This window comes from Nocardia pseudovaccinii NBRC 100343 (genome assembly GCF_001613225.1).
Lineage (GTDB): Bacteria > Actinomycetota > Actinomycetes > Mycobacteriales > Mycobacteriaceae > Nocardia > Nocardia pseudovaccinii.
Genome location: NZ_BDBY01000069.1, coordinates 1 through 57,277, shown reverse-complemented (window position 1 = coordinate 57,277; position 57,277 = coordinate 1). Strand labels below are relative to the sequence as shown.

General features: G+C 65.8%; 52 protein-coding genes. 34 read left to right on the top strand and 18 right to left on the bottom strand.

Annotated elements, in window-relative coordinates:
• Positions 1–223: 223 nt before the first annotated feature.
• A complete protein-coding gene (locus NP3_RS07940; protein ID WP_063039254.1) occupies positions 224–1,843 on the bottom strand; it encodes an MFS transporter in 1,620 nt (539 codons plus the stop codon).
• A gap of 309 nt (positions 1,844–2,152) precedes the next feature.
• On the opposite strand from NP3_RS07940, the gene NP3_RS07935 reads away from it, so the two are divergent.
• The 12 genes from NP3_RS07935 (at position 2,153) to NP3_RS07880 (ending at position 15,740) form a co-directional block, all read left to right on the top strand.
• Positions 2,153–2,668, top strand: coding sequence for an MTB12 C-terminal domain-containing protein (locus tag NP3_RS07935; RefSeq protein WP_063039252.1), 516 nt, complete (start codon positions 2,153–2,155; stop codon positions 2,666–2,668).
• Between the two features lie 212 nt (positions 2,669–2,880).
• Positions 2,881–3,690 (top strand): SDR family NAD(P)-dependent oxidoreductase, encoded by an 810-nt coding sequence (locus tag NP3_RS07930; RefSeq protein ID WP_063039250.1) that lies wholly within the window; start codon positions 2,881–2,883, stop codon positions 3,688–3,690.
• Positions 3,687–3,881, top strand: coding sequence for a ferredoxin (locus tag NP3_RS07925; RefSeq protein ID WP_063039248.1), 195 nt, complete (start codon positions 3,687–3,689; stop codon positions 3,879–3,881). Before NP3_RS07930 ends, NP3_RS07925 begins: the two co-directional genes overlap by 4 nt.
• 8 nt (positions 3,882–3,889) lie before the next feature.
• Positions 3,890–5,128 (top strand): cytochrome P450, encoded by a 1,239-nt coding sequence (locus tag NP3_RS07920; RefSeq protein WP_174566185.1) that lies wholly within the window; start codon positions 3,890–3,892, stop codon positions 5,126–5,128.
• A gap of 33 nt (positions 5,129–5,161) precedes the next feature.
• The gene (locus tag NP3_RS07915; protein WP_063039244.1) at positions 5,162–6,334 is read left to right on the top strand and encodes an amidohydrolase family protein; all 1,173 of its coding nucleotides are present in this window, start codon (positions 5,162–5,164) and stop codon (positions 6,332–6,334) included.
• Positions 6,331–7,566: a M24 family metallopeptidase gene (locus tag NP3_RS07910; RefSeq protein ID WP_063039242.1), complete on the top strand. Its 1,236-nt coding sequence runs from the start codon at positions 6,331–6,333 to the stop codon at positions 7,564–7,566. Before NP3_RS07915 ends, NP3_RS07910 begins: the two co-directional genes overlap by 4 nt.
• On the top strand, positions 7,556–8,710 hold the full coding sequence (locus tag NP3_RS07905) for a M24 family metallopeptidase (RefSeq protein WP_063039240.1): 1,155 nt from the start codon (positions 7,556–7,558) through the stop codon (positions 8,708–8,710). Before NP3_RS07910 ends, NP3_RS07905 begins: the two co-directional genes overlap by 11 nt.
• Positions 8,703–9,659: an enoyl-CoA hydratase/isomerase family protein gene (locus NP3_RS07900; RefSeq protein ID WP_063039238.1), complete on the top strand. Its 957-nt coding sequence runs from the start codon at positions 8,703–8,705 to the stop codon at positions 9,657–9,659. Before NP3_RS07905 ends, NP3_RS07900 begins: the two co-directional genes overlap by 8 nt.
• Positions 9,660–9,662: 3 nt before the next feature.
• Positions 9,663–12,056, top strand: coding sequence for a CaiB/BaiF CoA transferase family protein (locus NP3_RS07895; RefSeq protein WP_063039236.1), 2,394 nt, complete (start codon positions 9,663–9,665; stop codon positions 12,054–12,056).
• Positions 12,056–13,729, top strand: coding sequence for an FAD-binding protein (locus NP3_RS07890; RefSeq protein WP_063039234.1), 1,674 nt, complete (start codon positions 12,056–12,058; stop codon positions 13,727–13,729). The genes NP3_RS07895 and NP3_RS07890 overlap by 1 nt, the downstream gene beginning before the upstream one ends.
• Before the next feature lie 213 nt (positions 13,730–13,942).
• A complete protein-coding gene (locus NP3_RS07885) occupies positions 13,943–15,418 on the top strand; it encodes a class I adenylate-forming enzyme family protein (RefSeq protein WP_063039232.1) in 1,476 nt (491 codons plus the stop codon).
• A gap of 13 nt (positions 15,419–15,431) precedes the next feature.
• On the top strand, positions 15,432–15,740 hold the full coding sequence (locus NP3_RS07880) for a hypothetical protein (RefSeq protein WP_063039230.1): 309 nt from the start codon (positions 15,432–15,434) through the stop codon (positions 15,738–15,740).
• A gap of 3 nt (positions 15,741–15,743) precedes the next feature.
• Here NP3_RS07880 and NP3_RS07875 read toward each other — a convergent pair whose 3' ends face one another.
• Both NP3_RS07875 and NP3_RS46530 read right to left on the bottom strand, forming a co-directional pair.
• Positions 15,744–16,139, bottom strand: a complete 396-nt coding sequence (locus NP3_RS07875; RefSeq protein WP_245720851.1) for a hypothetical protein — start codon at positions 16,137–16,139, stop codon at positions 15,744–15,746.
• Positions 16,140–16,150: 11 nt separating this feature from the next.
• A complete protein-coding gene (locus tag NP3_RS46530) occupies positions 16,151–17,581 on the bottom strand; it encodes an NsdA family TPR-like regulatory protein (RefSeq protein WP_157124179.1) in 1,431 nt (476 codons plus the stop codon).
• Positions 17,582–18,078: 497 nt separating this feature from the next.
• On the opposite strand from NP3_RS46530, the gene NP3_RS07865 reads away from it, so the two are divergent.
• The 3 genes from NP3_RS07865 (at position 18,079) to NP3_RS07855 (ending at position 19,652) form a co-directional block, all read left to right on the top strand.
• A complete protein-coding gene (locus tag NP3_RS07865; RefSeq protein ID WP_063039224.1) occupies positions 18,079–18,375 on the top strand; it encodes a DUF6968 family protein in 297 nt (98 codons plus the stop codon).
• A gap of 587 nt (positions 18,376–18,962) precedes the next feature.
• A complete protein-coding gene (locus NP3_RS07860) occupies positions 18,963–19,427 on the top strand; it encodes a hypothetical protein (protein ID WP_063039222.1) in 465 nt (154 codons plus the stop codon).
• Positions 19,428–19,484: 57 nt separating this feature from the next.
• Entirely contained in the window at positions 19,485–19,652 is a 168-nt protein-coding gene (locus NP3_RS07855; protein ID WP_245720850.1) for a hypothetical protein, read from the top strand.
• Between the two features lie 120 nt (positions 19,653–19,772).
• Here the strand turns inward: NP3_RS07855 and NP3_RS46525 are convergent, their stop codons facing one another.
• The 4 genes from NP3_RS46525 to NP3_RS07840 all read right to left on the bottom strand — a co-directional run bounded on the left by NP3_RS46525 (position 19,773) and on the right by NP3_RS07840 (position 23,155).
• Positions 19,773–19,931 (bottom strand): hypothetical protein, encoded by a 159-nt coding sequence (locus tag NP3_RS46525; RefSeq protein ID WP_174566182.1) that lies wholly within the window; start codon positions 19,929–19,931, stop codon positions 19,773–19,775.
• 461 nt (positions 19,932–20,392) lie between these two features.
• Positions 20,393–21,112, bottom strand: coding sequence for an alpha/beta fold hydrolase (locus NP3_RS07850; protein WP_063039218.1), 720 nt, complete (start codon positions 21,110–21,112; stop codon positions 20,393–20,395).
• Positions 21,113–21,172: 60 nt separating this feature from the next.
• Positions 21,173–21,541, bottom strand: a complete 369-nt coding sequence (locus NP3_RS07845; RefSeq protein WP_063039217.1) for a hypothetical protein — start codon at positions 21,539–21,541, stop codon at positions 21,173–21,175.
• 9 nt (positions 21,542–21,550) lie between these two features.
• A complete protein-coding gene (locus NP3_RS07840; protein ID WP_063039265.1) occupies positions 21,551–23,155 on the bottom strand; it encodes an FAD-dependent oxidoreductase in 1,605 nt (534 codons plus the stop codon).
• 251 nt (positions 23,156–23,406) lie between these two features.
• Here NP3_RS07840 and NP3_RS07835 point away from each other — a divergent pair, with 251 nt between their 5' ends.
• From NP3_RS07835 to NP3_RS07810, 6 genes are all read left to right on the top strand, one after another.
• Positions 23,407–24,402: a VOC family protein gene (locus tag NP3_RS07835; RefSeq protein WP_063039215.1), complete on the top strand. Its 996-nt coding sequence runs from the start codon at positions 23,407–23,409 to the stop codon at positions 24,400–24,402.
• Between the two features lie 10 nt (positions 24,403–24,412).
• Complete coding sequence (locus NP3_RS07830) at positions 24,413–25,606, top strand: cytochrome P450 (protein WP_063039213.1); 1,194 nt, start codon at positions 24,413–24,415, stop codon at positions 25,604–25,606.
• Between the two features lie 23 nt (positions 25,607–25,629).
• Positions 25,630–27,117 carry a class I adenylate-forming enzyme family protein gene (locus tag NP3_RS07825; RefSeq protein WP_063039263.1) on the top strand — a complete coding sequence of 496 codons (1,488 nt, stop codon included), beginning with the start codon at positions 25,630–25,632 and terminating at the stop codon, positions 27,115–27,117.
• On the top strand, positions 27,114–27,941 hold the full coding sequence (locus tag NP3_RS07820) for an NAD(P)-dependent oxidoreductase (RefSeq protein WP_063039211.1): 828 nt from the start codon (positions 27,114–27,116) through the stop codon (positions 27,939–27,941). Before NP3_RS07825 ends, NP3_RS07820 begins: the two co-directional genes overlap by 4 nt.
• A gap of 79 nt (positions 27,942–28,020) precedes the next feature.
• Positions 28,021–28,923 carry an IclR family transcriptional regulator gene (locus tag NP3_RS07815; protein ID WP_063039209.1) on the top strand — a complete coding sequence of 301 codons (903 nt, stop codon included), beginning with the start codon at positions 28,021–28,023 and terminating at the stop codon, positions 28,921–28,923.
• 128 nt (positions 28,924–29,051) lie between these two features.
• Positions 29,052–29,591: a flavin reductase family protein gene (locus NP3_RS07810; RefSeq protein WP_063039207.1), complete on the top strand. Its 540-nt coding sequence runs from the start codon at positions 29,052–29,054 to the stop codon at positions 29,589–29,591.
• Between the two features lie 13 nt (positions 29,592–29,604).
• On the opposite strand, the gene hsaA is transcribed toward NP3_RS07810, so the two are convergent.
• Together hsaA and NP3_RS07800 are read right to left on the bottom strand one after the other, a co-directional pair.
• Entirely contained in the window at positions 29,605–30,765 is a 1,161-nt protein-coding gene (gene hsaA / locus NP3_RS07805) for a 3-hydroxy-9,10-secoandrosta-1,3,5(10)-triene-9,17-dione monooxygenase oxygenase subunit (protein ID WP_063039204.1), read from the bottom strand.
• Positions 30,766–30,850: 85 nt separating this feature from the next.
• Positions 30,851–32,329 (bottom strand): aldehyde dehydrogenase family protein, encoded by a 1,479-nt coding sequence (locus NP3_RS07800; protein ID WP_063039202.1) that lies wholly within the window; start codon positions 32,327–32,329, stop codon positions 30,851–30,853.
• A gap of 299 nt (positions 32,330–32,628) precedes the next feature.
• Between NP3_RS07800 and NP3_RS07795 the strand changes: the two genes are divergently transcribed.
• A complete protein-coding gene (locus NP3_RS07795) occupies positions 32,629–34,143 on the top strand; it encodes an MFS transporter (RefSeq protein ID WP_157124178.1) in 1,515 nt (504 codons plus the stop codon).
• A 41-nt stretch (positions 34,144–34,184) separates the two neighbouring features.
• Here NP3_RS07795 and NP3_RS07790 read toward each other — a convergent pair whose 3' ends face one another.
• Entirely contained in the window at positions 34,185–35,177 is a 993-nt protein-coding gene (locus NP3_RS07790; protein ID WP_063039198.1) for an LLM class flavin-dependent oxidoreductase, read from the bottom strand.
• A gap of 42 nt (positions 35,178–35,219) precedes the next feature.
• Positions 35,220–35,993, bottom strand: coding sequence for an enoyl-CoA hydratase/isomerase family protein (locus NP3_RS07785; RefSeq protein ID WP_174566184.1), 774 nt, complete (start codon positions 35,991–35,993; stop codon positions 35,220–35,222).
• 287 nt (positions 35,994–36,280) lie between these two features.
• On the opposite strand from NP3_RS07785, the gene NP3_RS07780 reads away from it, so the two are divergent.
• From NP3_RS07780 to NP3_RS07760, 4 genes are all read left to right on the top strand, one after another.
• Positions 36,281–36,592, top strand: coding sequence for a hypothetical protein (locus NP3_RS07780; protein WP_063039197.1), 312 nt, complete (start codon positions 36,281–36,283; stop codon positions 36,590–36,592).
• A 10-nt stretch (positions 36,593–36,602) separates the two neighbouring features.
• On the top strand, positions 36,603–38,114 hold the full coding sequence (locus tag NP3_RS07775; RefSeq protein ID WP_063039196.1) for a class I adenylate-forming enzyme family protein: 1,512 nt from the start codon (positions 36,603–36,605) through the stop codon (positions 38,112–38,114).
• Positions 38,111–38,875, top strand: a complete 765-nt coding sequence (locus tag NP3_RS07770) for an enoyl-CoA hydratase/isomerase family protein (RefSeq protein WP_063824714.1) — start codon at positions 38,111–38,113, stop codon at positions 38,873–38,875. The genes NP3_RS07775 and NP3_RS07770 overlap by 4 nt, the downstream gene beginning before the upstream one ends.
• A gap of 242 nt (positions 38,876–39,117) precedes the next feature.
• Positions 39,118–40,143: a phosphotransferase family protein gene (locus tag NP3_RS07760; RefSeq protein ID WP_063039194.1), complete on the top strand. Its 1,026-nt coding sequence runs from the start codon at positions 39,118–39,120 to the stop codon at positions 40,141–40,143.
• A gap of 254 nt (positions 40,144–40,397) precedes the next feature.
• Here NP3_RS07760 and pgi read toward each other — a convergent pair whose 3' ends face one another.
• The 5 genes from pgi to NP3_RS07730 all read right to left on the bottom strand — a co-directional run bounded on the left by pgi (position 40,398) and on the right by NP3_RS07730 (position 45,765).
• Positions 40,398–41,990, bottom strand: coding sequence for a glucose-6-phosphate isomerase (gene pgi / locus NP3_RS07750; protein ID WP_063039191.1), 1,593 nt, complete (start codon positions 41,988–41,990; stop codon positions 40,398–40,400).
• Complete coding sequence (locus NP3_RS07745; RefSeq protein ID WP_063039189.1) at positions 41,987–42,586, bottom strand: cysteine hydrolase family protein; 600 nt, start codon at positions 42,584–42,586, stop codon at positions 41,987–41,989. Before NP3_RS07745 ends, pgi begins: the two co-directional genes overlap by 4 nt.
• A gap of 79 nt (positions 42,587–42,665) precedes the next feature.
• A complete protein-coding gene (locus NP3_RS07740) occupies positions 42,666–43,412 on the bottom strand; it encodes an SDR family NAD(P)-dependent oxidoreductase (RefSeq protein WP_063039187.1) in 747 nt (248 codons plus the stop codon).
• The gene (locus NP3_RS07735) at positions 43,409–44,728 is read right to left on the bottom strand and encodes an acyl-CoA dehydrogenase family protein (protein ID WP_063039185.1); all 1,320 of its coding nucleotides are present in this window, start codon (positions 44,726–44,728) and stop codon (positions 43,409–43,411) included. Before NP3_RS07735 ends, NP3_RS07740 begins: the two co-directional genes overlap by 4 nt.
• A 17-nt stretch (positions 44,729–44,745) precedes the next feature.
• A complete protein-coding gene (locus NP3_RS07730; RefSeq protein ID WP_063039183.1) occupies positions 44,746–45,765 on the bottom strand; it encodes a phosphotransferase family protein in 1,020 nt (339 codons plus the stop codon).
• A gap of 84 nt (positions 45,766–45,849) precedes the next feature.
• On the opposite strand from NP3_RS07730, the gene NP3_RS07725 reads away from it, so the two are divergent.
• From NP3_RS07725 to NP3_RS07695, 7 genes are all read left to right on the top strand, one after another.
• The gene (locus NP3_RS07725) at positions 45,850–46,509 is read left to right on the top strand and encodes a TetR/AcrR family transcriptional regulator (protein WP_063039181.1); all 660 of its coding nucleotides are present in this window, start codon (positions 45,850–45,852) and stop codon (positions 46,507–46,509) included.
• Positions 46,510–46,584: 75 nt separating this feature from the next.
• Positions 46,585–47,817 (top strand): CaiB/BaiF CoA transferase family protein, encoded by a 1,233-nt coding sequence (locus tag NP3_RS07720; RefSeq protein WP_063039179.1) that lies wholly within the window; start codon positions 46,585–46,587, stop codon positions 47,815–47,817.
• A 348-nt stretch (positions 47,818–48,165) separates the two neighbouring features.
• Positions 48,166–49,365, top strand: coding sequence for a cytochrome P450 (locus tag NP3_RS07715; protein WP_063039177.1), 1,200 nt, complete (start codon positions 48,166–48,168; stop codon positions 49,363–49,365).
• A 5-nt stretch (positions 49,366–49,370) separates the two neighbouring features.
• The gene (locus tag NP3_RS07710; RefSeq protein ID WP_063039260.1) at positions 49,371–49,853 is read left to right on the top strand and encodes a VOC family protein; all 483 of its coding nucleotides are present in this window, start codon (positions 49,371–49,373) and stop codon (positions 49,851–49,853) included.
• Entirely contained in the window at positions 49,853–50,968 is a 1,116-nt protein-coding gene (locus NP3_RS07705; RefSeq protein WP_063039175.1) for an acyl-CoA dehydrogenase family protein, read from the top strand. The genes NP3_RS07710 and NP3_RS07705 overlap by 1 nt, the downstream gene beginning before the upstream one ends.
• Positions 50,969–51,432: 464 nt before the next feature.
• Positions 51,433–52,929: a class I adenylate-forming enzyme family protein gene (locus tag NP3_RS07700; protein WP_063039173.1), complete on the top strand. Its 1,497-nt coding sequence runs from the start codon at positions 51,433–51,435 to the stop codon at positions 52,927–52,929.
• Between the two features lie 22 nt (positions 52,930–52,951).
• Positions 52,952–54,205, top strand: coding sequence for an FAS1-like dehydratase domain-containing protein (locus NP3_RS07695; protein WP_063039171.1), 1,254 nt, complete (start codon positions 52,952–52,954; stop codon positions 54,203–54,205).
• 90 nt (positions 54,206–54,295) lie between these two features.
• Here NP3_RS07695 and NP3_RS07690 read toward each other — a convergent pair whose 3' ends face one another.
• Together NP3_RS07690 and NP3_RS07685 are read right to left on the bottom strand one after the other, a co-directional pair.
• Complete coding sequence (locus NP3_RS07690) at positions 54,296–55,795, bottom strand: FadR/GntR family transcriptional regulator (RefSeq protein ID WP_063039258.1); 1,500 nt, start codon at positions 55,793–55,795, stop codon at positions 54,296–54,298.
• 132 nt (positions 55,796–55,927) lie between these two features.
• The gene (locus tag NP3_RS07685; protein WP_063039256.1) at positions 55,928–56,719 is read right to left on the bottom strand and encodes an SDR family NAD(P)-dependent oxidoreductase; all 792 of its coding nucleotides are present in this window, start codon (positions 56,717–56,719) and stop codon (positions 55,928–55,930) included.
• Positions 56,720–56,868: 149 nt separating this feature from the next.
• On the opposite strand from NP3_RS07685, the gene NP3_RS07680 reads away from it, so the two are divergent.
• Positions 56,869–57,277, top strand: a 409-nt coding sequence (locus NP3_RS07680; protein ID WP_174566183.1) for an acyl-CoA dehydrogenase family protein, incomplete at its 3' end; no start/stop codon positions are given.

The window sequence follows — 57,277 nt, the reverse complement described above, 5'->3', positions numbered from 1 at the left end:
CGCGCGCGGGGTCTCGGGGGAGCACCGCGGCGAATCCCGCGGGATGCTGAGAGCGAGGAATATCGGCCCGCGGCAGTGGATTTCGCGCGGGGGTTCGGGGGACCTCCCGCGGATGTCGGTGGGTGCAGGGGGTTGACGACATCCGCGGGAGGTCGAGTCCGCCGACCAGACGTGGGCACGATGGGTGACGGCCGTCGGCGGGGGATTGTGTTGCGGGAGTTGGCTACTCCGTGTGGTCGGCGCCGCCACGCGCCGCTGCGCGGCCGTGCCGCAGGATCACCGCTAGGACCAGTGCGATCACAGCGGTGCCCAATGCGAGCCAGAACGTCTGGGTGTAGCCGCTGTCGGCGAACACCTGCGGTATCGGCTGGACGGCGTGGTTGCCCATGACGTCGATGTTCGCCTTGATCGGGTTGTTGTTGAGCAAGGCCGTGACCACGGCGAGGGAGACCGCCGTGCCGAGGTTGATGGTGACACCGAGCATGCCGGTACTGATGCCCTGCTGTTCCTGCGGTACCGCGTCGACGACGAGATTGGCCACAGCGGCATAGAAGAAGCCGAAACCGATCCCGGACAGCGCGTAGAACACCGAATAGGTGACCCAACTGTAGTCGACCAGGAGATAGCCCACGCCGGCGACCGCGTTGACGGCGAAGCCCATGATCGCCGGTATGCGGGCGCCGTATCGCAGCGCCAGCCAGCCGCCGAGGGGACCGGCGATGACAGCGACGAGCCCGGCCCAGAGTCCGATGTGCAGCGCGTACTGCAACATGGAGAAGCCCTCGCCGTATGTGTAGCTGGGATCGAGGACCACCTTCACCATGTCGACCGGCAGCGTGGCTCCGGTCATCTCATGGGCTTTGGCCACGACACCCTGCGCGACCTGGTCGCGCAGCCCGTCGGCATTCGGGGTCTGGGTCATGTACGCCAATGTCATCGGCTGTATCGCGATGATTCCGACACCGAAGAAGGACATCAGCAGCACCATGCTGACCTTGGGGTTCAACAGCAGCCGCAGGTCGACCATCGGGCGGCTCACTCGGGTTTCCACCACGAAGAACAGTGCCAGCAGGACGAGTCCGCCGACCAGCCAGGCGATGCTGGTCGCGCGGCCCCAACCCCAAGTCTGGCCATTGTCCAGGTAGAGCAGAACCAGCAGCGTACCGCCGGACAACAGCACCGCGCCGAAGGGATCGATCCGATCGCGTACGCGCAGCTTCGATTCCGGGACCACAAGCACGACGAGCAGCGTCATCAGGGCGGTGAAACCGCCCAGACTCCAGAACAACGATCGCCAGGAGAAGTGGTCGAGGAGCACACCGCCGATCACCGGCGCTATCGCAGCGGCGATCCCGATCCCGGCGCCGACGAAGCCGAGCGCGGTCGCCACGAACCGCCGTGGCATCAGATCCCGGATCAGGCCGAAGGCAATGAACTGGCTGGCGACGGCGAACGCCTGCAGACCGCGTCCGACCAGGAACAACGCCCAGTTGTCGGTGACCGCGTCGATCAAACAGCCGACGACGAACAGCACGCCGCACGCTACGAACAGCAGTTTCTTGCCCCAGATGTCGCTCATCTTGCCGAGCAGCGGTGTCGCGGAGGCGCCGACCAGGCCGATCATGATGACCGCCCAGCTGATGTTGGCGCCGACGCTGGGGAAGGTGGCGCTCATATCGTGCAGTGCCGGAACGATCATCGTGTACTGCACGGGGACGACCTCGGTCATCAGCACGATGAGCGCGAGTACCGCGTAGATGCGAAGTCGCGAGGCGTTCTCGAGCCGACCGGTGTCGACGGCGAGGTCGACTTCATCCGGTGGGGGAGTGGTGGTAGCGGACATAGGGCGCTCCAGGGGGAGAAAAACGATGAGTGGGAGTCACACAGCGGCGGCTCTTGGCGGCGGACGATATGAGGTTCGCCACGTCGTCCGCGCGTTCGTCCTACTCACCGGAAATTCGGGCGTTTCCGTGCGGCGACCTTCGGTGATGCGGTCGAGACCGAGGCGTGGCGGTAGTGGTCGGTGTTCTCGGCGCGGTCGCACCGATGCGCCACGAGCGCGCTTTGCCCGCTGAGCGGAACAACGGATATGCGTCGGGTCGCCGGGGGCTTTCATGTGTCTCCCAACACACCCCCTTCACAAGGACGCACCATGACTCATCTGTTCGTTCGCCGGGTACTGGCCACCGCCGGGGCCATGGCAGTGGTCTCGGCAACCGTCATCGGTTGTTCCAGCTCGAACGACGACTCCGCGAGCACCACCACGACGGCGACGAGCGCCGCCGCCGCGGTACAGTCCACTGCCGCACAGGCTGATTCGAACGACCCGGCGGTCAAGGAAATCACCGACGCCTTCGTCGCATTCTTCGACGGCAAGACCCCCGCCGACACGAAAGCCGGTCTCGTGGAGAACGGTTCGACATTCGCCCCGACGCTCGCGGCGCAGGCGAGCAGTCCGATGGCCGCCGGTTCCACGGCGACGGTGTCCAGTGTGAAGCTCGACGACAGCGCGCATGCCTCGGTCACCTACACCGTCCTGATCAACGGCAATCCGGCTCTGCCGAATCAGGCGGGCAAGGCCATCAGCGTGGACGGGAAGTGGAAGGTCGCCGCGGCGACCTACTGCGGTCTGCTGAAGTTGCAGGGCGGCGCTCCAGCCAGCTGCTGATCGCCGCGCTACGGGTCGGTAACTCGGTTTTCTACTGAGTGAGACGGCGACCCGCGAAATTCCCGAGGTCAATAGCATCGGCCCAGAGCGCAGCGCCCGGCGAAACTCGCCGGTCTGCAACGGGATCCGTTGTCGTCCAGAATTTTTCGTATCGCACGCCGAGTGGCGGGTCGCCGACGCTCATTCGGCCGTCGATGAAAGGCATAAACGCTGTGGTGCATGAATTAACCGGCAAAGTCGCCGTCGTTACCGGCGGCGCGGCGGGAATCGGCGAGGCCATTGTCGAGCGGTTCGCGGCCGAAGGCGCCAGGGTCGTCCTCGCCGACCGGGACTCCGATCGCGGGGAACAGCTGGCGGAACGCCTTGGCACGGACGTCATCTTCACCAAGACCGATGTCGCCGATCCCGAGCAGGTCACCCAGCTGGTCGCCACCGCCGTCGAACGGTTCGGCGGTCTCGACATCATGGTCAACAACGCGGGTATTTCCGGCGCGATGCATGCCGGATTCCTCGACGACGACCTCGCCGATTTCCATCAGGTGCTCGGTGTCAACCTGCTCGGAGTGATGGCGGGAACGCGGGAAGCGGCACGCCACATGGTTGCCAACGGCGGCGGCTCGATCATCAATCTGTCGTCGATCGGCGGAATTCAGGCCGGTGCCAGCGTGATGTCGTATCGCGCATCCAAAGCGGCGGTAATACATTTCACCAAATCGGCCGCGATGGAATTCGCCGCTTTCGATATCCGAATCAACTGCATCGCACCCGGAAACATACCGACGTCGCTGCTCGCCTCGGCCGTCGCGAACATGAGTGCGGAGGACGCCGAAAGGTTTGTCGGCGCCGCCCGCGAGATCATGCGAAATAACAAACCGCTGCGGCGAGACGGCGAAGCTCGCGATGTCGCCGAGGCCGCACTGTATTTCGGCAGCGACCGGTCGGCGTATGTGACGGGCACGATTCTACCGGTCGACGGTGGCACCGTCGCGGGCATGAAGAGCCAGGTCAAGGACGTTCGATGAAAGTGATTGTCGACCAAGGCAAATGCCTCGCGAACGGTCAGTGCGCACTGTACGCGGGCGAGGTATTCGACCAACGCGACGAGGACGGCGTCGTCGTCCTCCTGAACGAACGTCCTGCGCCGGAGCAGGCCGACGCCGTCCATCAGGCCGCCGACGCCTGTCCCGCACGCGCCATCCATATCGAGGAATGACGGAGACCATGTCCGAAACATCGATCGGAACCGCCACCGATGCCGCCGTGCCCCAGTATCCGATGGAGCGCTCGATGCGCTGCCCCTTCGCGCCGCCACCACAGCTGCTCGATATGGCGGCCGCGAAACCGTTGAGCAGAGTACGGATCTGGGACGGCAGTGAGCCGTGGGTAGTCACCGGATACACCGAAGCGCGGTCGCTTTTCTACGATCCGCGGGTCAGCGTCGACGACCGCCGCCCCGGGTTCCCACACTGGAACGAGGGCATGAAGGCGATGTCGGACTCGCGCCCGGCATCGGTGTTCAACCGGGACCTGGAGGAACACGCCCGGTACCGGCGAATGCTGACGAAACCGTTCGCGCTCAAGCGCGTCGAGGCATTGCGGCCGGTGATCCAGAAAATCACCGACGAGCACATCGACGCCATACTCGCCGGTCCGCAACCGGCCGATATCGTCGCGGCGCTGGCCCTGCCGATGCCGTCGCTGGTCATCAGTGAACTGCTGGGCGTGCCCTACGCCGACCACGAATTCTTCCAGCGCCACAGCGATGTCGGACTCGGTCGGTACACCACAGCGGAGGAGTCACAGCAAAACGTCCTCGGCTTGCTCAACTATCTGGCGGAGCTGACGGAGGTCAAGGCCGAGAATCCCGCCGAGGACGCGATATCGGATCTGGCGGAACGGGTCAAGGCCGGTGAGATCGATAAGTGGGAGGCCGCGATGCAGGGCGTCGGCCTGCTCGTCGCGGGGCACGAGACTACCTCGAACATGATCGGTCTCGGTGTGCTCGCCCTGCTGGAGCATCCCGAACAGCTGGCGGTCGTCCGCGACACCGACGATCCGAAGGTACTGGCCAACGCTGTCGAGGAACTGCTGCGGTATCTCAGCATCATCCACACCGGGCAGCGGCGAGTTGCCATGGCGGACATCGAAATCGGTGGCGAAGTGATCCGGGCGGACGAAGGCATCATCATCGACCTGTCTCCGGCGAACTGGGATCCGAACACTTTTCCGGAACCGGACCGGCTGGATACCGACCGGGCCAATGCCAATCAGAACATGGCATTCGGACACGGACGGCATCAATGCGTCGGCCAGCAGCTTGCCCGCGCGGAGCTGCAGATCGTCTTCCAGACACTGTTCCGGCGCATTCCGACGCTGCGGCTGGCGACGACCGTCGACCAGATCGACTTCAAACACGACCGGCTGGCCTACGGGGTCTACGAGCTGCCGGTCGAGTGGTGACCAATTCCGACAAGAAACGCATGGAGGCAAGTGATGTCAAGCCCGACGAAGAACGTCTCGTTATATCCCCCCGAGGGCTACGGCGCGCCGAAGAACCGGCACGGCAACGCCACCGGTGAGGTAGGTCTGCCCCCGGGGACGGAGGTGTTCTCGGCCGATAATCACATCTCGCTCTCGGACGATATTTTCTTCCAGTATCTTCCCGAGGAGCTGAAGGCTCAGGCGCCGCGGATCTGGTACGAGGAAGGCGCCTATCAGGTCGGCGCAGTCGGACATTCGTTCCTGCCACCTGAATTCAGCGCCGTCCTGATGCAGTACGACGACCTCGTCGGCGCGGCAAGCGGCAACCTCGAGGCCCGTATTCAGCAGCTCGCCGAAGACGGCGTCTACAAGGAACTGGCGTTTCCGAACGCCGTCCTCGCGCTGTTCTTCCATTCCGACAAGGAGATGCGCGAGCGTCTGTTCCGGATCTACAACCAGTACATGGCGGGCCTGCAGGAGCGCTCCAAGGGACGGTTCTACGCCGCGGGCCTGATCAACTGGTGGGATCCGGCGGGTACGCGCCGGACCCTGGAAGAGCTGAAGTCGTTGGGGCTCAAGACTTTCCTGCTGCCACTCAATCCGGGTACCGATGCCGACGGCAACCAGATCGACTACGCGAGTACGGCGATGGACCCGGTGTGGGACGAGATCGAAGCATCGGGCGTGCCCATTTCCCATCACATCGGGGAGACCGGGCTCAAGGCGCCCTGCGAGTTCAACACCATCGTGGTCGGGATGATGGTCAATGTCGATTCGTTCCGGGAGATGTTCGGCAGGTACATCTTCTCCGGCATTCTCGACCGGCATCCGAAACTGAAGATCGGCTGGTTCGAGGGCGGGATCGCCTGGGTTCCGTCGGCACTGCAGGACGGCGAACATCTGTACGCGTCCTACCAGCACATGTGCGAGCCGAAACTGCGGCACGACGTGCGCTACTACTGGAAAAAGCATATGAGTGCCGCGTTCATGGTGGATCCGCTCGGCTTGCGCCTGATCGACCAGATCGGCGTGGACAACGTGATGTGGTCCACCGACTACCCGCACAACGAAAGCACTTTCGGCTATTCGGAGAAGTCGCTGCAGCTGGTCGTCGACGCCGTCGGCCCGGAAAAGGCAGCACAAATCGTCAGCGGCAATATCAAGAAATTCCTGGGTATCGAATGACTAATTCTCCGACAGCGGTAGGGACGTCGATCCGGATTCCGGACGAACCGGATCGCGCCCGCATGCGGCGCGAAACCGGAGCCCGGTTGCGGGCGGCGATGGCGGAGCAGGGCGTGGATGCGCTGGTTCTGCTCGAAGATCAATCCGTCATGTATGCGACCGGAGCGAGCTGGCCGCTCGGCGATGCCGGTCTGTCGCATATCGAGTGCCCGGTCGCGGTGGTCCTGGTGGACGACGAGTGGCCGCATCTGTTCATGCCTTTCCGTGAGGGCGCGGCCACCGAAACGGAGTTGCCCGCGGACTACGTTCACGGACCGGTATATCTCGAATTCGACGAAGGCGTAACGGATTTCGCGCGGATACTGGCCGAGATCGTCCCCGGCGGGGCGAGGGTGGCCGTGGACCAGTCCACGGGTGCGATGCGACGCGCGGAGCAGAAATTGTTCCCGTCCGGGTCGCCCACCGACGCCGCCCTGGTGCTCAGCGCGGCGAAATTGGTCAAGACCCAGGACGAGCTGGCCTGCATCCGCACGGCGTGCCGGATTACCGACACCGCGATGGTCGATGTCCACGCGGCGCTGGCACCCGGAATCCGGCAGATCGACCTGTCGGCGGCCTTCGTGCGGCGGGCATTCGAACTCGGCGCCACCGCCAATATTCTCGACCCCATCTGGCAGGTAATGCCGGAAAGCAAGGCAGAAGGCGTCTGGACCGTACACGCCGATCTCGCGCTGCCCTTGCTGACGACCGAACGCGAGCTGGCACGCGGCGATGTCCTGTGGACCGACGTGAGCATCAGCTACGGCGGGTACTGCTCCGACTTCGGCCGGACCTGGGTGGTCGGCCAGGACCCGACCCCGAGGCAGCAGGCGCAATTCACCAGATGGCGGGAGATCCTGGACGCGGTGCTCGCGGTAACTCGCGCCGGAGCCTCGCTGAATGAACTGGCCAGGGCGGCCATCGACGCCAACGGCGGTAAAAAGCCCTGGCTGCCCCACTTCTATCTGGGGCACGGCATCGGCGTCGGCCCCGCCGAAATGCCCATGATCGGCACGGATCTGGGCGAAGACTTCGACAAGAACTTCGTCCTCGCGCCGGGCACGGTGGTGGTGCTGGAACCGGTGGTGTGGGAGGACGGCACCGGGGGCTACCGCAGCGAGGAGATCATCGTGATCACCGAGGAAGGCTTCATTCCGTTGACCGACTACACCTACGCGCCCTATGGCAACTGAAATCCTGGCCGACGAACGCGCACTCCGTCTCGGGCGACGGGAGCGCGTGCTGGCCCAGATGGAAGCCCACGACCTCGACCTGCTCGTACTGGGCAGGCAGGCCAATATTCGCTATGTCACCGGCACACCGCAGCTGTGGACGGCGGGGACCAGGCCGTTCGGTCCCGGATGCGTCCTGGTCCGCGAAACCGGCGACATTCATCTGTTGAGCACCTGGGACGAAGGCGTTCCCGAGGACATTCCGCACGAAAACCTGTACGGGATCATGTGGAATCCGCTCAACCTCGTGGGGGTGCTGCGCCAGATCGGCGGTGCCGCCACCGCCAGGCGGGTGGGTACCGATGCCCTGTCCCCGCTGTTCTCCCAGTTCCTGCCGATGGCATTTCCCCAGGCGGAACTGGTCGACGGCGAACAGGCCATGCGTGCCGCCCGGCGGATCAAGACTCCCGAAGAAATTGTGGTGCTTCGGGATTCGATCCGCATCGCGGAAGCGGGCCTGGCGGCGGCGGTCGCCGAACTGCGGCCCGGGGTCAGCGAGAAGACCCTGACCGGAGTCATGCTGCAGGCGATGGCGGCAGGGGGCATGAGCACCCCGGCCACCCAGGACGCCGCGTGGGTGACCGCTCCGGACCACCCGTGGCGGCGCGCGTCCGGTGACCGGCGCGCGCAGGCCGGTGACCTGGTGGCCTTCTCCGCGGGCGTCATCGGCAACGGCTACATCGCCCAGATCGGCCGTACCTGGCCGACGTGGGCGCCGAAGGACGGCACAAGTGCCCTCTACGAGCGGTGGGATCAGCTGTGGTCGCGCCTGCTCGCCGCCTGTCGGCCGGGTCGGCTCGCCGCCGAATTCCTCAGCGCTTACGAGGCCGCCGGTGAACCGCTGCCGCCGCTGCCGGTGGCCCATGCACTGGGTCTGGGGTTCGATGCACCCGTTGTGTCGCAACAACTTCCGGCCACCGCCGCCGCGGAGCACCTGGAACCCGGGATGGTGCTCGCCGTCACCGGCTACGTCTGGGAGCAGGGCATCGGGGCCGTCTTCGGACGGGAGATGGTGCTCGTCACCGCCGACGGACCCGAGGTGCTGACTTCCGGCCCGTCGTGGAACAGCCACGCGGGCACCGCGATTGGAGCATCGAATGAGTGAGTCCGTGCCTTCGGCCGAGGAAATCATCCTCTACGAGAAGGATCCCAAAACCCGGATCGCGACGATCACCTTCAATCGGCCCGACCACCTCAATGCGCCGACCATCGCCGCCCGGGTGCGCTATGCCGACCTGTTGCACCGCGCCAGTGTCGACGACGACGTCAAGGTGCTCGTAATCCGTGGCGAGGGCGACGATCTCGGCACCGGTGCCGACCTGCCGGAATTCATGGCGGCACACACCAGCCCCGATCAGGGGCCCAAGCTCGCCGAATTCCGCATCGGCGCGGACGAAGTCACCTATCCGCCCCAGAATTCGTTCCGGCACGGCGCGACGCTCAGTTCGTGGTATGCCAACTCCCACTCCGGAATTCGCAGCCTCCAGGATTTCAAGAAGATCAGCATCCTGGAGGTGAAGGGCTACTGCTACGGGTGGCACTTCTATCAGGCCGCCGACGCCGATCTGGTGATCTCCTCCGACGACGCGCTGTTCGGGCATCCGGCCTTCCGCTACGTCGGGTGGGCGCCGCGGATGTGGTGGTGGGCGCAGACCATGGGCCTGCGCAAATTCCAGGAGATGGTGTTCACCGGGCGGGCGTTCACCGCCGCCGAAATGTACCAGTGCAACTTCCTCAACAGCGTCGTCCCGAGGGACCAGCTGGAAGCGGAAGTCGACAAATACGCACAGGCCTGTGCCAGCAACCGGCCGACGGACACGGTGTTCATGCAGAAGACCTTCTTCGAGTACATGAAGCAGTACCAGGGCGAGTACCTGGGCAGCATGATCGCCGGGCTGTTCGAGACGGTCGGCGGCTTCGCCGCGCCCGACACCGACGACATGATGTTCGACCAGGCCATGAATCGCGGAATCAATAACGCGGTCAAGGACAACGACAGCAAATTCCCGCCGGAATGGCGGCTGAGCAAGCGCGCTCGGGAGCGGAAGGACTAGCTCGTGGAACCGCTCGATGGTTACGTGGTCGTCGATTTCTCCAGTGGGATCGCGGGTGCCTACTGCACCAAACTGCTGGCCGACGCTGGTGCCGAGGTCGTCAAAGTCGAAGCGCCGGAAGGTGATCGGCTGCGAACCTGGTCGGCATCGCACACCGAAATAGCGCCCGGCGCCGACGGTGCGCTGTTCGGTTTTCTCGCGTGCTCGAAGCACAGTGTCGTCGCCGATCCGGATGAGATCGACTTCGTGGACCGGCTGTTGGCAGGGGCGGACGCGGTGGTCTGGAGTCGCGGATCGAGTGTCGCGGAGCATCCGTCGTTCACTCCGGAAGCCATTCATGACCGGCATCCCCATCTGACGGTCACCTCGATCACCCCATTCGGTCTGCACGGTCCCTGGCAGGACCGACCGGCTACCGAGTTCACGCTGCAGGCGTGGTCGGGCGGGATCATCGGGCTCGGTCGCGGCGCGCCGGACCGTGCTCCGGTCTATGTCGGCGGTCGAATCGGCGAGTGGGTTGCCGGGGCCTATGCCGCCGCGGGCACCCTGGCATCGCGGGTGCGGACACTCGGTACCGGGGTGGGCGAGCTGGTCGACCTTTCCATGCTCGAGACCCAAATTCTCAGTCTCACTTACTATTCCGTGACCTTCTTCGAGGCGCTGAGGCGGCTGATGCGGCCGGGTCGCGGGCTCATGGTGCCCGGCGTGGCCAGTGCCAAGGACGGCATGGTGGCCGTCGGATGCGGGACCGCCCAGCAGTGGTTCGACCTGTGCGCGATGGTCGGGCATCCGGAGTGGATCGATGAGAGCGCGCCATTCTCGATCAGCGGGCGGGCGGGCGACCTGGCCAGTGAGATCGCCCCGTGGTTCGCCGAGCACACCGTGGAGGAAATCCGGGAGCTGGCAACGGCTTTCAGAATTCCCAATTCCCTGGTGGCCAATGGCGAGAACATCGCCGAAATGGAGCATTACCTGGCGCGCGGATCATTCGTGGCCAACCCCCGCGACGGCTACACCCAACCCGCGCCGCCGTTCCGCTTGGGATCCGAGCCACCGCCCGAGCCTCGGCCCGCCCCGCGCCTCGACGAGCACGGGGAACGGTATCGCGCCACACCCCCGGCCGCTCGCCGAGACACCGCGAAAGGGTTGCCCTTCAACGGACTTCGCGTGCTGGATATGACCGCGTTCTGGGCCGGGCCGTCCTGCACGCACTTGCTCGCCATGCTCGGTGCCGAAGTGATCCACATCGAGTCGACCACCCGGCCCGACGGAACCCGGCTCATCGCCGGTGTCCCGCTCAGCGAGGAACAGTGGTGGGAACGCTCGCCGATATTCTCGAGCCTGAACACCAATAAGAAGAGCGTGACGCTGGACTTCCGAAGCGAGCGCGGGATCGAGGTGCTGCACCGGCTGATCCAGAGCTGCGACGTGATCGTCGAGAACTACACCCCGCGGGTGCTCGAGCAGATCGGGCTCGGCTACGAGAAGGTGCGCAGCCTGCGTCCCGACGCGATCATGGTCCGGATGCCGGGATTCGGCCTCGACGGGCTTTGGCGGGACAACCCGGCCTTCGCCTACATCATCGAGGACGCGTCCGGACTCACCTGGTTGACCGGCCATCCCGATCAGAACCCGGTCGAGCCGTTCTCGATCGGCGATCCGAATGCCGGTCTGCACGCCCTCAACGCGCTGCTGCTCGCGCTGGAACACCGGCGGCGCACCGGCGCGGGCATGCTCGTCGAGGCGGCGATGGTGGACGCCGCGATGAACGTCGCCGCCGAACAGGTGATCGAGCACTCCGCATACGGGCAACTCCTTGTGCGCGACGGTAATCGGGGCCCGGAGGCGGCGCCGCAGAACCTCTATCGAACCGCCGACATCGACGAATACGGCGGCAACGACTCCTGGGTCGCGGTCGCGGTGGCCACCGATGAGCAATGGTCGGGCCTGCGCGATGCGATCGGTCGGCCGGACTGGGCGATGGAGCTGGAGCTGTCCACCGCCAGCGGGCGCCGCGAGCAGCACGATCTCATCGACAAGAATCTCGCCGCGTGGTGTGGGCAGCGCAGCGCGGGCGAGATCGTCCAAATCCTATGGGACGCTGGAGTTCCGGTGGCCAAAGTGATGCAACCGCATCGTGTCGCCGAATTGCCGCAGCTCGAGTCGCGCGGCTTCTATGAATACGTCGAGCATCCGGTGAACCCGACGGTCCGGCACAGCACAGTGCCGTTCACGCTGTCGGACGGCCCCGAGCGGTGGCACACGCGCCACGCGCCGTTGCTCGGTGAGCACAACCAGGAAGTGCTGGCGGGACTCGGACTCAGTGCATCCGAGATCGCCGCACTGGAAAACGACGGTGTCATCGGGCAGGCGCCCGCAATGGGCAGGGGAAAGTGATGAACGACTGGGACCATACAACCGACTTCCTGGTCGTCGGCAGCGGCGCCGGGGTCGTCGGGGCATTGCGTGCCCGTGCCCTCGGCAAAGATGTTCTCGTCGTGGAGAAGTCCGACCTGCTCGGCGGATCGACCTGCATGTCGGGTGGCGTGATGTGGCTGCCCAACAATCCACTCATGCGGCGCGAGGACGTATCCGATTCGCTCGACACCGCCCTGGCCTATTTCGACTCCGTCGTCGGTGATGCGGGCCCGGCATCGTCTCCGGCCCGCCGACTGACCTACATCAATTCCGGAATCGAGATGGTCGGGTTCCTCGAATCCGAGGGGCTGAAATTTCGGCGTTGCGAAGGATACAGCGACTACTACGCCGGGGTCCGGGGCATCGAAGGCGGATCTGCGCGCGGGCGATCGATCGAACCGGAGATCTTCGACAAGAAGAAACTCGGTGCGTGGTGCGACCGGATCCGGCCCGGCTTCGCGGGCGGCATGGTGATCTACACCGTGGAGGCGGCCCCGATGTCGTTGATGCGCACGCGAATCGGCATGGCCACCATGGCCAGGGTCGGGCGGCGCACCGTCGGCGGGCGCATTCGCGGACAGAAGTTGGCGGCCAACGGCGCGGCATTGATCGCCCGGTTGGTCGACGCCCTCCTGCGGCGCGAGATCCCGATCTGGACCGAGTCCGCGCTCACCGATCTCGTCGTCGAGGACGGCCGTGTCGTCGGTGCCGTCATCCATCGCGACGGCCGGGATGTGCGCGTGCGTGCCCGGGACGGAATCCTGCTCGCCGCAGGCGGTTTCGCCCGCAATGAGACGATGCGCAAGGAGCATTCGGACGGGCTTCCCGTCGGCGCCGAATGGACCTCGTCCAACCCGGGGGACACCGGCGAGGCAATCCGGATCGCGCAGGGTCTCGGTGCCGCGACCGACATGCTGAACGAGGCGTGGTGGATGCCTTCGTGGATCATGCCCGACGGCACCCCCGGCATGTGCCTGTCCGAACGATGCAAGCCGGGCTCGCTCATCGTCGATGCGCAGGGCCTTCGATACTTCAACGAGGCGTGCTCGTATCAGGAAGCCGGTCAGCAGATGTACGCGCGGCACCGCGAGAACAGCGCGGCGATTCCGTCCTGGCTCATCATCGATTCGCGCCACCGGTCGCGCTATCCGTTCGGGATGGCTCCCGCGGGCTTGACGCCGAAGCAGTTGATCAGGGGCGGTACGCTGAAGCGCGCTGACACCCTGGAAGATCTTGCGCGCCAATGCGATATCCCCGCCGATGCGTTGCGGCAGACTGTGGATCGATTCAACGGATTCGCCGAAACCGGTGTCGATGAGGACTTCCATCGCGGGGAGGGCGACCATGAGCGGTTCTATGGCGACCGCACCCACCAGCCGAACCCTAGCCTGGGTCCGATCGAGAAGGGGCCGTTCTACGCGGCGGCGCTGTACCCCGGAGATATCGGTACCAGTGGCGGGTTGCTCTGTGACGAGTTCTCCCGCGTATTGAATGCCGACGGGGAGCCGATCGGCGGCCTGTATGCGACGGGCAATTGCACTGCCTCCGTGATGGGACGCAAGTATCTCGGAGCCGGGGCGAGTATCGCCGCCTCCGCGGTATTCGGTTATGTCGCAGCGAATCACGCCTCCTCGGACGACGGGGTGGCCTGATGCCCGGGGCCGAAACGCCTGTGCGGCGCCGACCCTCTTTCCGGCATGCTCTCAGCGGACATTCGCCGAAGCCGTCGGGCCATCGCGGGAATGTGGATGCGGGCCGAAGGCGTGCCGGAATGACGGGTTTCGTCATCGACTGTGCTGAACGAGGCGACCGGCTCGTCCCGTCCCGATCCGTCACCGCCATGCATTCCGAAAGTTGTTGAAGACATGCATCTCTCAGCGATGGTCGAGATGATCGAGTCGGGCTTCGCCGACCGTATCCTGCTGGGCGACGCCGACCGGCGACTCACCGGGGCCGAACTCGGTGCCCTGGCAAAGGGCGCAGCAGCGACGCTACGCGATTCTCCCGCGCTTGTGTATGCGGGGGAGAACCATCCGCTGCTGCCGGTGGCTCTGTTGGCCGCAGCGTGCGCGGGGGTGCGGTTCGTGCCGGTGAACTACCGGTTGGACGACACTCAACTGAACAGCCTGATCGAACGGCAGCCCGAGGCACTTGTGCTGGCGGACGCTGTCACCGCGCCGCGAGTGACAGCAGGTGCAGTCGTTTTCGATGACTGGCTGGCCGGTCTGCCCACCGACGTGCCGCCCCCGGATCCGCGGTTCGACGACGACGCGGTGGCGGTCGTGCTGTACACCAGCGGCACAACCGCCGCCCCGAAGTCGGCGCTACTCCGGCACCGCCACCTCATGGCCTACCTGCTGAGCACCGTCGAATTCGGCAGCGCCGATCCCGAAGAGGCAGTACTGGTTTCAGTGCCGCCATACCACGTCGCAGGCGTCGCCAACATGCTGTCGAATATGTTCGCGGGCCGTCGCCTGGTGTATCTGCGCGCCTTCGATCCAGCGGCATGGCTCGAGACGGTCCGCATGGAAGCCGTAACCAATGCGATGGTGGTCCCGACAATGCTGGCGCGCATAGTGGACGCGGTAGCCGGATTCGACAGCGCGCCCCTCCCGACACTGCGCTCCCTCTCGTATGGCGGCGCGAGAGTATCCGAACGCATACTGCGCGAAGCACTTACGCGATTCCCCGACGTCGGATTCGTCAACGCGTACGGCTTGACCGAAACAGCGTCGACAATCGCCGTCCTCGGCCCCGAAGACCACCGAGCCGCCCTGCATTCCGACGACCCACAGATCCAAGCCCGCTTATCCTCAGCAGGCCAGGTCCTCCCCACGATCGAGATCGAGATCCGCGACGACGACGGCCGCGCCCTACCCCCGGGCAAATCGGGCATCATCTTCCTACGCGGAGACCAGATCTCCGGCGAGTACGCCACCGGCAGCCTGCTAGACGTCGACGGCTGGTTCTGCACCCGCGACAAAGGCCACGTGGACCCCGACGGATACCTGTACATCGAAGGCAGAGCCGACGACACGATCATCCGAGGCGGCGAAAACATAGCTCCCGCCGAAATCGAAGAAGTCCTCCTGTCCCACCCAGCCGTAGCCCAGGCCTGCGTAGTCGGCCCCCCGAGCGACGAGTGGGGCCAAACCCTCGCCGCCGCAGTAGTCCTGCGCCCAGGCGCCGTCGCAACCGACGATGAATTACGCACCCTCGTCCGGTCCCGCCTCCGCGGCTCGAAAACCCCGGAAACAATCGTCTTCCGAAACTCCTTGCCGCACACCGACACCGGAAAACTCCTCCGCAGACTCGTCCTCGAAGAACTGAGCGCCCCTTAGAGAGGGAGAACCCATGCCCCTATCCCTGAAACCCGGCACCCGCGTCTTCAGCGCAGTCGATTCAACAGAGCTGATTGTTGTCAAAGTCCCCGCCGATCCAATCGAACTCACCATCGGTGGCGCTCCCGCAGTCCTCTCCGCCGCGGAAAAGTACGGCTCCACCCCGAACGCGTCCAACGGTGGCACTGCTATCGGCAAGCGCTACACCAACGCTGATGCAACAGTCGAATTGCTCTGCACTAAGCCAGGTCCCGGTGTCCCGGCCATAAATGGTGAGGTGCTGGTGCTCAAGGAAGCCCGGCCGCTCCCAGCATCGGATTGACCACTACGAATTGGTCGCAGCCTCGGACGCTGTCACGTCGCGCTCGATCGCCTCGAAGACGCCGACATCGGTTTTCTGCTGCCACTCAGGCAGTTGATCCCAAGGCGCGATGTAGCCCGGTTTCGGGTCTGGGATACGCGCCAGAATTTGTCCGATCCAGCAGATCGCGACAAATTGCCCTTTCAACTCTGGGTTCAAACGGGTCGTGGCGCCATCGGTGAGCTTGATGAAGTCGACCACTTGACGGTAGACCGCCGCCGCACTGGCACGCTCCCATTCCGGCGTGTTCTCCCACGGCGTGATGTAACTGTCCTTCGGCGTACCGGGGTAATGAGTGGTGACGCCGGTGATCCACGCTTCGCGAAAGACCTTGCCGCCGTGATCGTTTGCGCTACTCACAGTGCTCCTCATCAGTGTGTGGATGACGTTGCCAGCCTAGTTATTTCACGCTCCAGGTGGGCCACATGACGATCGGCTTGTAATTCACCTAGACGTGGCCGCAACTGCTCGAGCCGTCGCCAGAGGTATCCAGACCGGGTGCGACGAGCGATGTCGACACTCGCGCTGCCGTACGACACTGTTTGCACTGGATCACCCCGAAGTGCCCCGGCTGCGGCCAAGTCAATGAGCACACTGGCCCGGCGTCGTGTGGACAGCGGACGCTCCAGAAGCGGTGTCAGGATGCGTTCGGCCGGCTCGGGTTGGCCAAGTTGAATCAGGCAGCTGGCTTGCTCTTCGTCGATGCGTGCCCCCGAGAAGCGTAGCCAGCCCAGCGATGGCGTCTCACCCAGTTCGAGCACTCCCCGGGCCGCGTCGAAGGCACGCTGGCATTCGTCGGCCTCGCCTCGCCCCGCCTGGACTTGGGCTCGCACACTCTCGATCCAATAGCGCGTTGGGAGAAGACTGTCGCCCCGACGAGCCACCTCGGCCGCCTCCTCCACCAGCGGCAGAGCATCATCAAATCTGTTGTCGAAAATGCCGATGTAAGCATGGCGCGTCAACGCGCAGGCCCACAGATCGTGGGCGCGAGCGTTGGCCGCGAATGTGCCGGACAAGGCATAGCAGTGGGCAGCTTCCGTCAAGTGGTTGCCGTCGAGCAAAATTTCGCCGGTCAGTTGGAGAGCGTCAGCGATCAGTTCGAGCTGACGACGGCCGAGCTTGGCGCTATGGGAACTGCGGAGCCCGTCAACCAGGACGGTCAGGTGTTCACGAGCAGCACTGAAGATCGCCGCCTTCGTCTCCGCCTCGCCGTAGTTCTTCCAGAGCAACCGATTGAGGCTGGCGTACTGATCGAGGACGCCAGCGTCGACATGGCCCGACGCCACCGTGAACTGCACGCGATCCCAGTCGACAACCACCGGCGTGACAAGCGCGGTTGTGGCGATGCTGAGGAGCCGCAACAGTTCGCGTCGGTTCATGTCCGTAATCTCCGTGGGGTAGTCACCGCCGGGTATGGCGGGGTGGCTGTCCTCCACAGTAGTCGGCACGGTCGTACCAACAAACGGGCTGGTCGGGTTTCGAGGCGGATCGTAGCTGGTCAGCTGATGTTTTGTCGCTTCCTTTCGGCGAAGCGCTTGGTGCCGCTCTCGCCAGGAGGCTTCGCCCTCGACCAAAATTTGCTCGAACCGGGCACGATCGTCAACCGTCGCACGCTGGTCAAGCGTGGTGTCGAGAATCGCCTGAGTGTTTGAACGCGGCTTGACCGCACCCAAACCTGTCCGCCAGTTGATAACCGTGGTGGTCTCGATGCCGAGTAGCACGGCAAAATCGCGGACTGATCGCCGCATAGCTTCCTGCAGCGCCGCCGCCTCGAACCCGGTCCACTCCCGCCCTCTCACCATGGCCCCACCTACGTTACGTCGCCTGACCTGGGCAAACACACACGGTAGCCAAACACTACCCCACCGATACACGATCGCGCCGAAAACGCCCGCACCGCGACCCTTAGGAGGTAACACCGACAGCTCTCGAAGGGGGATTTCCCATGCTTCGCAACATCTTTCGCGTTTGTCTCCTGGCCGCAGCTCTGACTGGATCGGTACTCATTGGCATCGGGGACGGATCGGCCACACCAACGCCTGCCCGCTGTACTGCCACGGTCGTGGTGCATACCGGTGTGCCGGAATCCGTCAAAGAGTGGTGCGAGCACCAGTATTACGACGAACTCATCCCCGGCTGTCAAGCGCGCTTCAGCACCTCGGATAGGCGGCGAGAGTGCTACGAACTGATAGCCCAGTGGTACGCCGATTGCCTTGCAGGCAAACACAATCCCTTCCGTTGGGCCACACTCACGCTGCCGTATGCCACGCTGCCCCCACAGACGGCATAGGATTGTCAGATGCCGATCAGCTGGGAGTTGGGCGAGCCGATTGCCGTCCGAACACTGCATCGAGGCGACGAACCTGTCACGGTCGAGATCGGTTCGCCGCAGTCGTATCTGGAGAGCGAGGATTATTTCTGCCCTTTCCGGATCAGCGGAAAAGAGCTGCTGGAGGAGGGCTACACGGTCGGGGTCGATTCCGTCCAGGCACTCACGTTGACGCTGGCGCGAATTGGCGATGTGCTGGCCGCCAGCGGTGACGCATTCACCTTCGTCGGCAGTTCGGATCTAGGATTTCCTCGCACTGCGCGGTAGTCCACACCGACGCACAACGCGAGCCCGCCAGCTGTATAGCTGGCGGGCTTTTCCATGTCGCAGGCCGCCTTGCGCCAAATAAGTTGCGTACGTTGGGTAATTCCAATCGTCGACCATAGCGTTGAATTGAGAATTAACCGTCTGAACTGGGAAAATGCGGTCATTACCCCAACGGTACCCCACCGCTATACGATCGCGCCGAAATCAGCCCAACAGGCACGGTTAGACCTGTACCCGGTACCAAGTCGACGCCGTTTTTCCTGAGGCGGCGCACCTTCCCCAGAGAGCTGGGGAAGGTGGCGAAGGCCCTTGGTGCCGGGTGCCTTTGCCCCCGCCGCGTCAGTTGAAAGGCGCATCACCGATGCCATTCAATATCTTCTCTATCCACCAGTGTGCCGCTCAGGCCGAGCAAGTAAGTCATCAGGTACCAGACAGCTTTTGCGTTTCCGAGGTGCAGCGCATGATGCATTTTCATGTCACCTGCCGCGCCAAGCGCTGCCCGAGAAAGGCTGCCGCACTTCGGGCTTTGGTGACAGCCTGCTGCGCCGTTCCCTTCGCAAGCAAACCGCGGTAAGGGACAGTCCACCATGACGGTTGATGTGATGCTCCCCAATGCGGAACAACTGCACAAGGCATTTCGCGGAGAGGGCAACGCAGCGCTGACGAGTGTGATCGACGCAGCCTCGCGGATGATCCCGATCCATCACAAGCGCAAGGAAGCGATCCGACGAATGCAGCAGCCGGACGGCATGTCCGGCAATGAACTTCGCCGAGCTGTCGGCGACTTCACTGCAGCAGAGTCTTCCCTCGCCTCTCTCGCCACGGCCATTGACCGCTCAGTCGCCACCGCCCTACAGGGGCGCCAGCATGTATCAGGCGTCTGGCATACCGAGACCGTTGGCCTCGTCATTTCCCGAATGGCCGAACTGTGGTTGAGCTACATCAACAGTCAGGCGCATGAAGACGCCTTCCGGGTCGCGCGGATGAGCGACGCCTACAACTTCCTGATTACGGAGCTTGCCGAGGGCAGACGCCTGCCACCGGATATGTGAGCGGGTGACGTAATGAGTCACGACGGGACGTCAGATCCCCCGAGCCACAGGACATTTGTGTCAGCAGACGGCAAGCTCGCCGAGTTCATGTGCCAGGTCTCGCTGATGGAGTTGACGGTTGAGCGCGCTCGGGAGCTTCGGCAGATCCACCGGTTCCACCACCCGGACGAGTGCATCGTGCACTTGGAGGCGGCGTATCTTTTGCTGCTGGCCGAGGACGACTAGCCAACATGTCGCTGCATCTTGTCCCCATCCTCTGGCCAGCCTCGGTGTTCTTCACGGCAGCATCAAGCCTTCGGATTAGGTTGTGGTGGAAGGGAATTGACGTTCCGTCCAGGCCTGAGTTCATGTCCGATACCCGTCACAGTTGCGACGCAGAGCGATACCTGGAGGCAGAAGCGCATTCCGCCGCTGAAACCTCTTCACGGCCACCACGGCCACCACGGCCACCACGGCCACCACGGCCACCACGGCCACCACGGCCACCACGGCCACCACGGCCACCACGGCCGCCCTCAGTCCCAGAGGTACAGGTGGATGAGCACGAGACGGAGGTATTGCCTCGGATACAGGACGTCGTGCCGCCGGTGCGGGCTACGCCGATCAGGCGGCCGCCCTGGCTAAATCAGTAGTAGCATCGCCGGTGCTTGCTCGGGTAATTCAGCAACGACTTCAGAATCGACGTCGACCATGCGCGAACGTTTGCCGACTCGGAGCGGGAACGGTCGACACATCTGCAGCGCGAACGTTCGAAACGAGAACGCGAAGCCCGACTTCGGGGCGAATAGTGCATCCGCAATTGAAAGGGAGCGTGAACGCGCTATCCGGAGGAGACAGCGCTGTACGTGTCCAGACCGAGTGCGCCATAGATCACGACAACGGTTGCCGCGCAGACGATCTGGCCGCGATCGATCGTCTTCGCCGCATCGTGCAGTGGTATCCCAACGTATGGCTTCGGACCTCGTCTATGTGGCGGCGATCTCGAGGAGCGCGTCGGTCACCGCTCGCGGTTCGGTGATCATCAGATCGTGCCCGGTGTCGATGTCCCACAGACAGCCTGCGGCGCGTGCCTGCTGGATGAGTCCCGGGTCGCGCGTGGCCAGGGTTGAGGTGCAGATGATGTGGTACTGAGGCAGTGCCCATAGGGCGTCCTCGTTGCGCAGTTCGAGTTTCTCCTCGAAACACCGCCATGGGTGGGCGGTCAATCGCGTCTGCATCCACTCCATGTCTGCGGGATCGGTGACTCCGTAGAACAAGGGGGCGTCCTCGGTCGGTAACAGCACCAACTCCACGCCGTCGAGGACTGTGCCGAGAGGGCGGGTCGCCTCGATGATCGGCCCGGCTACGTCGACCAGTGATTGACCGTTGACCGGGTTGGCCGCGTCCAGATAGACCAATGAGCGGATGCGGTCGGTGACTCGGTCGGCGGCGCCGGTGATCACCATGCCGCCGTAACTGTGCCCGACCAGGATCACGTCGTGAAGGTCCTCGTAGTGTAATAACGACGCGACGTCCTGGACGTGGGTGTCGAGACCGATATCGCCCAGCGGTAGGTGTGATCGCTCGGCCAGGCCGGACAGTGTCGGTGAATACACGTTGTGCCCCGCATTCGAAAGCAACCGTGCCACCCGTTGATAACACCAGCCTCCGTGCCCGCCGCCGTGGACCAGAACGAATGTAGCCATCTTCTCTCCTGAAGCCCGGTGCGTTGCCCGTGACGAGTACCGGGCAACGACCGTATTTCATTATGCAGCAGGGCCTTTAGCGGAGACGGGGAATAGGCCGGGGGTGATCAGTCTGCGCTCGACCAGGATTCGGGCGTCGGCGAGGATAAGTGGCAGGGCCGCGGAGCTCGGGAGGGCTGGACCTAGTTCGCCTGCTCGAATCAGATGCGCCTGTGCGCCGTATCGCCCGAATGCCAGCGCGATCGAGGTGGCGGCGCTCGGGTCGGCGTTTCGGTGCTGCGGTTCGGGGAAGCACCACTGCCATGGGCCTGCCGAGGTCGTGAAGCGCAGTTCGATGTAGTCCGATCGGGCTGGGCAACGCAGAGCGATCTCGAGTGCGGCAGGTAGGAACGACCTTCCCGACAGGGTCGATTCGGTTACGCGAGTCATGGCCCACTCCTAAGCGGTTGGTCCGGCGAGGTCGAGTGCGGCGAGATAAGCGAAGACGAGGCTCGAACCGATCGGTGTTCCGGCGCCGGGGTACGCGCCGCCGGACATTGCGGCCATGGTGTTGCCGGTCGCGTAGAGACCGTCGATCGGCGTTGCGTCCGAGCGGAGTACGCGAGCGTGCGCGTCGGTGACGAGACCACCCTTGGTTCCGATATCGGACAGCACGACGGTGGCCGCGTAGTAGGGCGGGGTGTCGACGGGGATGAGCAGCGGGTTGGGGAGGTCGGTCGCCAGCGGCACGAGGTAGTTCTGCCTGGGGTCGGCGGGGTAACCGACGATGTACTGGAACATCTGGTCCCACGGCGCCTCGCCGCGGTGGAAACGTTCGTCGACACCGGATTTCGAATAGCCGTTGTATTCCTCGATCGACTTGCGCAGTTTCTCCGGCGGCACGCCGATCAGTTCGGCCAATTCTTCGAGGGTGTCGGCGCGGCGCAGGGCGCCCGACGCGAACCACTCCGGACGCACCGGCTGCTCCGGGTCTCCGCCGAAGCCGTCGCGCTCGAGCTGCCGGTGGTCGAATACCCAGTGCGCGGTGCTGTGCGTAATGCCGGTTTCGCGTTGCAGCCGGGCCATTTCGTGCCCGGCGCGGTCGTAGGGCTGCGTCTCGTTCATGAAGCGCTCGCCCTCGGCATTGACCCAGATGCCGCCGCGGGTGCCGGTATGGAAGACAGGCCGACCGTCAGGCTGCACGACACCGGGGACGTACCAGGCCTCGTCGAGCAGATCGGTGGCCGCGCCGATCGCGCGGCCGGCCAGGATCGCGTCCCCGGTGTTCTGCGGCGCGCCGTGGGACCATTCGCCGGTGAGCGGCACGGGTGAATACTGCTCGCGCATCTCACGGTTGTGTTCGAATCCGCCCGCCGCCAGGATCACGCCGCGGGTCGCCCGGAATGTGCGGTGCTCGCCGCCGCTGACCGCCACCACACCGGTGACCCGGCCGTCCTCGACCAGCAGTTCGGTGAGGGCGGTCTCGAGCAGGTAGGAGCCGTTGCCTGTTGCCAGGAATGCCTTCAGCGCCCGGCCGATCAGGGCGCGGCCGCCGACGAGCACCGGTCCTTCGTCGATACCCCAGCGCTCTTCGGGGACGGAGCGGCGGATGAGCGGGGCGAGGTCTCCGAGTTCGGCGACCGAGATTTCCTGCGGGAACACCGTTCGCCCGGTCGCGGTCGATCCGGGACGTCCGAAGAAGTATTCGGGCACGGGCTGATAGGCGAAGGACCCGAACAGCGGGTTCTGCTCGAGGTCGTCGATCAGTTGGGGCGCGGTCCGCAGGTAGGCGTCCTGCAGCGGCTCGCGCGAGTTGTCGGCGACAACGTCACGCAGATAGGTGCGCGCGGCCTCGGGATCATCCTCGACGCCCGCGCGCGAAATCGGGGCGCTGCCCGGAAACCACAGTCCCGCACCGGAATACGACGTCGTGCCACCGATCAGCGCGGTCTTCTCCAGCACCAGCGTGCGCAGTCCGCGGGCGGCGGCCGCATAGGCGCCGATCAGGCCACCGCCGCCGGAACCGACTACCACGACGTCGTAAGTTTCCTCGTCAGCGGCCATTGCTGTCTCCTTGATTTCACCGTGCGGCAGCGGAGTGGGGGATCGAATGTCCGTCGAGTGTGCGACCGAGTATGTCGAGCAGAGGGTGAGATTCCGCTGAGCGGGATGGCGCGGGTCGTGGTGCAGGAGCCGTTCGTGGCGGCTCGTCGGAATCCGGCGCATCCCAGTGTTCGGAAAGTCCGGCATGTGCTGCCCGGTTCCTCCGCAAACTAGCCAGCCAGCAGGACATTCCGACTCGAAGGAGAGCTCGCATGGCTGGTTCGCACGACTACGATCCCGGCCCGCAGATTGCCCACGCCGGTGGCCTGAACCTGGGGACGCCGGATCTGCGGCGTTCGATCTGGTTCTTCCGGGACCTGCTGGGCATGGAGGTGGTCGCCGAATCCGACGGCGTGGCCTATCTGCGCGGGTATCAGGAACTGGTGCACCACTCGCTGGTGCTCACCCAGCAGGACGAGGCACGGGTGAACAGTTACAGCTTCCGGGTGAAGCGGCCGCAGGATGTCGAGCTGTTCCACAAGCAGCTGACCGAGGCCGAGATCGAGGCGGTGGAGCTGCCCGCCGATCACGAGCTGGGCCGTGGCACCGCGATCCGCTTCCTGGTCCCCGGCAGTGAGCATCCGTTCGAGCTCTACTACGACATCGAAAAGCCGGTTGCCCCACCGGAATTGCGTTCGAAGCTGCTCAGCAACAGTTCCCGCCGTCGCGGTTTCGGAGTCCGGCGGCTGGACCATCTGAACGTGCAGTGCAGCCCGACCACGGTGAACCAGGCCGAGGGCTGGTTGCGCAATGCGCTGGGGTTCAAGCGCCGTGAGTTCGCGATGATCCCGCAGTTCCCGGAGACCATTCTGGCCTCGTGGCTGTCGGTGACCCCGCAGGTGCACGATATCGCGATCGGTGTCAACGGGGAGGAGAAGAACGGCGCGTTCCACCACGTGGCATTCAATATCGAGAACTTCCACGACATTCTGCGGGCGGTCGACGAGATTCGTGATCTCGAGATCGACTTCGGCCATGGTCCGGGCAAGCACGGCATCGGTCAGGCGATGTACCTCTACATCCACGATCCCGGCTCCGGTCACCGGGTCGAGCTGTACTCCGGCGGATACCTCATTTTCGATCCGGACTGGCAGGCGCTCGAATGGAAGATCCCCGAATTGCAGTGGGGGCAGACGTGGTACGGCGAGGCCCTCGATGTCGGTCCGGGCGGCGCGTTCCTGTCGACCACACCGTCGGCCGGGTTGTGAGGGGATCGGTATGACGCTCGAATCCCAGGGCACCCATGACGGTGTGCCCGCCTTCTATTTCGACAATCGCCTGTCCGGTCCACTGCTGAGCCATCATGAGCAGTGGGACCGACTCGCCAGCTCCCATTCCGCGTTCAGGAGCACTGTCGCACAGGGGTATTGGGTTATTACGGACGGCCAGGCGATCCAAGAGGCGCTGCAGGACTGGCGGACGTTCTCCAGCACCTCGGTGACGGTCCTCGAGCCGAATCCGAAGTTCCTGTGGATTCCGGAGATGCTGGATCCGCCGGTGCACACCAAGTGGCGGCGGCTGTTGGGCAGCGAGTTCGGGCCAAAATGGGTCGCCGCCCGCGAGCCGGAGATCCGCAAGATCGCGACGGAGATGATCGACCGGCTGCGGTCCAAGGGTGGTGCGGACGTCCTCGACGAGTTCGCCCGCCGGTTCCCGACCCTGATCTTCATGCGGCTGATGGGCCTGCCCGAGCAGGATCTGGAGCAATTCCTGGAATGGGTGCACGAGATGCTGCACCTACCGCACGCCGAGGATCCCGACCACCGTCGGCAGATGGCCGCGATGTCCGCCGCGTCGGCCTATTTCGAAGAGCAGATCGCGCTGCGTCGCGACGCCCCGCGCGATGATCTGCTGTCCCGCATGATGACCTGGCGCATCGATGGTGAGCTCCTCAGCGACGCCGATATGCACGCGTTCTGCATCCTGATGTTCCAGGCCGGTTTCGACACTGTCCCCATCGCTATCGGCTGGGCCATGTACCACTTCGCCGCGCACCATGAAGATCGTGCGGCCGTAGTGGCCGACCCGTCGCTGATCGCCAATGGCGTCGAGGAAGTCCTGCGCGTCTATTCGTTCGTCATCCCGGCGCGAAAGGCGACGCGGGACACCGAGATCGGCGGCTGTCCGGTGAAATCCGGCGACATGGTGATGCTGCCGCTCGCGGTGAGCAACCGGGACGCCGAGCGGTTCGACAATCCGCTCGAGGTGGATCTGCGGCGCGCCACGAACAACCACATCGCCTTCGGTTCGGGTCCGCACCGCTGCTTGGGTTCACACCTGGCGCGACTGGAGCTGAATGTCGCGATGGAGGAGTGGCACAAGCGAATTCCGGACTACCGGATCGCGCCCGGCCAGCAGCTCGAGCAGACCGGAAACATGTACGGCCTGATGTCGCTGCGCCTCGACTGGTGAACACGAACGAAAGGCATTACCACGTGGGAATTCGCGACCAGCTGACCCGGCTGCTCGCCGAGGCTCCGGCCGACGCCGAAGCGATCGAGCACGAGGAGATCTGGTGGACCTGGGGCCGGATCCAGGCGACCGCGCGCTCGGTCGTCGATGCGCTGGAATCGGCCGGTCTAGGTGCGGGATCCCGAGTCGGTGTGGTGCTGGAGAACCGGCCCGAACATGTCGCGGTGGTCGCCGCGCTGATCGCGTCCGGTCGATGCGTCGTGCTGCTCGCACCGCTGCAGCCCGCGCCGCGGCTGGCCGCCGACATCATCGCGTGTGATCTGCCCGCGGTCGTGTGCGGATCCGAGCTGCTCGCCCGTGACGGCGTGCTCGATGCCGCCACGGCGGCCGGTATCGCCCTGGAACTGCGCGACGACGGCTCGGTGCGGCGAGTGGGCGGCCAGGTCCGTGCCTGCGCCGTGACCAATCCGGGCACCGTCGTGGAAATGCTCACCTCCGGGACGACCGGTGTGCCCAAGCGGGTGCATCTGCGCACCGAGCAGCTGGATCAGGCACTGGCCTCCGGTGGGCAGACGGCACGGGGAGACCGGTTGCTGTCCCGGTCCGCGGTACTGGTGAACGCGCCGCTCGTGCATATCGGCGGCCTGTGGCGGGCATTGGCATGCCTGGCCATGGGGCGGCGGATGATTCTCATGCCCAAGTTCGTCTTGGAACCATGGGTCAGCGCCGTCGAGCGGCACAGGTTGCGGGCCGTGAGCCTGGTGCCCGCCGCGCTGCGGGCCGTACTCGACTCCGGAGTGTCGCGCGATCGACTGGCGAGCCTGCAGGTCGTCACGTCCGGGACCGCGCCGTGTCCGAAAGAGTTGGCGGACTCCTTCTTTCGCACATATGGCATCCCGGTGCTCATGACCTATGGGGCAACCGAATTCGCGGGCGCGGTGGCCGGTTGGACGCTGGCGCTGCACGAACAGTGGTGGGACCTGAAGGCAGGCAGCGCCGGTCGCGCCTTCCCCGGCGTCGAGTTGCGGGTGACCGGCGAGGACGGCGTCGAGCTCGGCGGCTGGACGACCGGACGGCTCGAGGTCCGCACCGCGCAGACCGCGGAAGGCGCCGGAGAGTGGGTCCAGACCAGCGATCTGGCGCGGATCGATGTCGACGGCTTCCTCTGGATCGATGGACGTGCCGACGACGCCATCATCCGCGGTGGCTTCAAGGTCCAGCCGGAGACCGTCAAGCGGGTGCTGGAGTCGCACGTGGCGGTGCGCGAGGCCGCGGTGGCCGGACTGCCCGATGCTCGGCTCGGACATGTGCCCGTGGCCGCGATCGAAATCGAACCGGGACTGATACCTCCCGACGGCGACGAACTCGTCGCGCTCTGTCGTGCGCACCTGCTGCCGTACGAGGTACCGGTGCACGTCGTGGTCTTGGACCAGCTGCCGCGTACGCCATCGAGCAAGGTGAGCCGGATGGAACTGCTCGAACTCGTGCGGGAGCGACGGAACCGATCATGACCGCCTTGACGATCGGATTCATCGGCGCAGGACGTATCGGCGCGGCCATGGTGGAGCGACTACTGGCGGCCGGGCACCGGGTCCGGCTGTACGCGCGGCGGCCGGAGGTACGGGACCGGCTGGCTGCACTCGGCGCGGAGCCCGTCGATCGGATCCGGGATATCGCGGCCGCGGATGTCGTGGTCAGCTGCCTGTTCGGCGACGATCAGATATCCACGCTGCTGCCCGAAGTCGTCGAAGCGTTGGCCGAGGGCACGGTCCTGCTGTCGCACACCACCGGGACGCCGGAGGTGCTGCACAGTCTGGACCGGTTCGCGCCGACCGGACGAGCCGCGGTCGTGGACGCGACATTCAGCGGCACACCGGAGGCGGTGCGCGCGGGGGAGTTGGTGGTCTTTCTCGGTGGCACACCCGAAGACGTCTCGATCGCGCGCGGAGTCGTCGATTGCTATGCCGGAACCGTCATCGAAACCGGTGGGCGGGGTTCGGCGCTGCGGGTGAAGTTGATCAACAACCTGCTGTTCGCCGCGGTCTCACAGCTCACCCTGCAAGGTCTGGCATTGGGCCGCGGGGTTGGGATAGACGAAGGTGTAATGCTCGAAGCGCTCGCGATCAGCAGCGGCGGTACGACGGCCGGGCGCTATATCGCCGACCGTGGCGGATCCGAATCCTTCGCCGCCACGGTCGCACCCTTTTTACACAAGGACGTCGCCGCCTGCCGAGCCGCATTGACCGATTCAGGCGTCGATTTCTCGGGCCTGCTCGGCGCGGCCTGCGGCGGTCCGATCGATATCGACGATACTGCCCCTAAAGAGGGAACTTAATTCCGATATCGCCACCTTAGCGGGGCCCTCTTTCGCTACACTCGCGCTGAGGTTCAAGCTCCAAGAAGGAGGCTGGCCAATGGCCTCAGTGGTGAATGACAACGCGGTCGCCACCTCCGAACGGCAAGAGTCGCCACCGTCGATGGTGGAGCGGATGACACTGATCATGGATTCGTTCGGTGGCCCGCAGATCCGGCTCTCGCTCGAGGATGTCGCCGGACGCACCAATCTGCCGCGCTCGACGACCCATCGCATCCTGGAACAGCTGGTTCGGCTGCGTTGGCTCGAGCGCAACGGTCGCGACTACGGCCTCGGTCAGCGAGCGCTCGGATTCGGCGGCAGGGAAGAAGGGCACGGTGCGTTGCGGACAGCGGCCTTCCCGCTCCTGCACAACCTGTCGGTGCGCACGGAAATGGTGGTGCACCTGGCCGTGCTGGACGGCGCCGAGGCGTACTACCTGGACAAGTTCGGAGGCAAGGCCGCGGTGCAGGTGCCGTCGGTCGTCGGTGGCCGGGTGCCAGCGCACTGCACGGCCGTCGGAAAGAGCATGCTGGCGTGGCTGTCGCCGGAACAGATCGACGATCTGTACCGCGATGTACTCGCCAAGCGGACCGCGCACAGCATCGGCGATCTCGAGGTCCTGCACCAGGAGCTGATTCGCATTCGCGCACGCCGTGGTCTGGCCTTCGAACGCGGCGAATGCTTCCAGCACATCGCCTGCGTCGGTGCGGCGGTCCGCGGTCCCAAGGGACCGGTCGGCGGGATCTCACTCGTCGGCGACGTGCGAGCACCGCTCGAGCGGCTGGCACCCGTGGTCGCCAATACCGCGCACGCGATATCGGAAAAGCTGATGGGTGACACCGCGCGCAAACATTCGGCGCGCTTCGAAACCGTCCTCGTGCCGGATGAACCGCAGAGCCCGGCACTCACCGAGACCGTCGGACGAATCCTCGCTCTTGGCGAGCGCGGCGAGTGGTTCTGACCTCCTCGCGCGCGGCCAGGCCGTTTCCGCTGAGCGGAAAGCACCACAGGTCCACCCCGTTTCCTGACCAAACTTGCGTTCCAGTCGGCCGTCGGCTCGATCCCCCCGCAAGAGAGGTGAGGACCCCTATGAGTCCGCTTCCGGATCCGGTGTCGATGGGCGCCAGGCGTTTCCGCGATGTGCTCGGCCATTTTCCGACGAGCGTTGTCGCGATCACCACCACGGCATCGGACGGGCGTCCGCACGGGTTGATCGTCGGCACCTTCACCTCGGTTTCGCTCGAGCCACCACTGGTGTCTTTCCTGGTGAATCGGACCTCGTCGACGCTGTCGATGATCCAGGAGGCGGGCCGATTCTGCGCCAACGCCCTCGCGGGCAACCAGGAACCGACCTCACGCCGGTTGTCGGCCCGGGACGCGGACCGGTTCGAAGGGGTGGCCTGGTCGCCGTCACCGCTCGGCAATCCGGTGCTGGACGGCATCGTGGCCTGGGTCGACTGCACGCTCGTACAGGTCGTCGAGATCGGTGACCACTATTTGGTCGTCGGCCGGGTCAGCGATCTGAATATCGAGTCGGTGCGGACACCGCTGCTCTTCTTCCGCGGCGGATACGGCGATTATCTCGCCAGCGCGACGCTGCTGATGGATCGTCTCGTCGGCTGGTGGTGACCCGGGTCCGGGCTCAGACCAACATGTCGTCGACCGGTAAGCCGAACGTGCCGCGTCCGTACAGCGTCAGCGCGGTGCCGACATCGTTGGACGCGTGAATGCCCGCGATATGCGCGTCGCGCCAGGCCCGCTCGATCGGATTGCGACGGCGCAGCAGCATCCCGCCGGTGGCCGCGAACACCAGATCGATCGATGTCAACGCGCGTTCGGCGCCACAGGCCTGATCACGACGAGCCCGTAACCGTAGCTCGAGCGGAATATCCTGTCGCTCACAGACGCATGCGTACAACTCGCGCAGGCTCCGGCTCATCTGCAGGACGGCCGCGTCGATTTCCGCGCTGGCGCGCGCCGCCGCGGTCGGCTGGTCCGCGGTGATACTGCCGCCACCGAAACTGAGCCGGTTACTGTCTCGCATCCGCGACAGAAAGACATCGAGGCAGCCCTGTGCCATGCCGACCATCGGTGAGCTGTTCGCGTAGGTGTACATGGTGCCGTACGGCATCCGGTAGAGCGGGCCGGGATTCGTTTTGTGTCCAGGGCTCTGTAGCAGTGCGATGTCGTAGAACCGCGTCACACGGTGCTCCGGGACGAAAATCCGTTCGGCGTAGAGATCATCGCTGCCCGCGCCGCGCAGTCCGGCCGCATCCCATACCTTCGACATCCGATAGTCGGCACAGGGCACCAGCCCGCTGACCATATCCACCGGCTGTCCGTTCTCGGCCACGATGGTGCCGCCGAGCAGCGCCCACGACGAGTGCGCGCATCCGCTGGCGAATCGCCAATGGCCCGAGACTTCGTAACCTCCGGCGACCGGAACGAATCTGCCGACCGGTGCGTAGGACGAACAGATCAATGCGTCCGGATCGTGCGACCACACATCACGTTGCGCGCGCTCGTCGAAAAGTGCCACATGCCAAGGGGTCAGGCCGAGTACCGACGTCACCCATCCGGTCGAGCCGCAGGCGGTGGCGACCGCACGTACCGCATCGTAGAAATCCAGTGGGTCGGCCTCCAGCCCGCCCTGGGATTTCGGTCGCAGCAGCCGGAAGATGCCCGCGCCGATCAAATCGGTCATCGTCTCCGCGGGTATCTCACCGGTCTCGTCGACCCGCGCCGCCCGTTCGGCCAGCGTCGGCAACAATTCGCCGACCGCTGCGGCTACGTCTGCATTCATGCCGGGTTCTTTCGTGTCCTCGCCCCCTACACCAGTGACTTCACGGCGGAGCGTAACAGGCACGCGGCCATTCGAGCCCGGTCGTTCAGCGCGCGGCCCAGCTGATGGCCTTGGTCTGCAGGAATTCGTCGAGGCCGAATTCGCCCCACTCCCGGCCGATTCCGCTCTGCTTGTATCCGCCGAACGGCAGGCGTGGGTTCACCCCTCCACTGCTGGCGTTGATCGCTATGCCGCCTGCGCGAACTCTGGTCGCGATGTCGTAGGCGGCCACGGTGTCGGCGCTCCAGACAGCGCCAGCCAAACCGTAGGGGCTGTCGTTCGCGATCCGCACCGCCTCGTCGTCGGTGCGGAACGGGATGACGACGCCGACTGGTCCGAAGAACTCCGTCTGCGCGATCGTCATCGAATTGTCGACATCGACGAAGAGGGTCGGCTCCACGAAGTAGCCCTTGTCGAGGCCCGCCGGGCGTCCGCCACCGGCGACGATCCGCGCGCCCTCCTCCTCGCCAACGCGGATCAGTTTCTCGACCTTCTCCCGCTGCGCCGCGGTGATCAACGGACCCATCGTGGTGGATTCGTGCGCCGGATCGCCGACCCGGACACCGGCGAGCGCGACGCGCAGCCGCGCGACGAGTTCGTCGTGGACGGATTCGTGCACGATTGTGCGGGTCAGGATCGAGCAGCCCTGGCCCGCGTGGGCCGTGATGCCCATGAGTGCGGACCGGACCGCCCCGTCGAGGTCGGCATCGGCGCGGACGATATTCGCGGACTTGCCGCCGAGTTCGAGTACGACCTTCTTGATCGAACTCGCGGCCTGGGCGTAGACCATTCGTCCGACGGTGTCCGATCCGGTGAAGCTGACCAGGTCCACCATGGGATTGGTGGTCAGCTCCTGGCCCGCGTCGATATCGCCGGTCACGATGTTCAGCACGCCCGGCGGCAGACCGGCGGCGTCGGCGAAGTCACCGATCAACAAGGATTCCAGCGGGGTTGTCGGCGCGGGCTTCAGCACGGCGGTGCATCCCGCGGCCAAGGCGGGGATCACCTTCATCATGCTGAGGAAGAACGGGAAATTATAGGCCGCGATCAGCGCGCAGACCCCGAAGCCCTCGCGCCGGATCTGTCCCTGGGAGATGCCGAGACCCGCGGCGATCGTCGGTTCCATCGGGCGTTCCCACGCGAAGGCAGGCATGACGCGCTCGGCCATATCGCGCAGATGGGCCACCGGCACCCGGGTCTGCAGCGTTTCGGCCAACGAGCGGACCGAACCCGCCTCGGCCATATTGACGGCGACGAGCTCGGGCAGGCGGCGCTCCATCTCCTCGGCCATGCGCAGCAGCACCGCGGCCCGCTCGGCGGGTTTCATCCGCGGCCAGGGACCTTCGTCGAATGCCTTGCGCGCGGCCGTGACAGCGCGGCGCACGTCCGGGATCGAGGCCTGCGGGACGAAGGCGATCGTCTCCTCTGTCGCGGGATTGCGCACATTGATGAGCTCGTCCGCTTCGCCGTCGGTGCGGTGCCCGTCGATGTAGAGCTGCGTCGAGAACGAGTACGCCGTGGTCATGTTCGGTCTCCTGATTGCCGGGTCTGCGTCGGTCGTCTGGGCAGGCTCACCTGCGGCGCTGCCCGCACACCGCGCCTTAAAAGTGTACTGAATAGCCGAACTGGCTGAGTCGTTTGTCCAATTGCCGCTGAGTGGAAAGGTCGATTGTGTGACCCGCCCCACAGGGGGTGTGCTGTCGCGTACGTCTTCGCCCCACTCCGAGCAGGGCGAATGCGATCACCAAACCAAAGCCACGGCTCGATTGCTCGGTGCGAGTCGGAAACGAGAGCTCCGTGGCAGCCCCCGAAAGGACTCGATCGATGAGCCCTGCAATGCAATTCGACGAATCGCCCGATGTCGCACCGACGCCGGATGCTGCACAGACATGGACGCCGCGGCTGGTGCTTTCCCTGGCCTCGATCGTGCTGACGCTCGAGATACTCACCCTCAGCTACATGATGGTCGCGATGGCGGCGCCGGAAATCTCCGTGCATTTCCAGACGACCCAGGGCGCCTGGCTGCTGACGGCATTCCTGCTGGTCGGGGCCGTGACAGGTCCACTGCTGGGCAAGCTGGCCGATATGTACGGCAAGCGGAAAGTATTGCTGGCCTGTGTCGCCGTCTCGGTGCTCGGCTCGCTGCTCTCCGCGGTCGCCACCAGCTACGCGATGCTGATCACCGGCCGGGCGTTGATGGGGGTGCTCACGCCGTGTGTCTTCCTGGCCTACTCGCTGATCCGGGACGTGTTCCCGAAGAAGACGGTCGCGCTCGCGGTCAGTGTTACCACCAGTGGTTTGGGACTTATCGCGATACCGGCGCCGTTCATCACCGGCTGGCTGCTCGACGACTATGGTTTCCGCAGCATCTTCTGGTTGTTCGTGATCGGGCTCGCGGTGTTCGGCACCCTGGTCGCCCTCACCACCGACGAATCCACCGTGCGGGTACGGTCGGGGATCGACTTCGCCGGTGCGCTGCTGCTCGGTTCCGGCATCGCGGGCATACTCGTCGCACTCAGCTTCGGTCCCTCCTGGGGCTGGACGACCGGTTCGACGCTCGCCTACCTCGTCGGCGGTGTTGTGCTGGTGGTGGGCTGGTTGGTATCGGCCGGGATTGTGCGTGACCCGCTGCTCGATCTGGATGTGCTGCGCAGGCGGCCGGTACTGCTGATCTCCATCGGTTCCGCCATGTGCTACGGCTGCAGTGCGCTCATCACCATTCTGCTTCCGATGATGGTGATGACGCCCGCCGCCGTCGGACTGGGCTACGGATTCGGTGTCAGCGCAAAGGGATTCGCGATCTTCCAGGCGCCGATCGGCGGCATGGTCGTGGTCGGCGGAGTGGTGGTCGGTATTCTGGTCGGCCGCAAGGTTCGGCCGCGGTTGCTGATGATCGTCGGCCTGCTGCTGTTCGCGCTCGCTTTCGTGCTCATCGCGGTCAAGCATGACGACAAGGTGCTGCTGCTCGTGTTCGCTGGTATGGCGGGCACCGGTATGGGGCTGGGCTACGCATCGGTTCCGAATCTGTTGATCGAGGCGGTTCCGCCGCAGTTGCAAGCCAGCACGGCGAGTATCGCGGGTGCCGCGCAGAGTGTCGTCGCGGCGGTCTTGCCGGTGCTCGCGTTCACCGTGCTGAACAATTCGTATATCGCGCCGATCCCGCTCGAAATGACCCATGGCGCGGTGCTCTACACGGATAGGGGATTCCAGGTCGCGTTCCTGATCGGCGCGGTGGCCTGTGCCATCGGCGCGCTGCTCGCCGTGCTGCTGCCCCGCAAGATCGAGCAACTGCCCGCACCTGTCGCGCAGGATGCGCAGGCTCCGGTATTGACGCACTGATCGAGTCGAGGGCGGCCGCGCGCGAGCGCGGCCGCCTTTGCTCAGGGTGTGGTGCCGATCAGGGCGAGGCTGGAATGGGCATATGCCGCACGACGTTTGGGACTCACCAGATACGAGGGCGGGGCGAAATAGCCGACATCGCGGGGCAGGGCGTCGGCGCGGCGCGCGAGGGCCGCACGGGCGTCGGCAGTGGTCCCGCAGAGCGCGATCTCGGCGAGCATTTCGTCGGTGACCGCCTTGACCATGCCGTCGGTATCGCCCGCGCGGAATGCCGAGCGCAGTTGCGCGACAGGGCTTTCCCAACCGTGATGGGCGACATAGGGGTCGTAGGTCTTGACGGTGAGGTAGAAGGCGATCATGCGGCGGGCGTCGGCGATGGCGCGTTCCGGTGCGTTGTCGTCGATGGCGGTGATGATCCAGCCGTGTTCGAGCGGGCGCCGACCGCTACCCGCCGCCCCGCGGTCGACCGCCGGGCGCACGATGTCGTTCCACCAGGTGCGGGTGAACAGGCCGTGGCCGATCACGCCGTCGCCGACCCGGCCCGCGGTGGCGGCCATCCGGCTGTTGAATCCCGCGAGCAGTACCGGGATATCGAGGCGGCCGAGCACCGGGGCCCGGACATCGGCGGCTATCGAATAGAACTCACCGGAGTACTGGATCTTCTCGCCGTTTTCCGCGTGCAGCCAGGCGCGGACCACATCGATGGTCTCGGCGATTCGGTCGACCGGGCGATCGGCGGGGACGCCGAACCAGTCGCGGTTGATCCGGAAGGCGGCGGTGCCGAGGCCGAGGAACAGTCGACCGGGTGCCTGCGCGTGCAGCTGCCGCATGGCGGTGGCGTGCGCGTACGGGGTGCGGGCGAAGGCGTAGGCGATGGCCGGACCGACCAGTGCGCGTTCGGTATTCGCGACGATCTCGGCGACGGTGAGGTAGGCGTCGTGGTCGACGAAGTCACCGGTGCAGAAGGCTTCCACACCGGCCTGCTCGGCCTCCCTCCCGACGTCGCGGCCGGGCCACGGCATACCGAACTTCATCGAATTCTCCTCTTGGACAGTCTGATCGGAGGTGGATGCGCGTCAGCGCAGCGTCCATTTGCTGCGGGGCACCGCGGCACGGTCGACTTCGGCTTTGCCGATGGGGTTGCCGATATGGGTGTAGGACAGGCCGGTGCGCAGTGCCTGGGTGCGGGTGGCATCGAGCGATTCCCAGATCGCACGGACCGTGCCCTGGATCGCGGCCGGCGGCTTGGCGGCGATGATGCGGGCGATCTCGTCGGCGCGATCCCAGAGCTGATCGCGCGGCAGAATCTCGCTGACCAGGCCGATCTGCATGGCGCGCTCGGGGGACAGACGCTCGTCCAGGCCGAGCAGCGCGATGCGCAATGTCTCACCCAGCGGAATGCGGCGCGCGAGCCCGATCGGTTCCAGCGCGGCGGTCAGCCCATAGCTGACGTGCGGGTCGAAGAAGGTCGCGTCCTGCGCGCAGATGATGATGTCGGCCTCGTTCAGCCAGTAGAACGCGCCACCGGCCGCCATTCCGTGCACCGCGCAGACCAGCGGTTTCCACACCTGGTTGAGCTTCGGCGACAACTTCTCGCCGGGATCGGTCTGCGACCAGACGTTGGACTGCCGGTCGAAGCCCTGTTTGACGTCCATGCCGGTGCAGAACGCCCGGTCGCCCGCACCGCGCAGCACGACGACACGGATATCGTCATCGAATTTCACGCGCTGCCAGATGCGGTCGAAGTCCTCGAGCATCTCCTGGTTGAAGCTGTTCATGGCTTCCGGTCGGTTCAGGGTGATCGTCGCGACGTGGTCGGTCACGTCGAACAGGACGGTTTTCAGCTCCATCCGGAAACTCCGATGTTCGTGGGTCGGCTGAATGCGGCCCTCCGGAGAGTGGCCGGATTAGAGTGTAACAAATTGTTCCACTGGCGACATTCGACTCTGTCCTGGTCGTGGTCCGATTCGAACCACTTAATATGTGGTAGACAAGCAATAGTGCCGCGCGGCCCGAGCCTTGGGCTGCTGCAGATTCTAGATAAGTCGTATACTCTTCTCTGGCCCCGGTCGTCCGGATGTGTTCGTGACGGCGGTCGGGGCGAGATGGCACGACGAGATCCACGGAGGAAGTTGCGATGAAGCCACGCGTGGGGCAGACGCTCGCCAGCACGGTCGACACGACGACGGTCATTGTCGTACGCGCTCCGCAGGCCGATCTGGAGATCACCTGTGGCGGGGCGGCGATGGTCGATCCGAAGGGTCCCGGCGGCGTTCCCGTCGGCACCGCCGATCCCGAACAGCTCGGTGGTTCGCAGCTCGGCAAGCGCTACGCCGATGAGGAACTCGGTGTGGAACTGCTCTGCACCAAGGCGGGGCAGGGCACGCTGGCGGTGAACGGTGTCGCGTTGCCGCTCAAGAACGCCAAGCCGCTTCCGGCCTCGGACTGAGAGCGCATCGATGAACGTAGCGATGCTGTTGGATATGGCCGCCGACGGTTTCGGCGACCGAATCGTGGTCGGGCGGACGGCCGATGGACTGACGCCGGTGCGGCTGCGCGAGTTGGCCGCCGGTGGTGCGCGGGTGATCCGTGCGGCCGGAGCCGACGCGATCGTGTACCTCGCCGTCAACGGTCCGGCCTTCCCGGTCGCGCTGTTCGCGGCGGCCCAGGCGGGTGTGCCGCTGGTACCGGTGAACTACCGCCTCGGCGCGGAGCAACTGGACGCGTTATTGGCGAATCATCCACGCGCACTCGGTATCGCCGATCCCGAACAGGCCGAGGCATTGCGCCGGGCGGGACTGTCGGTGCGGAGCTCGCAAGAGTGGTTGGCCACCGCGGCGGATGCCGGTGTCGACGACGGTGACGAGATTCCGGCCGCGCCCGAAGCGCCCGCGGTGTTGATCTACACCAGCGGCACGACCTCCGCGCCGAAGGGTGTGGTCCTGCGGCACCACAACTTGGTGTCGTATGTGCTCGGCACAGTGGAATTCGCGGGTGCCGACGCCGACGAGGCCGCGCTGATGAGCGTGCCGCCGTACCACATCGCGGCCGTATCCAACGTTTTGACGAACCTCTATGCCGGGCGTCGGGTGCTCACTCTCGAACAGTTCACACCGCAGCAGTGGCTCGAACTGGTACGCGAGCAGCGGATTTCGAATGCGATGGTCGTTCCGACCATGCTCGCCCGCATCATCGACGGCGACGGGCTCGACCGCTCGGTCCCGTCATTGCGTTCACTCGCCTACGGCGGCGCCAAGATGCCGGTGCGGGTGATCGAGACCGCGCTGCGGGAGTGGCCGCATGTCGATTTCGTCAATGCCTACGGGTTGACCGAGACCTCGTCCACGATCTCGGTGCTCGGGCCCGAGGAGCATCGCGCGGCCGTCGCCAGCGAGGATCCCGCGGTGCGCGCTCGCATCGGCTCGGCCGGTCGGCCGGTGCCCGGTATCGAGCTCGAGGTGCGTGCCGAATCCGGTGGTCTCGCCGCGGCAGGGGAGCCGGGCCAGATCTGGGTGCGCGGCGAACAGGTCTCCGGTGAATACGCCGGGCACGGTGCCTCGGTCGACGAACGGGGTTTCTTCGACACCCGTGACCACGGCCGCGTGGATGCCGACGGCTATCTCTACATCGAGGGCCGGGTCGACGACACCATCATCCGCGGCGCGGAGAATATCGCGCCCGCCGAGATCGAGGACGTCCTGCTGCGGCACCCGGATGTGCTCGACGCGGTCGTCGTCGGTGTGGTCGACGAGGAGTGGGGGCAGCGGATCGAGGCCGTCGTCGTTCCTCGCGGCGGGGTGGACGTCGATGCCGAACAACTGCGCGCGGAGGTGCGAAAGACATTGCGCGGCTCCAAGACTCCCGATCGCATCACCTACTGGCCGGAACTGCCGCGCACCGCGACCGGCAAGCTGGTGCGCCGGGATATCGTCGCGGCGCTGACGGCCGATCGTCAGCCGACCGCAGGGTGAGCACCCTCGACGTCACGATCGAGGGGCCCGCCGCGCGGGTGCGCTTCGATCGGCCGGACGCGCGCAACACGGTGATTCCAGAGCTTCTCGTCGAGATGCATTCCGTGCTGACCGAATTGAGCCGCGACGATGCACTCGCCGTGGTGGTGCTGACCGGAAACGGCGCGACGTTCTGTCCCGGTGCGGATCTGAACCGCGCCGGGGCGGGCGGGTCGGCCGCGCTGCCGCCGCTCGAGGTGTATCAGTCGGCGACCCTGCTGCACGAGATGCCGCAGTTGACTCTCGCCGCGGTGAACGGAGCCTGCGCGGGCCCGGGATTCGCCTGGGCCGCGGCGTGCGACCTGCGCGTCGCCGCCGCCGGTGCCCGATTCGCGACGGCGTTCCTGCAGGCCGGTGTTTCCGGTGAACTCGGCCTGCCGTGGACATTGTCGCGGGCACTCGGTGCGGCGTCGGCGCGGGACCTGTGTTTCCTGCCGCGCAAGCTGACCGCGGACGAGGTCCGTGCCATCGGATTCGTCTCCCGGGTGTTTCCCGATGACGAATTCGACCACGAGGTCGCCGATCTGGTGCGCGAACTCGCGGCGCGCAGGCCCGCCGCCCTGCGGACCTTGAAGGCGAATTTCCTGCTGGCCGAGCGCACCGAGCTGGCGGACTACATAGCGGTGGAAAGCGAACGGCACCACGGATTCTTCACCGGAGAGCAGCGTGCGCAGACCGCCAAGGCGTTGCGTGTGCAGGGCGATCGGGTGCATGAGGCGTGAGGACAGCGTTTGCTGCGGTTCCGGAGTGAGCGATGCGGAAACGATCGGCCGATCGTGTCGCCGCCCGCATCGGTTCCGAGGGCACCTGCAATCCGATCGCCGCCGCACATGGCGCGAATCGTCTTCTTGCCCAGAGCATTGCATGGCGGCGCATCAACGATGTGGTGAGCAGCGGTGCTGAAACGCGAGCAGGCACAGACGGTCCGCCGATCGGACCGACGATATGACAAGGGTGAGTGAGCATGAGCACTATCGCGAATAGTTCGGAGTTGGTGCGGGAGCTGACCACACGCAGCGCGATCGCGGTCCGTAACTGGACGCCCGGCGCCACGGTGGTGGGTGTCGAGCCACTCACCGGCGGGACGTCAAGCCTGACCTATGTGGTCGAATTGTCGAATGCCCCAATAGGATACGAGCGCGTCGTGCTGAAGGTGGCGCCTCCCGGTCTGGCGCCGGTCCGCAACCGAGATGTCCTGCGCCAGGCCCGAATCATGGAAGCACTGGCGGATCGACCCGGGGTGCGGGTGCCGAAGGTCCTGTTCCACGATGCGGGTGCACCGCCGACGGTCCCGCCGTTCGTCGCCATGGACCTGGTGCCCGGCACCTGCGTCGAACCGGTGCTCGTCCCGCGCGGCACCGTGCCCGCCGACCAGGTTCGGACCCGAGCCTTCGACGCGGCCGGAATGCTCGCCGATCTGCATCGAGTGGAACCGGAGCACACGGCGCTCGCGACCGAGCCGGTGGTTTCCCTCGGCGCTGAGATCGACCGCTGGACAAGGGCTTTCACCACCGTGTCGGACGATCTGCGCACCGGCTACGAGAAGGTCGCGGACCGCCTGCACGCCACCGTGCCCGCCGCCATGACACCGGTCTTCACCCACGGTGACTACCGGCTCGGCAACACACTGTGCGAAGCAGGCCACATCACCTCGATCATCGACTGGGAAATCTGGTCTCTCGGGGACCCTCGGATCGATGTCAGCTGGCTGACCTTTTTCACCGACGATGCCGCGCATCCGGCATCGGTATCCGATGAGCCGACCGGCATGCCCGGCAAGGCGGAACTGGTCGACGCCTACCAGGAGGCGCGCGGCGCCGCACTGCGAGACCTGCCGTGGTTCGAGGCACTGACCAAATACAAAGAGTCCGCCGCGACCGCCTTGCTGATCAAACGCGGCCGCAAGTCCGGCCAGTGGAACGACATGCACCAACGGATGCTGCCCGCATTGCCGGTGCTGCTCGACGAGGCAATGGAACTGCTCGGCTGATCAGACGTAGACGGGCAATATGGATCGGGCGCGCCGATAGCTTGAACGCGGTGAGGCGCACCCCGAAAAGTCGATGTCGTGCGCCGCGTTCACAATGCGGGTTGACGGCCTCGAAATATTGTCGACAACTGCGTATTCCGTGGCTTTCGCTATCGTGGCGGCCTGCGCCGCCGTCGCGGTGATCCTGTCGGCCATCCTGGTGGGCCTGGCGACGGGGACAGCGGCGATCGCTGCCGGTACGGGTGGATCCGTCGTTACTTTCGGGCGTGCCGGTACCGATTCACCAGGGCGGTTGTCGAGCTGTCGTGTGCACTCGACTGATCCGTGGTGAGTTCGGCGTAAATCTTTGTGGCGAGGACCTTTCCGAGTTCGACGCCCCATTGATCGAAGGAATTGATGCCCCAGATCCAGCCCTGGGTGAAGATCTTGTGCTCGTAGACGGCGATGAGTTGGCCGAGTGTGTACGGCGTCAGGTGGCGCAGCAAGAGGGTGTTGCTCGGCCGGTTTCCCGGGAAGTCGCGATGGCCCCGCAGTGGACCGGTGTCATCGGCACTGCCGAAGGCCAGGGCTTCGGTCTGCGCGAACAGGTTGGCCATGAGCAGGTCGTGATGCTCGGTCAGATCGTGCCGCGGGCGCAGCACTCCGATGAAGTCCGCGGGCACGGTCGTCGTGCCCTGGTGCAGTAGTTGATAGAAGGCGTGCTGGCCGTTGGTACCCGGTTCGCCCCATACGATCGGCGCGGTGTCGTAGCCGAGCGGAAGGCCTCGGCGGTCGACGGATTTGCCGTTGCTCTCCATATCGAGCTGTTGCAGGTAGGCGGGCAGTCGAGACAGCCGCTGATCATAGGGGAGAACGGCGTGGGTATGGGCGTGCCAGAAGTTGCGATACCAGATCCCGATGAGCCCGAGCAGTATCGGAATGTTCTGTCGCGGTGGTGCGGTGCGGAAGTGTTCGTCGATCGAATGCGCTCCGGCGAGCATGCCGCGGAAGTTGTCCGGGCCGATGGCGAGCATGAGCGATAGACCGATCGCCGAATGCAGCGAATACCGGCCGCCGACCCAGCCCCAGAACTCGAACATATTGGCCGGGTCGATACCGAACGCGGCGACCTCACGGGCATTGGTCGATACCGCGACGAAATGCCGGGCGATAGCGGCCGGGTCGTCGAGCCCGGCTAGTAGCCATTCGCGGGCCGTGCAGGCGTTGGTCAGGGTCTCGATCGTGGTGAAGGTTTTCGACGACACCACGAACAGGGTGGTGGCCGGATCGAGGTGGTGCAGGGTGCGGGTGATGTCGTGGCCGTCGATATTGGCGACGAACCGGATATCCAATGTCTCGGAGGCGAATTCGCGTAAGGCCTGGTAGGCCATGGCGGGCCCGAGGTCGGACCCGCCGATGCCGATATTGACCACCGCCCGGATCGGTGCACCGGTCGCGCCGCGCCACTGCCCGGAGCGCACCCGCTCGGCGAATGCGCTCATCCGGTCCAGCACGGTCCGTACGTCGGTGACGACATTGCGTCCGCCGACCTCGATGCTGCGCGCGGCGGGTGCGCGCAGCGCGGTATGCAGTGCGGGACGCGATTCGGTGGTGTTGATCGGCTCGCCGGTGAACATGGCGCGGATACCGGTCCCGAGTTCGCGCTCATCGGCCAATTCGACGAGCAGGTCGAGGGTTTCGGCGGTGAGCAGGTTCTTGGAGTAGTCCAATACCAGGCCACTGTGCTCGATGGTCATCGCCGGTCCGCGGCCGGGCTCCTGGTCGAACAGATCGCGCAGCCGGGTTTCGCGCAGGTTGTGCTCATGCGTCCGGAGTTTGGTCCAGGCCGCGGTCTCGGCGAGGTTCATGCGTCGATCGTCGATTTGTCCAATAGGGCGAGTATCTCCTCGGTGGTGCCGGTTTCCGCGATTTTGGGGAACACCTTGCGCAGCGCGTAGTCGTGATCTTCCTGATCCAGATCGGTTACCGCATCGGTGGCAATGGTGACGTTGAAACCGTATTCGTGCGCCCCGCGCGCGGTCGATTCGACGCCCATGCTGGTGGCGATCCCGGTCACGACGACCTGGGTGACTTCGCGCTCGCGCAGCCACCCCGCGAGCGTGGGATCGTGGAACGCGCCCCAGACCCGTTTGACCACGGTGTGGTCACCCGGTCGCGGTCCCAGCTCGGACAGCAGCGTGACGGCCTCGGCCGCCGAACTCGCGGCCGCCGAGCTGGACTGTCCGCCCGCCGCGCGAGCACGGCTCGCCTCGGTGCGGCCGGGCGCGACACCGGCCGCCGTCACGATCACGACCGGGAGGTTGCGTTCCCGGAACGCGTCGGCCAGCCGGATCGACTGCTCGACAATCGACTTCGCGGAGTGCACGGTCGGCAGCGCCACCACCGCGTCCTGCAGGTCGACGACGACCAGCGCGGTGTGCGCATCTATTTCGGTCAATGGCATGAGATCGCCTTTCGGTCCAAGATCGACATTATTCTCTAATGAGAATGCCAATTGCGCTTTCCGACAATCGGGCCAGCCCTCAGTACAACCCGCCGTCCACCCGGATCAGTGCGTCGGTGGTGTAGCTGGAGGCGTCGCTGGCGAGGTACAGCGCGGTGCTGATGATCTCCTCCGGCTTACCCGGCCTGCCGAGCGCACTGCGGGTGATGTGCCGCTTCTCCTCCGCCCAAGCCTTGGAGATATCAGTGAGGAACGGCCCCGCCGAGATGGTGTTGACCCGCACCTTCGGCCCGTACTCCTGAGCGAAGACGGTGGTCAGCACATTCAGGGCGGCCTTGGCTCCGGCGTAAGGGCCGAATCGTGGTTGCGGCAGCAGTGCCCCCGAGGAGGAGATATTGATGATCGAGCCGCCGTCGCCGTCGGCCATCCGCCGCCCGATCAGCGACGCGAGCCGGAACGGGCCCTTGAAATTGACCCCGATCACCTTGTCGAACAGCTCTTCGCTGGTCTCCTCCGAAGACGGTGCCAGCGGCGACATACCCGCGTTGTTGACCAGGATGTCGACCTTGCCGAACTCCTCGTATGCCGCGTCGGTGAGTCGGCCGAGGTCGTCCCAGTGCCCGACGTGCGCGGCGAACGGCAGAGCGCGTCGGCCCAGTTCGCGGACTTCCTTGGCGGCCACCTCGCAGGCGTCGAGCTTGCGGCTGGTGATCACCACGTCCGCGCCCGCGGCGGCGAAGGCGCGCACCATTTCCAGGCCGAGGCCCCGGCTGCCGCCGGTGACCAGCGCGACCTTGCCGGTCAGATCGAAAAGCTGCGCCGTCATGCGTTCACCCCGCCGCTGAGGCTGTCGTCATCGATGATGTGCGCGTAGCGCTTTCGCGCATCCTCGAGCTTCGGCGGAATGTGCTCGCTGGGGAACAAGCCCTCGGCGGGCCGGTATTTCTTCAACATCTGCTTGGCGACCGTGGTGCGGTGCACCTCGGTCGGGCCATCGGCCAGGGCGAGATTCGGGGCGGCCATCCACCACTTCGCCAGTGGCAGTTCATTGGTGGTGCCGAGCGAGCCGTGCAGGTGCAGCGCGCGCTGGATGATGTCGTGCAGCACCTTGGCCATGGCGACCTTGCACATCGCGATCTGCGTGCGGGCGGCGCCGTGCGGCTGGGTGTCGATGATCCAGGCGGTGTTGAGCACCAGCAATCGGTACTGCTGCAATTCGATCCAGGAGTCCGCGATGAACTGCTGGACGGCTTGCTTATCGGCGAGCAGGGTGCCCTGGGTGCGGCGGGAGATCGCGCGCTCGCACATCATGTCGAAGGCACGGGTGCATTTGCCGACGGTGCGCATGGCGTGGTGGACGCGGCCGCCGCCGAGGCGGGCCTGGGCGACCTTGAAACCCTCGCCGGGTGCGCCGAGCATGGCGTCGAGCGGGACCCGGACCTGGTGGTAGCGGATGTAGCCGTGGATGCCCTCGTCCAGGGAGTCGCGTTCGTCCATGGTGCCGACATTGCGCTTGATCTCGATGCCGGGCGTCTCGGCGGGCACGATCAGCATCGACATGCGGGCGTGCGGCGGCGCGTCCGGATCGGTGACGGCCATGACGATGAGGAACGACGCGTACCGGGCGTTGGAGGAGAACCACTTCTCACCGTCGATCACCCATTCGTCCCCGTCGCGCCATGCGCGGCAGACGAACTCCTTCGGATCGGCGCCCGCCTGCGGTTCGGTCATCGAGAAGGTGGAGACGATCTCGCCGTCGAGCAGTGGCTGCAGGTAGCGGGCCTTCTGCTCCTCGGTGCCGAACATGGCCAGGATCTCCGCATTACCGGTGTCCGGTGCGGCGGTGCCGAAAACCGTTGGTGCCCAATAGGACCGGCCGAGTATCTCGTTGAGGTAGGCGAGCTTGACCTGGCCGTAGCCCGGCCCGCCCAATTCGGGGCCGAGGTGACAGGCCCACAGGCCCTGCGCCCGGACCTGCTCCTGCAACGGCCGCAGGATCGCACGAGCCTTCTCGTTACCGGTGTCGTACGGGTCGCCGCCGTGCGGGAACAGCAGGTCGAGCGGCTCGACCTCCTTGCGCACGAATTCCGCGGCCCAGTCCAGCTTGGCCTGGAACTCGGGTTCGATCGTGAAATCCAGCATCGGTCCTCCGAAAGGGATCAGTGGGTGAGGTAGGTGCGGGCGGCCATGAGCAACGGCGGGATGCCCTGGCGCATCCGTTCCACCCGCTCGGTGACCTGGCCGCGGCGCTCGGCGTTCTTGACCAGCAGCGCGGATGCGGCGGCCTGTTTGTAGCGGACCAGGGCGTCGAACCAGCCGAGATCCGCGACCGGTGTGCCGCTCGCCGTCTCGTATACGGCGAGCAGTTCGTCGGGTTCGAGCGTCGGAGCCGCGGGCGCGACGGCCGTCGGATGCGCGGGATCGGACATCAGTCGCAGCCACGCCAGGTCCAGGCGCGGATCGCCGACCGACCAGATCTCCCAGTCGATCACCGCCCGGATCTCGGTTCCGACGCACTGCATATTGCCCAGTCGCCAGTCGCCGTGCAGGATCGCGGGCGGCAGCGGCTTCGGAATCGCCGCGGTGAGCAGAGTCCGGCATTTGAGCTCGTCGAGCTCCGCGTCCGGTTCGAGTGCACAGGTGGCAAAGGCCCGCTGCCACCGCTCGACCTCGGCGTCCAGGGTCACCGCGGGTTCGTCGATGCCCAACTCGGCGGGACCGACGGTGTGCAGGGCCGCCAGCATGCGGGCGGCCGCCGCGGCCCGTGCGCGCACCTCGTTCGGAGCGGGACGACGTTCGAGCGCGATATGGCGGGGTTCGTAACCTTCGCCGTCCGCGAAGGACATGACGAACAGCGGCGGGATCTCCGGCGGTGCGCCGACGTCGGAACCGAGCACCTTCGGCACGGCCACATCGGGTACCTCGGCGAGTGCGGTAAGTGCGCGGGCTTGGCGCAGCACATCCCGGTTCCGGACGGGCTCGAGACCCGGCGGGGCGACCTTGACCACGACGCGAACCCGCTCGTCGGTCACCGCCGAATAGGTGAGGCTGGAGGTGCCGCCGGTCAGCTGCGTCAAGTCGTGCAGTGGACGGCCGATCGCCGCGGCCGCGCGACGCGCGATATCGGCGGGATCGGCAATGCCGACCTTCGGTCCTACCACCTGTGACCCGTCGGCCATTCCCACTCCGTTCGACAGAACGCCATACCACCGTGCAAGAAAACGATTCTGGTGAATCGGTATCCGAACAGTACACTCTTTTACATGACGAGTCCACACGTCGAGGACGACCCGGTCGGCGGCGAATCCCTGGTGGCCCGCGCGGTCCGGCGGCGTACGGGGGATCGGTACGCGACCGCGCGGGATGAAGTGCGCCGCCTGCTCGACGCGGGCATGGAGCTGATGCGGGCCGATCCGGACGGGAATCCGCGAATCGTCGAGATCGTCCGCCGGGCAAGGGTTTCCAACGACGCCTTCTACCGGGCATTCCGGAGCAAGGACGATCTCATGGCCGCGATCGCCGACGACGGGGCCCGGCGGTTGCTCGCCCATATCCGTCGCCGCTGCGCTCGGCACACCGACCCGGTCGACCAGGTCAGGGCCTGTGTTCAGGTGGTTTTCAAGCAGGCGGCCGATCCCGAGGTGGCTGCGACGACCCGCGCGGTGCTGCGGAATACCTCCCGCGACGGCCGGTCGGCCTTCGGGGGTGTCGAGCTGCGCCGCCGGATCGCCGAACTGCTCGCGGTGCCGCTCGGTGCGGGTGGGAGCCCCGATCCGGACCGTGACGCCATGGTAGCCGCCTGTGCGATCTTCGCGGTGATGGAGCAATTCCTGTGGGCCGAACAGGTGCCGACGGCTGCGGATGTCGAGCATCTCGTGGCCTGGATCGTGCCACCGAGACCAGGGCTGACCGATGCGATCTGACCCTGCACAACCTTGTGGTGTCCGTTGAATAGCGGATACTCTTCTTTAAATACGACGCTAAGAGGAGCTGGTTCGATGCACAAACCGATGCAGGGCGTGCGCGTACTCGAGGTCGCGCAATTCACCTTCGTCCCGGCGGCGGGTGCGGTGCTCGCGGACTGGGGTGCCGACGTGATCAAGATCGAGCACGCGGAACGCGGTGATGCTCAGCGCGGACTGGTCCGGGTGCTCGGTTACGAGGCGAACAGCGCCGGGTCGTCGTTCTTCCCGATCATGGAGGGACCGAACCGAGGCAAACGCAGTGTCGGTCTCGCACTGGAGAAGCCGTCCGCGCGCCGGGTGCTGGAGGAGTTGATCCGCAGCAGCGACGTATTCCTCACGAACTTCCTGCCGGAGGCGCGAGCGAAACTGGGGATCGATCTCGAGGACGTGCGCGCGATCAATCCGGACATCATCTACGTGCGGGGCAGCGGCTTCGGTGTGCGCGGTGCGGAGGCGACCAAGGGCGGCTACGACAGCACGGCATTCTGGGCGCGCGGCGGCAGCGCGGCCGGGGTGACCCCGCCCGGCGCCGACCGGATGACCCGGATGCCCGCGGGCGCCTACGGCGATTCGATCGGCGGCATGACCATTGCCGGTGGCATCGCGGCCGCGCTCTACTCGCGCAAGATGACGGGGGAGCCGTCGGTGGTGGACGTCTCGCTGCTCGGCGTCGGCGCCTGGGCCACCCAGTTCACGGTCAATCTCGCTTTGATGAACGGCGGTCCGCTGCCGGTGAATCCGCCGCCGCGGCACGGTTCGGCCACGAATCCGCTCATCGGGGCGTACCGCACCTCGGACCAGCGGTGGCTCGAATTGTCGATGCTGCAGCCCGGTCGCTACTGGCCCGAGTTCTGCAGGCTGGCCGGTCGCGAGGAATTGGCCGCCGACGAACGCTTCGACAACACCGAGAAGCTGATGGCCAATGCGGCGCAGGCCGCCGAGCTCGTCGCCGAGATCATCGCGGCGCGTCCGTTCGCCGAGTGGGTCGAGATCCTCGGCAGCGGCGAGGGGCAGTGGGCGGCGGTGCAGAACGCGTGGGAGGTCGGTCAGGATCCATCGCTGCGTGCCAACGATCTGATCGCCTCGGTCGTCGACGCCGACGGCGTCGACCGTGAACTGGTCGCCAACCCGGTCCAGTTCGACGAGACGCCGGTAACTCTCACGCGGGCACCGCAATTCGCCGAACACACCGACGAGGTCCTGCTCGAGATCGGTCTCACCGAGGAGGAGCTGATCGCGCTGAAGATCGACGGCGCGGTCACCTAGTCGCTTCCGCATCGCAGGCATGCGGAAGGAAAGTGTCCTCTTTCCAGCCGAACGTCCATCCCATGGGATGGCACCCCGGCTCGCATCCGTCATCAAATAGGCTGCTAATTGCGAGTTGTTCCACAAGGTGACGAGCAAGAATTCGTCGACGCGAGGGCAAAAGAGGTTACGAAATAAGGGCTGGCCGGTATATTGGACCAGCACGACGAGTCGAGGCATGCCAGGTCATGGCATGCGCATGACGTACTACGAGGCCGCGACGCGGCACGGGTGCGGCCGCAACGCCCACCGGCCCGCGGAGACGCGAATACAGCGCCCGGCGCGGCGGCCTTCCAGAGAGGATCAGCGATGAGCATTGCGCTCGAGCCCGAGGGCACCTATGAGGGTGTCCCCGCGTATCACTTCGACAACCGGCTCGGCGGTCCGGTCCTGAGTCATCAGCTGCGATGGGATGAAATCGCCCGCACCCATTCCGGATTCCGCAGTACCATCGCGCGCGGGTACTGGGTCGTCACGGACGGCCGGGCGGTGCAGGAGGCGCTGCAGGACTGGCGAACCTTCTCGAACACCTCGGTGACCGCGCTCGAGCCGAATCCCCGTTTCCTGTGGATTCCGGAGATGCTCGATCCGCCCGTGCACACGAAATGGCGGCGATTGCTCGGCAACGACTTCTCCCCGAAGACCATCGCCGCGCGCGAGGAGGAGATCCGGCAGGTCGCGATCGAGCTGATCGATCAGCTGAAGGACAGCGGCAGTGCCGATGTCCTGGACGAATTCGCCCGCCGGTTCCCGACCATTATCTTCATGCGGCTGGTCGGCCTGCCCGAGGCGGATCTGCCCATCTTCCTGGACTGGGTGCACGACATGCTGCACCTGCCCTATGACGAGGATCCGGAGGGAACCCGACAGCTCGCCGCGATGCGGGCCGTTTCGGACTACTTCGACGAGCAGATCGCGCTGCGGCGCGAGATCCCGCGCGACGATCTGCTCTCGCGTGCACTGGATTACGAGATCGATGGCGAACCGATCAGCGATGCGGATATGCACGCATTCTGCATTCTGCTTTTCCAGGCGGGCTTCGATACGGTCCCGATCTCCATCGGATGGGCCCTCTATCACTTCGCGACCCATCCGGAGCAGCGCGAAGCGATCATCGCCGACCCGTCGCTGATCGCGACGAGCGTCGAGGAGATCCTGCGCGTCTACTCGTTCGTGGTGCCCGCGCGGAAAGCCATGCAGGACACCGAGATCGGCGGCTGCCCGGTAAAGGCGGGCGAGATGGTGATGCTGCCGCTGGCGGTCACCAATCGTGATCCCGAGCGGTTCGAGAATCCGCTGGAGGTGGATCTGCACCGCACCGCGACCAACCACATCGCCTTCGGCTCCGGCCCGCACCGTTGCCTCGGCTCGCATCTGGCGCGCCTGGAGCTGAATGTCGCGGTCGAGGAGTGGCACAAGCGGATTCCGGAGTATCGGATCGTGGACGGACAGGAGCTCTCGCAGCACGGCAATATGTACGGCATCCAGTCGCTGCGTTTGGAGTGGTGACCGCCATGACGAATTCCCCTGTGACACAAATACTTCGGGCTGAGGATCTCTACCACACCGGGATCGTGGTGCCGGATATCGAGGAATGGAAAGTGCGGATGACCGAGCTCGCGGGCTACCGGTGGACCGCGACTCAAACCGCTGAAGTGCCGGTCCGGCTGGCCGACGGCGAGCGGGTAATGCAGCTGACCTTCACGTATTCGCTCGACGCCCCGCACATCGAACTGGTGCAGGAGATCCCCGGGACGCCGTGGACGGCGGCGCCGCCGCACGTCGCGACGCACCATCTCGGCTACTTCTGCGATGACGTCGCGACCACGTCGAAGCGGTTGGCGGCGGCGGGTTTCGCCCTGGAGGCCTGCGCGGTGGTCGACGGCGAGCCGTCGATCTTCGCCTACCACCTGTCGCCTTCGGGTGTGCGATTCGAGATCGTGGACCGGTCGCGGATGCCGGATTTCGATGTCTACCTGCGCTCGAAGCTGCAGTGATGGCTTTCTCTTTCACGGCGGAGCAGGAAGAACTCCGCGCTACCGTGCGCCGGTTCCTGGCGGACAAATCGCCGAGTGCGGCGGTGCGGCACTGGATGGAAACCGAACCGGGCCACGATCCCGCGGTGTGGCAGCAGATGGCCGAGCAACTCGGCCTGCACGGCCTCGCACTGCCGGAGGAGTACGGCGGTTCCGGCGGCGGACCCGTCGAACTGGGCATCGTACTAGAGGAGATGGGGCGAGCGCTGCTGCCGTCGCCGTATTTCGGGACGGTCGCACTCGCCGGTCAGGCGCTCGCCACTTGCGGTGACGAGGCGGCCAAGGCGCGCTGGCTGCCCGCGCTCGCCGCCGGGTCGCTCACCGCGACACTGGCGCTGGCCGAGGAGAGCGGCTCGTGGCGGCTCGTGGACGTCACCACCGTGGCAGCGCGGGTGGGCGAGGCATGGACCTTGTCCGGCACCAAAATGTTCGTCGTCGACGGCGAGACCGCCGACCTGCTGCTGGTGGCGGCGAACGGGGAGACCGGAGTCGGACTGTTCGCCGTGGACGGAACCGCGGCCGGGGTGACCAGAACCCGGTTGGAGACGCTCGATCCGACCCGCCGACTGGCCAGGATCGACCTGAACGACGCTGTGGCGCAACGGATCAGCCCACCCGCCGAGGCGTCGGCGTACCTGCAGGGCGTGCTCGATCTCGCGGTCGTCGCGCTGGCCGCCGAGCAGGTCGGTGTGGCGCAGGCATGTCTGGACGCCGCGGTCGAATACGCCAAGATCCGGGTTCAGTTCGACCGGCCGATCGGCTCGTTCCAGGCCGTCAAACACAAGTGCGCGGACATGCTGCTCGAGGTCGAGGCCGCACGCTCGGCCGCCTACCATGCCGCGACCGTGGCGGCCGCCGGTTCGACCGAGCTGCCGACAGCCGCGGCATTGGCGGCGGCGTACTGCTCGCAGGTCGGCACCCATGCGGCCAAGGAGAACATCCAGATTCACGGCGGCATCGGATACACCTGGGAGCATGACGCGCACCTGTATCTGAAGCGTGCGAAGTCGTCCGAGCAGCTGTTCGGCGGCCCGGCTTCGCATCGCGCGCGGCTGGCCGACCTCGTCGGAATCTGAGCGGTCCGGGCCGGGGACGTCGACGGCGGTTCGCCCGGCCCGGAATCCGCACTGCGCCAGGTCTTCTCGCAGCGACGCGCAGGTAGACATCGGCGCAATGATCGGCAGCCTGGCATATCGGTGCCCTGAAATAGATCGCTGAGCGATAGCGCGTTGGTGTATCGCATCAGTTCACCACTTGCGCGCCACTATGAATGAACGATGCTCGAATCATGTGGCAGAGGGGAAATTCTGTAGCCGAATCTGCACGTTCACGCAGCGGATGTGATCTATCAGGCTCCCCAGTTGTCTTTTCGATCCAATAAATCAGTGTACTCTTATCTCGACGGTGAGCTCGTGGACTCGATCTCCGCGCACACGGAGTGGTCCGAGCGACGGCCCGATGCGGCGTTACCGCACGGAGTCGAACACCGTGACCAACGTTCTCGCCGAGCAGGTGCTCGGCCTTCCGAAAGGCTGATCACATGGGAATTCGCGACCGACTGTCCCTGCTGCTCGCCGAGGCGCCCGTCGATGCCGAGGCCATCGAGCACGAGGAGCGCTGGTGGACCTGGGGCATGGTCCAGGAGACGGCGCGGGCGGTGAACGGTGCGCTCGATGCCGCGGGTCTGCATGCCGACGCGCGGGTGGGCGTGGTGCTGGAGAACCGGCCCGAACACGTCGCGGTGGTCGCCGCGGTGATCGCATCCGGGCGCTGTGTGGTGATGTTGAGCCCGCTGCAGCCCGCGGCCCGGCTCGCGGCCGATATCGCCCGCTGCGAGCTTCCGATCGTCATCGCCGGGGCGGAGGCGCTGGCCCGTGCGGGCGTACTCGCCGCGGTGACCGCGCACGGTCTCGCCGTGGAACTCGGTACCGACGGTGCACTGCGTCCGGCGGGTGGCGCCGCCGCATTCGACGCGCCGACCAATCCGGGCGTTGCCGTCGAAATGCTCACCTCCGGCACGACCGGTCCGCCGAAGCGGGTGCACCTACGGGTCGGACAGCTCGACCACGCCCTTGTCTCGGGCGGGCAGACGCCGAAGCCGGGACGGCTGCTGACGCGGTCGGCGGCACTCGTATCCGCGCCGCTGGTGCATATCGGCGGACTGTGGCGGGCGCTGGCCTGCCTGGCCACCGGGCGTCGCATGATCCTGATGTCCAAATTCGCCCTGGAGCCGTGGCTGCGCGCGGTGGAACGCCACGAACTGCGAGCGGTCAGCTTGGTGCCCGCGGCCCTGCGCGCCGTGCTGGAGGCGGATGTGCCGAAACAACGGTTGGCGAGCCTGCAGGTGGTCACCTCCGGCACCGCGCCGTGCCCGCCCGAACTCGCCGACGCGTTCTTTCAGAAATACGGTCTGCGCGTCCTGATGACCTATGGCGCAACGGAATTCGCCGGTGCGGTCGCCGGGTGGACGCTGCCGATGCACGAGCAGTGGTGGGATCGCAAGGTCGGCAGTACCGGGCGCGCCCTGGACGGCGTCGAGCTCCGGGTGACCGACGAGAACGGCGCCGAACTGCCGACCGGGAGGACCGGACGGCTCGAGGTCCGCACCGAGCAGACCGCGCAGGGCGGCGCGGTGTGGGTACGCACCAGTGATTTGGCCCGGATCGATGCGGACGGCTTCCTGTGGATCGAGGGTCGCGCCGATGACGCCATCATTCGCGGCGGATTCAAGGTGCAGCCGGAGACGGTTCAGCGCGTGCTCGAAGCGCATGACGCGGTGCGGGAGGCGGCGGTCGCCGGTCTGCCCGATCCGCGCCTCGGCGCGGTGCCGGTAGCGGCGGTCGAAGTCGAACCCGGACGCACACCGCCCGCCGTTGCCGAACTGGTCGCGCTGTGCCGTACTCAGCTGATGCCCTACGAAGTGCCCGCGCACATCCTCGTGCTCGACGCATTGCCGCGCACACCGTCGAGCAAGGTGAGCCGCGTGGAGCTACTGGACATCGTGCGAGCCCGGCTCGCCGAACGCACGACGGCCTGACCGCAAAGATCGAGGAGGATCTGTGACGAGCACCGAGGACAAGCCCGCCGAACAGTTCGGCGTGCTGACCGACCAGGCGATCGAGCGGTCCCGCCGCCGTCTCGGCATACCGAATCCGCAGCGCAATCCGCCGCACAACTACCAGGTGACCTGGGATGGCGTGCGCCACTTCGCATTCGGCTACGGCGACGACAATCCGCTGTACTGCGATCCGGACTACGCGGCGCGGACCCGCTGGGGTTCCCTGATCGCGCCGCCCACCTTCCTCTACACAATGGGCGAGGATGCCGCACCGAAGCCGGACGCCGAAACCAAGGCACTGCTGAAGGGCGACCCCTTCGCCGGGCTCGGCTCCTATCAGGCGGTAATGGAATTCGAGTGGTGGCAGCCGCTGCGCCTCGGTGACCGCAGCCGGGTGCTGCAGACTCAGGTCGGCGTGCAGCCCAAGCGCAGCAGCTTCGGCGGACGCACCGCGCACGTCACCCAGGATTACCTGTACACCAACGGGTCCGGCGAGATGCACGCCGTGCGGCGCGGCACCTGGATCAATGCCGAGCGGCACACCTCCAGTAAGCGGGCGAAAGAGAAACTGGAGCAAACCCCTTATACGCCAGCACAACTCGCCGAGATCGACGCGGCGTACGCGGCCGAGACCAGGCGCGGCGCCGAACCGCGCTACTGGGAGGACGTGGCGGTCGGCGAGGTGCTGCAGCCCAAGGTGAAAGGGCCGCTGACCACCACCGACGTGGTCGTCTGGCATCTGGGCTGGGGTATGCAGCTCACCCCGCCGGGCGCATTCAAGATCGCCGCGAATATCCGGCGCAAGGCCCCGGGCCTGTATCCGGCCAACGGGTTGAACATTCCGGATACCGTGCAGCGCCTGCACTGGGAACCCGCGCGGGCGCAGGAACTCGGGCTGCCGAACTCCTACGACTACGGCGGCATGCGCGAGACCTGGCTGTGCCATCTGCTCACCGACTGGGTCGGCGACGACGGCTGGCTGCGGAAACTGCGCTGCGAGCACCGCAAATTCAATTACATCGGTGACACCACCTGGGTGCGCGGCACGGTCGTCGACAAGCGACAGGTATACGGGCGCAACGAGATTCACCTCGAGGTGCGCTGCGAGAACCAGCGGGGTGAGATCACCACACCCGGTACCGCCATCGTGCTGTTGCCGACGAGGGACCGCGCCGTCGAACTTCCCGCGCCACCCGCCCCGGATCTGGACGGCATGGTGGCCCACGAACTGGCCCGGTTCAGCGTCAGCGGCTGATCCGGACCCGGCGGCCGGGACGCGGACACGGAGCGGACGGCGTCCCGGCCGTCGAAACCTCAGTGGCGCTCTGGAATTCGGTCCGGAGGGTCAGTGCCACCAAGGGGCGAGTGCGTCGAGGTGGCGGCGCATCCGGTGCCTGGCGATTCCGGCATCGCCCTGGACGATCGCGTCGAGGATGAGCTGGTGCACGTGCTCGACCTCCTCGGCGGCGGTGTCACCGGGCAGCGGCTGATCGTGTCCGGCCGCGTGGCGGCGGAACAGTTCGGTGATGATCGACAGGAACAGCGAAAGCACCGGATTGCCTGCCAAATCGGCCAATTCGGTGTGGAAGAGGTCGGCCTTGCGCGGGTCGTCGGCCGGCCCCTCGGTCGGCCACCGGACCGCCGCCGCGAGGCGTTGCGCCACTTCGTTGTCGCCGTCGGCGTAGCGGGCGGTCACCCGGGCGACGATGCCGAGTTCGATGGCATTGCGGACGATTCGCAGATCGTCGGCGGTGACGCCCTCGTATTCCAGGAACAGCGCCATTGTGTCGATACTGGCCTGCGGTTCGGGTTCGGTGACGACCAGCCCGCCACCCGGTCCGCGGCGCATCTGGGCGACCGCGTGGTATTCGAGCAGGCGGACGGCCTCGCGCAGCACCGCCCGGCTGATCCCGTAGCGGGCGAGCATATCGGTCTCCGAGCCGAGCACCATGCCGACCTGCCAGCCGCGCGCGGCGATATCGTCGTGGATCCTGGCGGCGACCACCTCGGCCAGCTTGGCCCGCGGCCCCTCGACCATTTCGGGCTCGATCACATTGCCCGCGACCCGCGGCCCGCGACGCACCCGGTGCTTTTCGATCCACGCCGCCACCGACTCCAGATGTGCGGTCAGATCCGTTTGGGCCCGCGCACCGTCGCCATCGATGACGGCATCGATGATGGCCCGATGCGCGATGCGCGAGGTCTCCTTGGAGCTGAGAATCTCGGCCTTCGAGAGCCTGCGTGAGGTGTTCGCATATCGTGCGGTGAGGCGGGTCAGCACGTCGATGAACAAGTGCAGCACCGGATTTCCGGATAATTCACCCAGCATCGGGTGCAGCGGATCCTGCGACTGAACCCCGGGTTCGTCGGCGTGCCTGGCCTCGTATTCGAGGGCGGTGCGCAGGGTATCGATACCCTCCTCGGTGATCCGCTCGGCGGCCAGACCCGCGGCGATCGGCTCGAGCAGGAGCCGGGCCTGCAGCAGATCCGACACACTCGTGCCGACGTACTCGAGGTAGATCACCATGGCGCGCGTCGCCGGACCCGCATCGGGAGCGCAGACGAACAGGCCGCCATTGGGACCGCGCCGCATCTTGGCGACCTGGTGATGTTCGACCAGCCGCACCGCCTCGCGCAGCACCGCGCGGCTGACCCCGAAACGCTCGCGCAGATCCACCTCGGATCCCAGGGACTCGCCGACCGGCCAGCCGCGGCGCATCACATCCGCCTCGATACGATGGGCGATCTGGGCCGCGAGCTTGCCGACCGGTGCGTCGGTCTCGACGGTGGTGAGGTCGGAGTCCTGCTCGCTGTCGGCGGGCTCGACGTCGACGGCAGTCACTATGGGCCAACTCCTCAATGCGGACTTTGCGGATCCTCAGTCTACTGGCCGGTTGGCCAAAAGTGCGTGCGACGTGCGGGGGAAAGTGGTGAGTGACGAGATTAGGGCCACTGTTTGTCACTCACTCACCGGGCGTCAAGCGCCCAGCATCTGCAATCCGCCGCTGACCGCGATCAACTGGCCGGTCATGTAGCGCGATCCCGGACCGGCCAGGAATACCATGACGGGCCCGAGGTCCGCGTACGGGTCACCGAGTTCGCCACGCAGCGGGATGGTCTCCCGCAGGCGTTCGGCGAACGCGGCCGAAGCCGCGGGGCCGAGATGCTCCCGAAACCGTTCGGTGCCTGGTGTCTCGACCGCTGGTGCGAGTGCGTTGACCGTGACGTCGAACCTTCCCCACGCCGCGGCCGCGGACCTGGTCCATGCCTGCACACCGGCCTTCGCGGCCGCGTAGTGCGGCGCGAGCGGATTTCCGCGAATCGCCTCGCCCGAACCGAGATTGATGATTCGCCCGCCGGTGTCGCGCATATGCTCGAACGCCGCCTGGTTGGTGACGATCGTGGTCCGGAGATTGGCGTCGAGGACGAAATCGTACTCGTCGTCGGTCAGCGTTTCCGGGGTGCTTGGCTGCCAGACGCCCGCCGCGTTGAGCAGGATGTCGAGTCCGCCGAGGATCGCGGTCGCCGATTCGAAGGCCGCGCCGACCGAAATGCGGTCGCGTGCATCGCAGGACAGCCAGTCGCAGCGCCCCTTCAACTCGTCCGGCGGGGGGGTGTGGTGGAAGAGGCCGACGACACTGGCGCCGGCGTCCAGGAATGCGGCAACGGCCGCGGCGCCGACTCCGGTGGCCGCACCGGTCACCACGGCGCGGCGGCCGGTGAGTTGGCGGCCCGCCGATACCTGCTCGGGCTCGAGGGTCGTACTCATCGCGGATCCTTTCATTTGATAAGGAGTATACTCTTTTGAGTGTTCGATCAAGATGTATCGCGGAGAATGTCGCGAATCCTTGGTTGAGCAGTGGGTTAGAGTGGCCCCATCGCGAGGTCGTGGTGCCCGACGATGAGGAGTGGATACCGATGCAGCTGGAGTCGACGCCGGAACTCGAAGCGTTCCGGAAGAAGGTGCGGGCATTCGTCGCCGAGCACGCGCCGGGAATCAAGACCCACACCGGTGTGCGCGCGCCCGAGCCCGCACTCATGCCCGCGATCCGCGAGTGGACCGCGAAGCTGTTCGACGCGGGCTTCCTCGGCATCAACTGGCCCGCCGAATACGGTGGCCGGCCCGACGCGCATCCGCTCGAACCGTTCATCGTCGTCGAAGAGATCACCCGCGCCCGCACCTGGCAGCCCATCGGTGCGGCCGCGCTCGCCTCGGCCGCGGTGATCGACTTCGGCACCGACGAGCAGCGGGCGCGCTTCCTGCCTCGCATCCGCACCTGCGAAGACGTGTGGTGCCAGCTGTTCAGTGAGCCGGGTGCGGGCAGCG

Bases quoted from the DNA above. Each gene is read 5' to 3' on its own strand.
- NP3_RS07920 (WP_174566185.1), top strand. From the start codon at position 3,890: ATGTCCGAAACATCGATCGGAACCGCCACCGATGCCGCCGTGCCCCAG.
- NP3_RS07885 (WP_063039232.1), top strand. From the start codon at position 13,943: ATGCATCTCTCAGCGATGGTCGAGATGATCGAGTCGGGCTTCGCCGAC.
- NP3_RS07925 (WP_063039248.1), top strand. From the start codon at position 3,687: ATGAAAGTGATTGTCGACCAAGGCAAATGCCTCGCGAACGGTCAGTGC.
- NP3_RS07710 (WP_063039260.1), top strand. From the start codon at position 49,371: ATGACGAATTCCCCTGTGACACAAATACTTCGGGCTGAGGATCTCTAC.
- NP3_RS07715 (WP_063039177.1), top strand. From the start codon at position 48,166: ATGAGCATTGCGCTCGAGCCCGAGGGCACCTATGAGGGTGTCCCCGCG.
- NP3_RS07725 (WP_063039181.1), top strand. From the start codon at position 45,850: ATGACGAGTCCACACGTCGAGGACGACCCGGTCGGCGGCGAATCCCTG.
- NP3_RS07880 (WP_063039230.1), top strand. From the start codon at position 15,432: ATGCCCCTATCCCTGAAACCCGGCACCCGCGTCTTCAGCGCAGTCGAT.
- NP3_RS07835 (WP_063039215.1), top strand. From the start codon at position 23,407: ATGGCTGGTTCGCACGACTACGATCCCGGCCCGCAGATTGCCCACGCC.
- NP3_RS07860 (WP_063039222.1), top strand. From the start codon at position 18,963: ATGACGGTTGATGTGATGCTCCCCAATGCGGAACAACTGCACAAGGCA.
- NP3_RS07850 (WP_063039218.1), bottom strand. From the start codon at position 21,112: ATGGCTACATTCGTTCTGGTCCACGGCGGCGGGCACGGAGGCTGGTGT.
- NP3_RS07740 (WP_063039187.1), bottom strand. From the start codon at position 43,412: ATGACGGCGCAGCTTTTCGATCTGACCGGCAAGGTCGCGCTGGTCACC.
- NP3_RS07745 (WP_063039189.1), bottom strand. From the start codon at position 42,586: ATGCCATTGACCGAAATAGATGCGCACACCGCGCTGGTCGTCGTCGAC.
- NP3_RS07760 (WP_063039194.1), top strand. From the start codon at position 39,118: ATGAGCACTATCGCGAATAGTTCGGAGTTGGTGCGGGAGCTGACCACA.
- NP3_RS07785 (WP_174566184.1), bottom strand. From the start codon at position 35,993: ATGGAGCTGAAAACCGTCCTGTTCGACGTGACCGACCACGTCGCGACG.
- pgi (WP_063039191.1), bottom strand. From the start codon at position 41,990: ATGAACCTCGCCGAGACCGCGGCCTGGACCAAACTCCGGACGCATGAG.
- NP3_RS07700 (WP_063039173.1), top strand. From the start codon at position 51,433: ATGGGAATTCGCGACCGACTGTCCCTGCTGCTCGCCGAGGCGCCCGTC.
- NP3_RS07795 (WP_157124178.1), top strand. From the start codon at position 32,629: ATGAGCCCTGCAATGCAATTCGACGAATCGCCCGATGTCGCACCGACG.
- NP3_RS07720 (WP_063039179.1), top strand. From the start codon at position 46,585: ATGCACAAACCGATGCAGGGCGTGCGCGTACTCGAGGTCGCGCAATTC.
- NP3_RS07800 (WP_063039202.1), bottom strand. From the start codon at position 32,329: ATGACCACGGCGTACTCGTTCTCGACGCAGCTCTACATCGACGGGCAC.
- NP3_RS07830 (WP_063039213.1), top strand. From the start codon at position 24,413: ATGACGCTCGAATCCCAGGGCACCCATGACGGTGTGCCCGCCTTCTAT.
- NP3_RS07905 (WP_063039240.1), top strand. From the start codon at position 7,556: ATGGCAACTGAAATCCTGGCCGACGAACGCGCACTCCGTCTCGGGCGA.
- NP3_RS07775 (WP_063039196.1), top strand. From the start codon at position 36,603: ATGAACGTAGCGATGCTGTTGGATATGGCCGCCGACGGTTTCGGCGAC.
- NP3_RS07815 (WP_063039209.1), top strand. From the start codon at position 28,021: ATGGCCTCAGTGGTGAATGACAACGCGGTCGCCACCTCCGAACGGCAA.
- NP3_RS07940 (WP_063039254.1), bottom strand. From the start codon at position 1,843: ATGTCCGCTACCACCACTCCCCCACCGGATGAAGTCGACCTCGCCGTC.
- NP3_RS07735 (WP_063039185.1), bottom strand. From the start codon at position 44,728: ATGCTGGATTTCACGATCGAACCCGAGTTCCAGGCCAAGCTGGACTGG.
- NP3_RS07810 (WP_063039207.1), top strand. From the start codon at position 29,052: ATGAGTCCGCTTCCGGATCCGGTGTCGATGGGCGCCAGGCGTTTCCGC.
- NP3_RS07705 (WP_063039175.1), top strand. From the start codon at position 49,853: ATGGCTTTCTCTTTCACGGCGGAGCAGGAAGAACTCCGCGCTACCGTG.
- NP3_RS07935 (WP_063039252.1), top strand. From the start codon at position 2,153: ATGACTCATCTGTTCGTTCGCCGGGTACTGGCCACCGCCGGGGCCATG.
- NP3_RS07840 (WP_063039265.1), bottom strand. From the start codon at position 23,155: ATGGCCGCTGACGAGGAAACTTACGACGTCGTGGTAGTCGGTTCCGGC.
- NP3_RS07890 (WP_063039234.1), top strand. From the start codon at position 12,056: ATGAACGACTGGGACCATACAACCGACTTCCTGGTCGTCGGCAGCGGC.
- NP3_RS07900 (WP_063039238.1), top strand. From the start codon at position 8,703: ATGAGTGAGTCCGTGCCTTCGGCCGAGGAAATCATCCTCTACGAGAAG.
- hsaA (WP_063039204.1), bottom strand. From the start codon at position 30,765: ATGAATGCAGACGTAGCCGCAGCGGTCGGCGAATTGTTGCCGACGCTG.
- NP3_RS07780 (WP_063039197.1), top strand. From the start codon at position 36,281: ATGAAGCCACGCGTGGGGCAGACGCTCGCCAGCACGGTCGACACGACG.
- NP3_RS07730 (WP_063039183.1), bottom strand. From the start codon at position 45,765: ATGGCCGACGGGTCACAGGTGGTAGGACCGAAGGTCGGCATTGCCGAT.
- NP3_RS46530 (WP_157124179.1), bottom strand. From the start codon at position 17,581: ATGGTGAGAGGGCGGGAGTGGACCGGGTTCGAGGCGGCGGCGCTGCAG.
- NP3_RS07685 (WP_063039256.1), bottom strand. From the start codon at position 56,719: ATGAGTACGACCCTCGAGCCCGAGCAGGTATCGGCGGGCCGCCAACTC.
- NP3_RS07865 (WP_063039224.1), top strand. From the start codon at position 18,079: ATGCCGATCAGCTGGGAGTTGGGCGAGCCGATTGCCGTCCGAACACTG.
- NP3_RS07845 (WP_063039217.1), bottom strand. From the start codon at position 21,541: ATGACTCGCGTAACCGAATCGACCCTGTCGGGAAGGTCGTTCCTACCT.
- NP3_RS07820 (WP_063039211.1), top strand. From the start codon at position 27,114: ATGACCGCCTTGACGATCGGATTCATCGGCGCAGGACGTATCGGCGCG.
- NP3_RS07790 (WP_063039198.1), bottom strand. From the start codon at position 35,177: ATGAAGTTCGGTATGCCGTGGCCCGGCCGCGACGTCGGGAGGGAGGCC.
- NP3_RS07910 (WP_063039242.1), top strand. From the start codon at position 6,331: ATGACTAATTCTCCGACAGCGGTAGGGACGTCGATCCGGATTCCGGAC.
- NP3_RS07915 (WP_063039244.1), top strand. From the start codon at position 5,162: ATGTCAAGCCCGACGAAGAACGTCTCGTTATATCCCCCCGAGGGCTAC.